46 protein-coding genes and 9 pseudogenes (1 of these 55 cut by a window edge) are annotated in these 56134 nt (G+C 68.4%); 32 read left to right on the top strand and 23 right to left on the bottom strand.

Annotated elements, in window-relative coordinates; all coding sequences use genetic code 11:
• The 4 genes and pseudogenes from ACGFNH_RS30645 to ACGFNH_RS30630 form a co-directional block, all read left to right on the top strand.
• Window positions 1–1186, top strand: the 3' portion of a protein-coding gene (locus ACGFNH_RS30645) for a sensor histidine kinase (RefSeq protein ID WP_393659300.1). Its footprint begins 26 nt before the window's first position; the window shows 1186 of its 1212 coding nt (coding positions 27–1212); its start codon lies beyond the left edge, outside the window; it ends in the stop codon at window positions 1184–1186.
• The gene (locus ACGFNH_RS30640) at window positions 1183–1848 is read left to right on the top strand and encodes a response regulator (RefSeq protein WP_393659298.1); all 666 of its coding nucleotides are present in this window, start codon (window positions 1183–1185) and stop codon (window positions 1846–1848) included. Before ACGFNH_RS30645 ends, ACGFNH_RS30640 begins: the two co-directional genes overlap by 4 nt.
• A gap of 417 nt (window positions 1849–2265) precedes the next feature.
• Window positions 2266–2490: pseudogene (locus tag ACGFNH_RS30635) on the top strand (dihydrofolate reductase); the annotation flags it as partial.
• A 4-nt stretch (window positions 2491–2494) separates the two neighbouring features.
• Window positions 2495–3337 carry an alpha/beta fold hydrolase gene (locus tag ACGFNH_RS30630; RefSeq protein ID WP_393659297.1) on the top strand — a complete coding sequence of 281 codons (843 nt, stop codon included), beginning with the start codon at window positions 2495–2497 and terminating at the stop codon, window positions 3335–3337.
• A 325-nt stretch (window positions 3338–3662) separates the two neighbouring features.
• Here the strand turns inward: ACGFNH_RS30630 and ACGFNH_RS30625 are convergent, their stop codons facing one another.
• Both ACGFNH_RS30625 and ACGFNH_RS30620 read right to left on the bottom strand, forming a co-directional pair.
• On the bottom strand, window positions 3663–4103 hold the full coding sequence (locus ACGFNH_RS30625) for a VOC family protein (protein ID WP_393659296.1): 441 nt from the start codon (window positions 4101–4103) through the stop codon (window positions 3663–3665).
• Window positions 4104–4429: 326 nt separating this feature from the next.
• Window positions 4430–5170: a DUF899 family protein gene (locus ACGFNH_RS30620; RefSeq protein ID WP_393659295.1), complete on the bottom strand. Its 741-nt coding sequence runs from the start codon at window positions 5168–5170 to the stop codon at window positions 4430–4432.
• A gap of 204 nt (window positions 5171–5374) precedes the next feature.
• On the opposite strand from ACGFNH_RS30620, the gene ACGFNH_RS30615 reads away from it, so the two are divergent.
• Window positions 5375–5539 carry a hypothetical protein gene (locus ACGFNH_RS30615; protein ID WP_393659294.1) on the top strand — a complete coding sequence of 55 codons (165 nt, stop codon included), beginning with the start codon at window positions 5375–5377 and terminating at the stop codon, window positions 5537–5539.
• Here ACGFNH_RS30615 and ACGFNH_RS30610 read toward each other — a convergent pair.
• A complete protein-coding gene (locus tag ACGFNH_RS30610) occupies window positions 5536–6048 on the bottom strand; it encodes a CGNR zinc finger domain-containing protein (protein WP_393659293.1) in 513 nt (170 codons plus the stop codon). The two genes, ACGFNH_RS30615 and ACGFNH_RS30610, sit on opposite strands and share 4 nt — an antisense overlap.
• 139 nt (window positions 6049–6187) lie before the next feature.
• On the opposite strand from ACGFNH_RS30610, the gene ACGFNH_RS30605 reads away from it, so the two are divergent.
• Window positions 6188–7162, top strand: coding sequence for a threonine/serine dehydratase (locus ACGFNH_RS30605; protein WP_393659292.1), 975 nt, complete (start codon window positions 6188–6190; stop codon window positions 7160–7162).
• A 408-nt stretch (window positions 7163–7570) separates the two neighbouring features.
• Here the strand turns inward: ACGFNH_RS30605 and ACGFNH_RS30600 are convergent, their stop codons facing one another.
• The 3 genes from ACGFNH_RS30600 to ACGFNH_RS30590 all read right to left on the bottom strand — a co-directional run bounded on the left by ACGFNH_RS30600 (window position 7571) and on the right by ACGFNH_RS30590 (window position 9427).
• The gene (locus tag ACGFNH_RS30600; RefSeq protein ID WP_393659290.1) at window positions 7571–8065 is read right to left on the bottom strand and encodes a hypothetical protein; all 495 of its coding nucleotides are present in this window, start codon (window positions 8063–8065) and stop codon (window positions 7571–7573) included.
• Between the two features lie 221 nt (window positions 8066–8286).
• Window positions 8287–8640 (bottom strand): VOC family protein, encoded by a 354-nt coding sequence (locus ACGFNH_RS30595; protein WP_393659289.1) that lies wholly within the window; start codon window positions 8638–8640, stop codon window positions 8287–8289.
• A gap of 658 nt (window positions 8641–9298) precedes the next feature.
• Window positions 9299–9427: a hypothetical protein gene (locus ACGFNH_RS30590; protein WP_257548903.1), complete on the bottom strand. Its 129-nt coding sequence runs from the start codon at window positions 9425–9427 to the stop codon at window positions 9299–9301.
• A gap of 5 nt (window positions 9428–9432) precedes the next feature.
• On the opposite strand from ACGFNH_RS30590, the gene ACGFNH_RS30585 reads away from it, so the two are divergent.
• Both ACGFNH_RS30585 and ACGFNH_RS30580 read left to right on the top strand, forming a co-directional pair.
• Complete coding sequence (locus ACGFNH_RS30585) at window positions 9433–10017, top strand: DinB family protein (RefSeq protein ID WP_393659287.1); 585 nt, start codon at window positions 9433–9435, stop codon at window positions 10015–10017.
• A gap of 36 nt (window positions 10018–10053) precedes the next feature.
• Window positions 10054–10577 (top strand): annotated as a pseudogene (locus ACGFNH_RS30580) (transposase).
• A gap of 209 nt (window positions 10578–10786) precedes the next feature.
• Here the strand turns inward: ACGFNH_RS30580 and ACGFNH_RS30575 are convergent.
• The 3 genes and pseudogenes from ACGFNH_RS30575 to ACGFNH_RS30565 all read right to left on the bottom strand — a co-directional run.
• Window positions 10787–11851 (bottom strand): SMP-30/gluconolactonase/LRE family protein, encoded by a 1065-nt coding sequence (locus ACGFNH_RS30575; RefSeq protein WP_393659285.1) that lies wholly within the window; start codon window positions 11849–11851, stop codon window positions 10787–10789.
• A 242-nt stretch (window positions 11852–12093) separates the two neighbouring features.
• A pseudogene (locus ACGFNH_RS30570) lies at window positions 12094–12270 on the bottom strand (VOC family protein); the annotation flags it as partial.
• A 628-nt stretch (window positions 12271–12898) separates the two neighbouring features.
• Window positions 12899–13008: pseudogene (locus tag ACGFNH_RS30565) on the bottom strand (IS5/IS1182 family transposase); the annotation flags it as partial.
• Between the two features lie 369 nt (window positions 13009–13377).
• On the opposite strand from ACGFNH_RS30565, the gene ACGFNH_RS30560 reads away from it, so the two are divergent.
• The gene (locus ACGFNH_RS30560; RefSeq protein ID WP_393659283.1) at window positions 13378–13935 is read left to right on the top strand and encodes an SH3 domain-containing protein; all 558 of its coding nucleotides are present in this window, start codon (window positions 13378–13380) and stop codon (window positions 13933–13935) included.
• A 300-nt stretch (window positions 13936–14235) separates the two neighbouring features.
• Here ACGFNH_RS30560 and ACGFNH_RS30555 read toward each other — a convergent pair whose 3' ends face one another.
• Entirely contained in the window at window positions 14236–14832 is a 597-nt protein-coding gene (locus ACGFNH_RS30555; RefSeq protein ID WP_393659281.1) for an RNA polymerase sigma factor, read from the bottom strand.
• Between the two features lie 591 nt (window positions 14833–15423).
• On the opposite strand from ACGFNH_RS30555, the gene ACGFNH_RS30550 reads away from it, so the two are divergent.
• From ACGFNH_RS30550 to ACGFNH_RS30525, 6 genes are all read left to right on the top strand, one after another.
• Entirely contained in the window at window positions 15424–16089 is a 666-nt protein-coding gene (locus ACGFNH_RS30550; protein ID WP_393659279.1) for a DUF4232 domain-containing protein, read from the top strand.
• A 159-nt stretch (window positions 16090–16248) separates the two neighbouring features.
• Window positions 16249–16626, top strand: coding sequence for a hypothetical protein (locus ACGFNH_RS30545; protein ID WP_393659277.1), 378 nt, complete (start codon window positions 16249–16251; stop codon window positions 16624–16626).
• A 714-nt stretch (window positions 16627–17340) separates the two neighbouring features.
• Window positions 17341–17850 carry a SigE family RNA polymerase sigma factor gene (locus ACGFNH_RS30540; RefSeq protein WP_393659276.1) on the top strand — a complete coding sequence of 170 codons (510 nt, stop codon included), beginning with the start codon at window positions 17341–17343 and terminating at the stop codon, window positions 17848–17850.
• A complete protein-coding gene (locus tag ACGFNH_RS30535) occupies window positions 17843–18493 on the top strand; it encodes a hypothetical protein (RefSeq protein ID WP_393659274.1) in 651 nt (216 codons plus the stop codon). Before ACGFNH_RS30540 ends, ACGFNH_RS30535 begins: the two co-directional genes overlap by 8 nt.
• A 36-nt stretch (window positions 18494–18529) precedes the next feature.
• Window positions 18530–19438, top strand: coding sequence for a hypothetical protein (locus tag ACGFNH_RS30530; protein WP_393659272.1), 909 nt, complete (start codon window positions 18530–18532; stop codon window positions 19436–19438).
• Between the two features lie 337 nt (window positions 19439–19775).
• Window positions 19776–21308 carry an alpha/beta hydrolase gene (locus ACGFNH_RS30525; protein ID WP_393659270.1) on the top strand — a complete coding sequence of 511 codons (1533 nt, stop codon included), beginning with the start codon at window positions 19776–19778 and terminating at the stop codon, window positions 21306–21308.
• A gap of 309 nt (window positions 21309–21617) precedes the next feature.
• Here the strand turns inward: ACGFNH_RS30525 and ACGFNH_RS30520 are convergent, their stop codons facing one another.
• Window positions 21618–24323 (bottom strand): LuxR C-terminal-related transcriptional regulator, encoded by a 2706-nt coding sequence (locus ACGFNH_RS30520; RefSeq protein ID WP_393659268.1) that lies wholly within the window; start codon window positions 24321–24323, stop codon window positions 21618–21620.
• 1470 nt (window positions 24324–25793) lie between these two features.
• Between ACGFNH_RS30520 and ACGFNH_RS30515 the strand changes: the two genes are divergently transcribed.
• Both ACGFNH_RS30515 and ACGFNH_RS30510 read left to right on the top strand, forming a co-directional pair.
• Complete coding sequence (locus ACGFNH_RS30515) at window positions 25794–25934, top strand: hypothetical protein (protein ID WP_393659267.1); 141 nt, start codon at window positions 25794–25796, stop codon at window positions 25932–25934.
• An 869-nt stretch (window positions 25935–26803) separates the two neighbouring features.
• Window positions 26804–27193: a thiol-disulfide oxidoreductase DCC family protein gene (locus ACGFNH_RS30510; RefSeq protein WP_393659265.1), complete on the top strand. Its 390-nt coding sequence runs from the start codon at window positions 26804–26806 to the stop codon at window positions 27191–27193.
• Between the two features lie 456 nt (window positions 27194–27649).
• Here ACGFNH_RS30510 and ACGFNH_RS30505 read toward each other — a convergent pair whose 3' ends face one another.
• Complete coding sequence (locus ACGFNH_RS30505) at window positions 27650–29185, bottom strand: MDR family MFS transporter (protein WP_393659263.1); 1536 nt, start codon at window positions 29183–29185, stop codon at window positions 27650–27652.
• A gap of 392 nt (window positions 29186–29577) precedes the next feature.
• On the opposite strand from ACGFNH_RS30505, the gene ACGFNH_RS30500 reads away from it, so the two are divergent.
• The 10 genes and pseudogenes from ACGFNH_RS30500 to ACGFNH_RS30455 all read left to right on the top strand — a co-directional run bounded on the left by ACGFNH_RS30500 (window position 29578) and on the right by ACGFNH_RS30455 (window position 41811).
• The gene (locus tag ACGFNH_RS30500) at window positions 29578–30294 is read left to right on the top strand and encodes a hypothetical protein (RefSeq protein ID WP_393659261.1); all 717 of its coding nucleotides are present in this window, start codon (window positions 29578–29580) and stop codon (window positions 30292–30294) included.
• Window positions 30295–30361: 67 nt separating this feature from the next.
• Window positions 30362–30650 (top strand): annotated as a pseudogene (tpg, locus tag ACGFNH_RS30495) (telomere-protecting terminal protein Tpg); the annotation flags it as partial.
• 463 nt (window positions 30651–31113) lie between these two features.
• Window positions 31114–32709 (top strand): alpha/beta hydrolase, encoded by a 1596-nt coding sequence (locus tag ACGFNH_RS30490; RefSeq protein ID WP_393659260.1) that lies wholly within the window; start codon window positions 31114–31116, stop codon window positions 32707–32709.
• Window positions 32710–32973: 264 nt separating this feature from the next.
• The gene (locus ACGFNH_RS30485; RefSeq protein ID WP_393659258.1) at window positions 32974–34215 is read left to right on the top strand and encodes an acetyl-CoA carboxylase biotin carboxylase subunit family protein; all 1242 of its coding nucleotides are present in this window, start codon (window positions 32974–32976) and stop codon (window positions 34213–34215) included.
• Between the two features lie 40 nt (window positions 34216–34255).
• Window positions 34256–36286 (top strand): hypothetical protein, encoded by a 2031-nt coding sequence (locus ACGFNH_RS30480; RefSeq protein ID WP_393659256.1) that lies wholly within the window; start codon window positions 34256–34258, stop codon window positions 36284–36286.
• A gap of 75 nt (window positions 36287–36361) precedes the next feature.
• Window positions 36362–36764: pseudogene (locus ACGFNH_RS30475) on the top strand (UvrD-helicase domain-containing protein); the annotation flags it as partial.
• Window positions 36765–36964: 200 nt separating this feature from the next.
• A complete protein-coding gene (locus tag ACGFNH_RS30470; protein WP_393659255.1) occupies window positions 36965–37831 on the top strand; it encodes a hypothetical protein in 867 nt (288 codons plus the stop codon).
• A gap of 105 nt (window positions 37832–37936) precedes the next feature.
• Complete coding sequence (locus tag ACGFNH_RS30465; protein WP_393659253.1) at window positions 37937–40156, top strand: hypothetical protein; 2220 nt, start codon at window positions 37937–37939, stop codon at window positions 40154–40156.
• 11 nt (window positions 40157–40167) lie between these two features.
• Entirely contained in the window at window positions 40168–41532 is a 1365-nt protein-coding gene (locus ACGFNH_RS30460; RefSeq protein WP_393659251.1) for a hypothetical protein, read from the top strand.
• Window positions 41533–41577: 45 nt separating this feature from the next.
• Window positions 41578–41811: a VOC family protein gene (locus ACGFNH_RS30455; RefSeq protein ID WP_393659249.1), complete on the top strand. Its 234-nt coding sequence runs from the start codon at window positions 41578–41580 to the stop codon at window positions 41809–41811.
• Here the strand turns inward: ACGFNH_RS30455 and ACGFNH_RS30450 are convergent.
• The 3 genes from ACGFNH_RS30450 to ACGFNH_RS30440 all read right to left on the bottom strand — a co-directional run bounded on the left by ACGFNH_RS30450 (window position 41704) and on the right by ACGFNH_RS30440 (window position 44140).
• Window positions 41704–42426: an SDR family oxidoreductase gene (locus tag ACGFNH_RS30450; RefSeq protein WP_393659247.1), complete on the bottom strand. Its 723-nt coding sequence runs from the start codon at window positions 42424–42426 to the stop codon at window positions 41704–41706. The genes ACGFNH_RS30455 and ACGFNH_RS30450 overlap by 108 nt on opposite strands.
• A 1121-nt stretch (window positions 42427–43547) precedes the next feature.
• Window positions 43548–43694, bottom strand: coding sequence for a hypothetical protein (locus ACGFNH_RS30445; protein WP_393659422.1), 147 nt, complete (start codon window positions 43692–43694; stop codon window positions 43548–43550).
• Window positions 43667–44140 carry a replication initiator gene (locus ACGFNH_RS30440; RefSeq protein WP_393659245.1) on the bottom strand — a complete coding sequence of 158 codons (474 nt, stop codon included), beginning with the start codon at window positions 44138–44140 and terminating at the stop codon, window positions 43667–43669. Before ACGFNH_RS30440 ends, ACGFNH_RS30445 begins: the two co-directional genes overlap by 28 nt.
• Window positions 44141–44315: 175 nt before the next feature.
• Here ACGFNH_RS30440 and ACGFNH_RS30435 point away from each other — a divergent pair, with 175 nt between their 5' ends.
• Window positions 44316–45473 carry an NAD-dependent formate dehydrogenase gene (locus ACGFNH_RS30435; RefSeq protein WP_393659243.1) on the top strand — a complete coding sequence of 386 codons (1158 nt, stop codon included), beginning with the start codon at window positions 44316–44318 and terminating at the stop codon, window positions 45471–45473.
• A 639-nt stretch (window positions 45474–46112) separates the two neighbouring features.
• On the opposite strand, the pseudogene ACGFNH_RS30430 reads toward ACGFNH_RS30435, so the two are convergent.
• The 5 genes and pseudogenes from ACGFNH_RS30430 to ACGFNH_RS30410 all read right to left on the bottom strand — a co-directional run.
• Window positions 46113–46409, bottom strand: a pseudogene (locus ACGFNH_RS30430) (IS5/IS1182 family transposase); the annotation flags it as partial.
• A 299-nt stretch (window positions 46410–46708) separates the two neighbouring features.
• Window positions 46709–47614 carry an alpha/beta hydrolase gene (locus tag ACGFNH_RS30425; RefSeq protein WP_393659241.1) on the bottom strand — a complete coding sequence of 302 codons (906 nt, stop codon included), beginning with the start codon at window positions 47612–47614 and terminating at the stop codon, window positions 46709–46711.
• A complete protein-coding gene (locus ACGFNH_RS30420) occupies window positions 47607–48095 on the bottom strand; it encodes a hypothetical protein (RefSeq protein ID WP_393659239.1) in 489 nt (162 codons plus the stop codon). Before ACGFNH_RS30420 ends, ACGFNH_RS30425 begins: the two co-directional genes overlap by 8 nt.
• A 176-nt stretch (window positions 48096–48271) precedes the next feature.
• The gene (locus tag ACGFNH_RS30415) at window positions 48272–49117 is read right to left on the bottom strand and encodes an MBL fold metallo-hydrolase (RefSeq protein WP_393659237.1); all 846 of its coding nucleotides are present in this window, start codon (window positions 49115–49117) and stop codon (window positions 48272–48274) included.
• Between the two features lie 316 nt (window positions 49118–49433).
• Window positions 49434–50597: a serine hydrolase domain-containing protein gene (locus ACGFNH_RS30410; RefSeq protein ID WP_393659235.1), complete on the bottom strand. Its 1164-nt coding sequence runs from the start codon at window positions 50595–50597 to the stop codon at window positions 49434–49436.
• A gap of 282 nt (window positions 50598–50879) precedes the next feature.
• Between ACGFNH_RS30410 and ACGFNH_RS30405 the strand changes: the two genes are divergently transcribed.
• The 3 genes and pseudogenes from ACGFNH_RS30405 to ACGFNH_RS30395 all read left to right on the top strand — a co-directional run bounded on the left by ACGFNH_RS30405 (window position 50880) and on the right by ACGFNH_RS30395 (window position 52665).
• Window positions 50880–51353, top strand: coding sequence for a winged helix-turn-helix transcriptional regulator (locus ACGFNH_RS30405; protein ID WP_393659233.1), 474 nt, complete (start codon window positions 50880–50882; stop codon window positions 51351–51353).
• A gap of 332 nt (window positions 51354–51685) precedes the next feature.
• Window positions 51686–52270: pseudogene (locus tag ACGFNH_RS30400) on the top strand (Gfo/Idh/MocA family protein); the annotation flags it as partial.
• A 149-nt stretch (window positions 52271–52419) separates the two neighbouring features.
• On the top strand, window positions 52420–52665 hold the full coding sequence (locus tag ACGFNH_RS30395; protein ID WP_393659442.1) for a hypothetical protein: 246 nt from the start codon (window positions 52420–52422) through the stop codon (window positions 52663–52665).
• Between the two features lie 328 nt (window positions 52666–52993).
• Here ACGFNH_RS30395 and ACGFNH_RS30390 read toward each other — a convergent pair.
• The 3 genes and pseudogenes from ACGFNH_RS30390 to ACGFNH_RS30380 all read right to left on the bottom strand — a co-directional run bounded on the left by ACGFNH_RS30390 (window position 52994) and on the right by ACGFNH_RS30380 (window position 55048).
• A pseudogene (locus ACGFNH_RS30390) lies at window positions 52994–53402 on the bottom strand (NUDIX hydrolase).
• A 384-nt stretch (window positions 53403–53786) separates the two neighbouring features.
• Window positions 53787–54656 carry an RNA polymerase sigma factor SigF gene (locus ACGFNH_RS30385; protein WP_393659231.1) on the bottom strand — a complete coding sequence of 290 codons (870 nt, stop codon included), beginning with the start codon at window positions 54654–54656 and terminating at the stop codon, window positions 53787–53789.
• A 62-nt stretch (window positions 54657–54718) separates the two neighbouring features.
• Window positions 54719–55048 carry an STAS domain-containing protein gene (locus ACGFNH_RS30380; protein WP_393659229.1) on the bottom strand — a complete coding sequence of 110 codons (330 nt, stop codon included), beginning with the start codon at window positions 55046–55048 and terminating at the stop codon, window positions 54719–54721.
• A 247-nt stretch (window positions 55049–55295) separates the two neighbouring features.
• Here ACGFNH_RS30380 and ACGFNH_RS30375 point away from each other — a divergent pair, with 247 nt between their 5' ends.
• Complete coding sequence (locus ACGFNH_RS30375) at window positions 55296–55631, top strand: helix-turn-helix transcriptional regulator (protein WP_393659227.1); 336 nt, start codon at window positions 55296–55298, stop codon at window positions 55629–55631.
• Window positions 55632–56134 lie beyond the last annotated feature (503 nt).

Genomic DNA, 56134 nt, shown 5'->3' with positions numbered 1-56134 from the left:
AGCCGAGAGCGCCCCGCCCCCTGGGAAGGCAGCGGTCCATGGGGCGGACCCGCGGCCGGTTCCTGGCCAGGACCCGCGTGTCCAGTGGGTGGTGACCCTTGGGGTCATCGTCGTCGGAATCCTGACAATCCGGCCCATGGGATTCAGCGGCCGGGGTCTGGCCGTCGCCGCCCTCTTCGTGATCAACTCTGCGGCGCTGCTGGCTCGGCGCCTGCCTGAGAGCAAGGTTCCCCAGCACCTGGCTCTCGTCTGGCTCACCCTCGGCGTCGTCGCGGCGGCCACCCTGATCGGCGTCAGCCGCAGCGGAACGAGTTACCTTTTCGCCTTCTTCCTTGCCGGTCATATCGGATACCGGCTTGAGACCAAGCCGGCCCTCGTTCTCGCGGGAATCTGCAGTCTGCTCTGCGGCGGCGTCCTGTACTTCAGCCTCGGGCCGGGGCACCACCTGTTGCCCTGGGCACTCGGACTCGCCACCGGCGCCCCGGTCCTGGCCGGCATCGTCAACCGCAGTAAGCGCCGGGCCGTACTGGCGGCGATCGCGGCGGCGGACTCGGCCGAACGCGCCGCCCGGGCCGAGGCCCAGACCGCCGTGCTGACCGAGCGCAGCCGGATCGCCCGGGACGTGCACGACGTTCTGGCGCACTCGCTGGCAGGGATCAACATGCAGTTGGAACTGGCCGATGCACTGATCGACACCGGTGACCTGGAGAAGGTCCGGGGGGCCAACAACAAGGCCCACGGCCTGGTCAAAGAGAGCCTGAAACAGGCGCAGTGGACTGTACACGCGCTGCGCGAGGACTCGCTGCCACTGCTGGAGACCCTGACCGCGATGCTCGAATCCTCGGGCCGCCGTGACGTTCTCACCGTCACCGGGACTGTCCGTGAGGTGCCGGCCCACGTGACCCAGAATCTGCTGCGGATCGCCCAGGAGGCACTGACCAACGCCGCTCGGCACGCTCCCGGGGGAGATGTCGGCGTGGAACTGACGTTCGCCGCCTCATCGACCACACTGAGGATCTGCAACCGCCCCGCCACCCGTGAGGTGAACGCGGGTGACAGCAGCGGGATGGGGTTGATCGGAATGCGCGAACGCGTCGCTCTGCTGGGCGGAACCATTACCGCGGGCCCGGTCACCGAGGGCCCGGATCGGGGCGGCTGGCAGGTGGAGGCAGTGATCCCGGGATGAGTGAACCGACCGAGACGCCGCAGCGGTTGAGGGTGGTCGTCGCCGACGACCAAGCCGCCGTCCGAGAGCCGCTTGCCGCAGTGCTCGGGCTGTCCGAGGACATCGACGTCGTCGCGGCCGCCGCGGATGGAAGCGAGGTGCTGACGGCTGTTGCCGCTGGGCCGGTGGACGTCGTGCTGATGGACCTGCGCATGCCCGTGATGGACGGGATCGAGGCAACCCGTCGGCTGAGCGAGGAGTACCCGGAGGTGGCGGTGGTCGTGCTGACCACCTTCGCCGACGACGACTCGATCCTGGGCGCCCTGAGCGCAGGGGCCCGCGGTTACCTGACCAAGAACGCAGGACGCCAGGACATCACCCGGGCGATCCGGGCCGCTGCCGCCGGTCAGTCCGTGCTCGACCGCGAGGTCCAGGACCGGCTGCTCGCCACCGTCAGGACCAAGGCGCCGGTGCTGGGACAGGCCCTGCCCGCGGACCTCACACCCCGCGAACGCGAGGTACTCATGCTGATCGGCCAGGGCCTGCCCAACCGGGGCATCGCCGAGAAGCTCTTCATCAGCGAGGCCACGGTCAAGACCCACATCAACAACCTGTTCGCCAAAGCGGGAATCCGCGACCGAGCCGACGCCGTCCGTCGTGCCATCGAGGCAGGCCTGGCCTGACCCGCCTGAGACACCGCAGCCGACGTGCGGGCCGGTTCGACAGTAGAGCGAGTCAGCACCGGCTCTCTACAGCGCTCAATGCGGCCGACTACAGCGCTCAGTCAAAACAACACTGTGACTGAGCGTCATGCTTGGCCACTGTGCGCTTCGGATGCCGTTCCGAGCACCACCGTGGCCATACCCTTTGACCTGTGCATACGCGCTTCTGAGGTACTCCGGGGTTGACCGTCCGCTGTACCCCCGACGTACCGCTTCGGGCGTCGTGCCATCGGGTTCGCGTCCGGTACACGCTTCGTGTGTGAGCGATGAGTTTGGGCGGCCGATCGGGTCTGCCCTGGCATGACTCGCATCATCGCCGACATCTCGGTCCCCCTGGACGGCTTCGTCACCGAGCCCGACCCCGGCAAGGACAGCGGCAAGGACAGCGGCAAGGACCTCGAGGTCGTCCTCATGGGCGGCGGCGCCACGATCGGCTCGGCGCTCGACGCCGGGCTGGTCGACGCGCTGACGCCGCACCTCGCGCCCCTGGTGCCGAGTTCCGGGAGACCACTGTTCACCGGCACAGCACCGCGCACACCGGTGCAGCGGAGCGTGACCCCGACATCGACCGCGACGCACCTGACCTACGACGGCCTGGGGTGATCCGATGACCACCGTCAACGCCAATGAGATCGCTTTGGGTATCGAGTCGTTCGGTGACGACGACGCACCACTGGTCCTACTCGCGGGCGGGACGACGATGCTCTCCTGGCCCGACGCGCTGTGCGAGCGCCTCGCCGCCGGCGGGCGCCGCGTGGTGCGCTACGACCTGCGCGACAGCGGGGAGTCGACGACGACGGACCCGGAGGCGCCCATCTACACCCTGCGCGACCTCGCCGCCGACGCGGCTGCCCTTGTTGACGCGCTCGGCGGCGGCCCCGCGCACCTCGCGGGGATCGGCGTCGGTGGAATGGTCGCCCAGGTGGCCGTGCTCGACCATCCGGGCGCGTTCTCGGCGCTCACCCTGGTGGGCACCCGCGCGGTTGCGCCCGGCCCACCTGACGATGACCTCCCCGACCATGACCAGGCGACGATGCGCCGGCTGTTCGCGCATCCGATGCCCGACTGGACCGACCGCGAGGCGGTAGCGGAGTTCGCCGCCGCCGGCGCGGAGATCCGCGGCGACGACCCCGTCGCCGCGCGCGAGCTCGCCACACGCATCTGGGACCGCACCCCCGGCACCGCACCCGCGCTCCACATGGCCAACCAGATGGGCATGGTCTTCTCCAGGCTCGACTGCAAACCCCGCTGGCGGGAGCGTCTGCCCGAGATCGAGGTCCCCACGCTCGTCGTCCACGGCCACCGCGACCGGTTCTTCCCCGTCGGCAACGGCGAGGCAATCGCGCGCGAGATCTCCGGGGCACGGCTGCTCGTCCTCAAGACGGCCGCCACAGCGATCCCCGATGCTGCGGTCGGCGAGGTCGCCGAGGCGATGCTCACGCTCGGGTAGAGGACGCGCGTGGGTTCTTCGAGCACTTGTGATCACCCCGTCTCGGCAGGTCCTTATGGTCAGTGAGTTGTGAGCGAATTCTCTTCCTTCGCCAGCGGGCCCAGGACCAGTGCCACAGCCGGGTGGCGAGCAGACCGAGCCGTCATGACTCCACCGCTGCTCGGAGAGCGGAATGCGGGGTCTCGGCCGCCGCGCTGCAGCACCCGCAGGGTGAGGCGCAGATCGTAAGGGCCCGGTGGGACCCAGCAGCGGACCGGCATGCTAGGAGCCGGGCGGTTCAGAACCTCGAGGATCTCGTTCGGCTGTACGGTTCGGTTCCTCCGTCTCAGCGCAGTTGCTCGGCCAGTCCGACGATGATGCCCTCCGGGCCGCGGAGGTAGCACAGCAGATAGCTGTCCTCGAACCGGGCGATCTCGCCGAGGACTTCGGCGCCGTGAGGGCGCAGGCGGGCAACGGTGTCCTCGATGTCGTCGACGGCGAACATGACGCGGTGCGTGCCCAGAATGTTGTGCGGCCGGTTGCGCGGCCCGGCGCTGATCACCGCGGGGCTGCGGTACTTCGCCAGCTCGAGCCGGCTGTGACCGTCCGGGGTCCGGACCATCGCGATGTCACAGTGGACGCCGTCGAGTCCGGTGCACTGGTCGGCGACGAGGCCCTCGACCTCCGCCCTGCCCTCCAGCTCCATACCGAGTTCGACGAAGAACGCGATGGCGGCATCCAAGTCCTCGACGACGATGCCGACGTTGTCCATCCGCTGAATCGCCATGCTGGTTTCTCCTTCTTCCTCGTGCGGCCGGTGGTCGCCGCTGATGTCCCTGGGACGGAGCCGGTGGCACGTTCTCGACATCCGCAGACCGCCGGACTCCGAAGAATCTGGATCGCGCCTCAGCACCCCTACAGCAGACCCCGCGAGCCAGGCGTCACCACCGAGGATGAGTGCGGCGCAGGTGGCCGCTCCCATGAAGACGATTCAGCCCCAGCGTGCCGTCCCCGCTTTCAATGCACCGTCGACGATTCGCAGCATGCGCGCTTGAGCATTGCGGGACAGCACCGCGGTAGTTGCCAGGGCAGCTCCAGGATGCTGGCTGATCGTTACGTCAGCTCGTCGGAGCGGCCGGCTTCGATGCGGGACCACTGGGCGATGGGGCGTCCGTTCGTACGCCAGACCTCGGGGTTCTTAGCGTCACCCCAGGGCTGGGGCCAGCCGTCGGGGGAGTCCTCCCATGCCTCCTGGCGTCCGTAGACGGTCATGTCCAGCAGCCCGTGGGTGGGGGCCATGATCTCGACGCCGCGGCCGCCGGTGTAGTACGTCTCGAACACCCGATCGCCATCGCGGACGTAGCACACGAGGTGGTGACGCTGCCAGTCACGGCCCTCCAGCAGCTGCGCCGCCGTCTTCTCGACCGAGTACCACGGCATGTCCAACCCCAGGAAGTTCCGGTAGCGGACGCTGGCCTCGTACGGGCCCTTGCAGAGCGTGGCGTACGTGACGTCGCGGGAATGGATGTAGGACAGCTCGCGGACCTGGCAGTTGAAGAACGTGCAGCCCTCGCACTGCTCCGCGGCGGGCCGACCGGGCCACCAGGCGTGGAAGTACGCGATCAGCTGCCTGCGGCCCTCGAAGACGTCGAGGATCGTGACCGGCCCCTCAGGACCGATCACCTCGATGGTGGCGTCGACCTCCACCATCGGCAGCCGCCGCCGCGCCGCCGCGATCGCGTCCCCCTCGCGGGTGTGCGCCTTCTCCCGTGCCAACAGTGCGTCCCGCGCCTCCTGCCAGGTCTTTCTGTCCACCACAGGCGGGAGCGCCGGGCTGGATCCGTGGTCGTTCATGATCGCCTCCATGCGTTCGTTGCAGTTTTGCCCACCGCGCTGACCACCGTGTGCGGTGGAATGAGCTTTGGGCGGGCTACCTGCGGTTCTACGCGTGAACATTCCCGAGTGAGTTGATCACCACCTGTCTCCGGAACCCATCAACAACGCTGTTCCTAGAGGTGAATGAAGCCAATCGGGTATGCCGCCTTGCGGTCCGCGCTCATGCACATAGCGCCGGACGCCGGGGTCGACCAGCTGGTGTTCGCGGCAATGATCCGTCGGTCTTCACTGCACTATTCCTCTGAACGTGTCCTGCACGACGAACAACTGGGGCGCATGACCCGCGGCGACGTCCGCATCACCGACCTCTCCGAACCGCACGCCTAGAGGCGGTTGCGGTCGCGGTGGCGCGCCACCGCGGCGTTGTTCGCGCAGCGGACGGTGCAGTAGGCGCGTCGACCGTTGCGTGAGGTGTCGACGAAGGCCAGGTCGCAGCGGCGGCAGCGCCCGAGGCGGTCGGGGCCGGACCCGCACACGACGTAGGCGAGACCGCCGGCGGTTCGTGCCTGGATACGGGCGGCGGCATCGGCGTCCGGGGCGTCGTAATGCATGTGCGGATGGCCGTCGTGCAGGGAGATGTGGGGCGATGTGCAGCCCGCGGCCAGCAGTGCGTTGACGGCCCGACAGCGGGCTGCGAGGGCCTGCGGGCCGAAGCAGGGGGCAAGCCGTTCGCTCCAGGCTTCCACAGCGGCCACCTGCGGGCGGGTCAGGTGCGAGGCCACCACATGATGGGCGTCGAGCAGGGGTTTCAGCGTGACGGGCGTGAACGGGGCGGGCAGATTGACGAGCCCGGCCGCCAGAAGCGCGGCCTCGACGCCGTAATGGTTGAACTGCATAAGGCCATGACATCAGGGTTGACCGTGCGCCGCGCAAGCTGCTGTACGGGACAGCGTCACCGGAGGTGTGTCCGTCCCCAGAGAGTTGCGGTTCGGAAGGCGCGCCGGATTCCCCTTTCGGCCCTACCTGGAGCAGCACATGTCACTGGTGACCCTTGAAGACGTTCGTGAGGCCCAAAGGAGAATCCAGGGCATTGCGGTGCGTACGCCGTTGCTGCCCTGCGCGTGGGCCTCGGACGGCGAGCGGTCGCTCGTGCTGAAGCCCGAGAACCTGCAACGCACGGGTGCTTTCAAGATCCGCGGTGCCTACAACCGCCTGTCCGCGCTGTCGTCTCGCGAGCGCGCCCGGGGAGTGATCGCCCAGTCCAGCGGCAACCACGGGCAGGCACTGGCCTGTGCGGCGCGGATCCTGGGCGTCACGGCGACGGTGGTCATGCCGGACACGGCGCCGGCGGTGAAGATCGAGGCGACTCGCGCGCAGGGAGCCGAGGTCGTGCTCGTAGCTCCCGAGGACCGCGAGAAGGTCACCGGGGAGCTGGCGGAGGAGCGGGGACATGTGGTGGTGCCCCCGTTCGATGACCCCTACGTCATTGCAGGGCAGGGCACCGTGGGCCTGGAGATCGCTGAGGACGCGGCGGCACTGGGACTGGAGTTGGACACGGTCCTGGTGCCCGTCAGCGGTGGCGGTCTGATCTCCGGCATCGCGGCAGCGATGAAGCTCGAGAGACCGGGGATCCGGATCATCGGCGTGGAACCGGAACTGGCCGCGGACGCCCGGGAGAGTCTCCACAGCGGAGAGCGGGTCAGCTGGCCCGCCGCCGAGACGGGCCGGACGATCGCCGACGGCCTGCGCATCAGCTCGCTGGGCGTACTGCCCTTTGCCCACATCCAGGCCTACGTGGACGACATCATCACGGTCCGCGAAGGCGACATCCGGGCCGCGGTGGCGGTACTCGCCGGGCAGGCGCACCTGATCGCCGAGCCCTCCGGCGCCGTCGCGTTGGCGGCCTATCTGTACCAGCAGGACGCCCTGCCACCCGGCCGCGTGCATGCCTGCGTGATCAGCGGCGGCAACATCGATCCCGCACTGCTGGCGGACCTGCTCACGCACTGATCCCCGCTTGAGCTGCCGGTCGGGACCCGGGCCCAGGGCCGCGCCCACGACGCGTGAGGATCTCGTGTGCGGCCGGCACTCGGCCGGCGAGAGGCGCGGGTAGTGCGCGACCGCAGACCCGAGGACCAGCCCGTTCTCGTCCAGGACGTCGGCGATGGTCAGGCGGCTGCGGGACCGGAATCCGGAGGCGACCGCCCCGTGAGCCGCGTCGCTCCCGGTCCATGCGAGGAGCTCCCCGTCCAGACGGCCCCGGGCTCCTACCTGCCCGAGCGTGCCGCGAACGGCCCGGTTCAGCGAGGCCCGGGCCCCACCTAACATTGGCGCCCGCTCCTGAGCGACGCTCCCCACTCCGCAGAGGCCAGACCCTCCGGCCGTCCCCACACCTCCGGCCCGGGCCGTGCCGCTACCTCATCCGGCGGGCAACTCCTGCGATATCCAGCCCTCGGTGTTCCGATGGCGGCCCAGTCCCACGGTGGCGATCTCGTCCTTGTCGGGTTCCGCCACCACTCCCAGTCTCCGCAGGCCCCGTGAGACCGGGCTGTCGGAGGGGCCGATGACAACGCCTTCCCATACGTCGAGGGGGCCGAGTACGACGGTTCCGTCAGACCAGACAACGACTCCTTGCGATCCGCCACCGGGGTAGAGGTGGGCTTCGACGTAGGCCACGGGTCCGGCGGCTGACCAGCGTGCAAGCCGTTTGTCGAACCCGATCGGAAGCCTCGAGAACTCCCAACAGGTGCGGGGCGCATTCCTGATGTCCCTCAGGGAATCGAAGAGGCTGTCCGTCATCGGCATCAGCGACAGGCCCTGGCCGAGAGGAACGACCCGGGCGGCACGTACGTGTCTCGAGGCGCCGCGAAGCAGCTCGTCCCTGGCGATCACCGCGGCCAGTGCGAATTCCATTCCCACGTCCCCTCCGCCGGCGGAAGTCCCCTCTTGTCGCACGCTGATGCTCAATCGCGCCTGGGCGCTCATGCGATTCGCGGTCGCCGGCCGCGAGCACGCGCTCGCCGCCACCCGGGTGCGTGACTACGCCGACGATCCCGGCGGACTCATCGCCGACCTCCGCGTCTCCAAGGTCCGGCCGCGCCACCGGCACGGTGTCGCCTGCGTGGAAAATGCGGTCAGGCGGGCTGCCACAGTTCGATCCGATTGCCTTCGGGATCGGTGACCCAGCCGAATCGACCAACGCCTTCCATGTCCTGCGCTTCTTCGGTTACGTCCGCTCCCTTGGCGCGCAGTTGTGCGAGCATCGCGTCCAGGTCGCGGACTCGGAAGTTGAGCATGGTGTGCTGGGCGCGGGTCCCGAAGTAGTCGGTGTCCGTGTCGAAGGTCGAGAACACCGTCGGCCCGGTTTCCTGACGCCACAGGCCGTGTTCGTCGACGTCTAGGCCCAGGCAGTCGCGATACCAGGTGCTCAGGGCGGCCGGGTCGGCAGCTCGCATGAAGTATCCACCGATTCCAAGTACACGTTCCATTTGGCAAATCTTGGAAGATGGCCCCTTCCTCCCGAGTGAGTATTTTCCACTCAATTCGCACCGTGCCGCGGCTTGTTGGCAGGTCAGTCGGAGGAACGCAATCCTGATGCAGCGCTTTCGGCAGCACGAACGCGATCCTGCACGCGGACGGTGTCTTCTCGGGGAGTGCCGAGGGAGCAGTCCTGGGCCTTGCTGGAGGAGTTCACCGCCGAGTTCATCGACTCCGTGCGCGACGGCAAGGCCGACGCGTTCCGCAAGCCCACCGCGGCATGGACTTCGCCAACCGCATCAAGAACGGCTGAGATGAGCCTTCCCGCGGGGCCTACGGGGTCTGAGCCGAGCCGATACAGGCTCCTCAAGCGTCCCGGGGTGAACGGGGAGTACCAGCATGCCCCGGTTAGGGCTGTAGAGCCCTCACGAGCCGTCAGAGGCTCATCCAGGTAACGCAGACGGGCAGGGCTGCGTTGTCTCACTGGCGTCGATGGTGCAGCCCTGAGCGCGTTCCTCTGACCTGTGATGCTGCAGGAGCTGGGATCACGGTTGTCGAGTAATCGACCTGCTGATGGGAACGAGTTGAAGAAGAAATCGCTTTGACCTGCGGTGTCGCAGGTTATGAGAAACGCCTTCATTCTTGCTGAGACGATCTAGAGAGGTTGTCTCACGTGGCAAGTTTCGCGAGCTTCTTGTAGCAGGTCAGGGCGGCGGCCATTGCCAGGCCTCGGCTCTGCCAGTCGTTGCGGACCACGTACGGGATCTTGAGACCACGAGCGGCCCATGGCAGGCTCATGCCGCATGATCGATGAGTTCGCGAAAAACAACCTGCACGGGAGACTGCGGCGGGACCGCGAGGCGCTGCTCTGGAAACTCGACGGCTTGTCCGAATACGACGCCCGCCGGCCTTTGACAGCGACCGGGACCAACCTCCTCGGCCTGGTCAAACACGTGGCCACCGTCGAGGCCAGGTACTTCGGCGAGGTCTTCGACCGCCCTTCCCCGCAACCGCTGCCTCGGTGGCAGGACTCCAACGGCAGCGATCTGTGGGCGACCGAGGACGAGACCCGCGATCAGATCATCGCGTTCTACCGGCGCACGTGGGAACACTCGGACGCGACGATCAACGAGCTTCCTCTTGACGCCCCCGGCCACGTGCCGTGGTGGACGGAGCCTCATTCCAACACGAACCTGTTCGCTATCATGACCCATGTCCTCAGCGAGTCCATCCGGCATGCCGGACATGCCGACATCCTGCGCGAGGGACTCGACGGCCGGACCGGGATGCGCGCCGAACACGAGCAGCAGATCGACGAGGAAGCCCGTGCCGCCTACTGCGCGAAGATCGAGCAGGCCGCCAGGTCGGCCGCACCGATCAAGGCTTAGAGGTTGTCTCACGTGACTTGATGTTCGTGCGGCATGATGCCGGTCGTGGGTGCTGATCCATCGAAGCGTCTGGTTCCTGATGAACTCTGGGAGCCGGCCGCCCCGTTGCTGCCGCCGTTCGCTGCTCGTCCGCAAGGTGGTGGGACCGCTCCGTGTGACGAGCGGGCCGTGTTCACGGCAGTGGTGTACGCGCTGACCAGCGGCCGTGCCTGGCGGCATCTGCCGCCGATGTTCGGCACGTCGCCCGCCACCCGCCGGGGACCACGGCGGCGCCGACCCGTCAAACTCCGCGCGGACAAGGCGTACTTCTCCGCCTTCTCCGCCGAACACCTGGCCTGGCTGCGCGAGCGCGGGCTCGTCGCGCGCATCGCGCGGCCGGCATCGAGTCCGGCGAACGCCTCGGTCGGCACCGCTGGAAGATCGAGCGGTCGATCGCTTGGCTCTTCGGCTACCGCCGCCTCACCGTCCGATACGAACGAAAGGGCTCGCACTTCCTCGCCTTCCTCGGTCTGGCCGCCGTCCTGACCTGCTACAAGAAGCTCGCGAAACTTGCCACGTGAGACACCCTCCAAAGCGAGTCCGTAGGAGACTGGTGCTCGAGCGCATTGGGGCGAGGCGCCCGTAACGCCGCCCGTCTCTGCCTCGGGCGTGCCGGTGGCCGCGGTGGCTCGGGCGCTGAGCGCCAAAGTCCACCGCGGCCGTAACGCCGAAGTCCCTCCGGGTCGTTCGTCGCCGCGCAGTGGTGCGATTGCCGCGGGTCAGGCGGGGCTCACCGGCCGTACCCTCCCTCGGGCAGTCGCCGCAACTGGAACTCGTCGCTGCGCGTTCCGCTCAGCAGCAGGTCCAGCCGCCCGGTCAGCACGTACGGGCCGCCGGGGCTGGCGGCCAGCGTGGTGGGAGCAGGGTCCGGCCACGGCACGGAACGCACTTCCCGCGTGCTGGACCAGCCGTCCGTGGAGCCGAGTTCGATCACCCGGTTCTTGCTGGTGTTGTCGATGGCGTAGAGGGTTCCGGTCCGGGACAGCAGCAAGCCGTCCGGACTCCCGATGGGCGCGCTCAGATCCACACGCCGGAACTTCCGCGGCTGGTCGAGCGGGATTCTGACGAGGGCTCCCTCGGCTGACATCGCGCCGATGAGGTAGCCGTCGGGGTGCAGGACGACGCCGTTCAGGCCGAAGCCCTCGGTGGTTCCGGCGAGCCGGTCGTCTTGGACCAGGACCGACGCGTGCCCGTGCGGCGTCACCTTGTAGATGGCACCGCTGAGGGAGTCGGTGACGTACGCGTTGCCGGCTCGGTCGACAGCGATGTCGTTCGCGAAGTGCTGGCGCCCCGGAAGCAGCCGTCCCAGGTCGACGTAGTGCAGGCGGCGGCCGCTGTTGAGGTCGTAGATGCCCAGGCCCGCGAGGCGGTTCTCGGTGTCCGGGGTGCTCCGGTCGGCCACCCCCAGGTCGGCGTTGGTCACCAGGACGCGTCCGCGCCGCTGGTCCACGGTCAGGCCCATGGTGGTGACGAGCTTCGGGTCGTCGACCAGGGTGCGGGCGGAGCCGTACGGGGTGACCAGCGACACGGTGCCGTGCGTGACGGACCCGACGAGGAACGCGTCGCGCCGGGCGTCGTAGGCCACGCCCTCCGGGTGCAGGGAGGGGGCCGAGCCGTGGATCACGTCCGGGTGCCGGGAGGACCGTGCGTCCGGCGCCGCGGCGGCGGCGGCGGCCGGGGAGCCCGTCGCGGGGGCCGCAGTCGCCGGGGACACGACTCCGGCGATGGTGGCCGCTAAGAGGACCCCCACCGTCCGCCTGCTCCAGGCTCGTTGACGCTGGGACGTGTGGATCACGCGCATCCGATCTCCTTTGTAGACGTCCTCGATAAGAGCGCGTTTCTCACCGCGCCGTTCCCGCCCCACCGGAAGCGACGCCGGACCAGGCGCAGGACGCGATGCCGGGAACCCGGGGAACCTGGGGCGCCCGGTGCGCCGCACGCGGCTCGCCGACGCCGCGCAGCGGTCGTCCAAGGCCAAGAAGCCGGCGGCTCAGTCCGGCGTGCGCCGGAGTTGACCGGATACCTCGACGCGGCACCTCAGCGCAGTTGCTCGGCCAGTCCGACGATGATGCCCTCCAGGCCGCGGAGGTAGCACAGCAGATAGCTGTCCTCGAACCGGGCGATCTCGCCGACGAGTTCGGCGTCGTGAGGGCACAGGCGGGCAACGGTGTCCTCGATGTCGTCGACGGCGAACATGACGCGGTGCGTGCCCAACCGCTGAGGCAGAACGGGCTGGTCTTGCAGTGGGCCGTATGGGGGATTGAGCGCCTCGGTCTCGTGTCCGTGTGAAGGCGAGTCGCCTTGACCGTGATGTACGCGAATCGAGACCGCCCCCGGGACGCAAGGTGCAGGTACAGAGGATCGCGACGGCTACCTTCGTGGTTCTGGCGATGGGGGCCTGGCAGCGCTCGGCTCAGGGTCGGCGTATGCCGATGGACCAGGCGCGACTGCGTCGGGCGGGTCGGCAGTAGGTAATGAGTTGTTCCAGCAGAACTCCGCCCAGGAAGGGCGGCAGAACAATCACTGCTACCACCCCGAGTGCAGCGAGATTTCCTTGTTGGTCACGGTCAAGTCAGCTCTCCGGCGTAGCGTCCCTCTGTACGCCTACCTGCGCTGGCGCAACGCAACGCTTGCCACACGGCACCTGCGCCCACTGCGACGGTCCGCCCCTGACGTGGGTCTGCGAACGCGCCGGCGGACCGCCACAGTGAACGTGCCCACCGCCCAACCTCCTTGGGTCGATCTCCTGCCGAAGATCTCAGTCAACGAAGCGGGTCGGTTTAGCCCCCGCAGCTCGGCAGGCGTGCGGGGCCCGATGTAACGGGGCGCGTGGGGAGTCATCTCATTTGGTGAGTCTGGGGTAGCAGATGAGGTGCAGACGATGCTGGTGAAGGCGAGGTAGTGCTCGGCTTTGCGTTCGTAGCGTCGGTGGAGGCGTCGGCTGCCGGTGAGTCACCTCGACCAGACGCTCATTCAACAACCGGAAAACGGGCGTCACGTGAGCCGGGTATCGCGGCCGAGCCCAACTCGTCCAGGCCGTACCGCCCTTCGGCCCTGACGCACCCTCACCCCACCGTGAGGTGGTGCGTAACTGCGTGTGCGGTCGCCGATAGGGGCGCCCTCACGTAGGCATCGGCGTCCATGACATTCGGAAAATCGCATGAGATGTGAAGTCCTTTGGGTACTACGCCGTGTGCTCCTTGGTTGTTCGCGTTCCGAGGCGTAGCCCACGATTGGCTCAATCGAATTCTGTTACGTCTGTGCGCAATTAGTGTTCCAATGCAAAGCAGGTCAACCCACTGATCCGAGAAAGAGGACGGTATGCATAAGAGGGTGCGGCTTGGAGTTGCGGCGGTCGTTGCCATTGTCTCCGCGGGTGTGGGCATGTCTTCTGCCCATGCGGACGACAGGCACAAGGACTCCGTGCCGATCACGATCTACGGGGACAACAACACTGTCGTATACGGCGACCACAACAGCATTGCCGGGCGCGACAATCTGGTCGGTTCCGGGCACACCGCAGGCACCGGCCACGACGTGGGCGGCCCGGGCGCTGAGGACCCTGGTACCCCGGCGCGGCCGTACGGACGGGTCGTCAGCCCTGCAGGAATCAACCTGCGGGAGCGGCCGACGACCAACTCGGAGGTGCGTGGGACGCTCGCCTACGGGGACGAGGTCGGGCTGAGCTGCAAGGTCCACGGCCAGAGCATTGATGGCAACGACCTCTGGTACCGGCTCAGGGATCGCACCGTCTGGGCTGCGGCCCGGTACGTTCAGAACTTCGGCGACGTCCCCTTCTGCCCCTCCCAGCCGGCGCTTTCACCGGCAGACCTCCAGCCCGTGGAGCAGGACTGGAACTCGACCGAGCCGCTGGGCTGACCCCGGATCGGATCCGCGCTTCCGCCGCTGATTTCGGTTCAACCCGGTTGCTGCGGAAGGGTGGGGGCGACGGCCTCTGTGGTGGGTGAACCATGCCCCTTCACGGCGGCCGGCGCCTCCACCCGGCGGAATGGCGAAACCAGGCGAGGGCGGGCGTGACGTGGGCCCGCAGCGTCAAACGAGTGGGCAACTCGTAGACGGGAAATTCTTCGTGGCGCCACCGTCGTAAAGGCGCGCGCAGTGGGATTGTCGGCGTGCTCCTGCCGGTACGGCTTCCCCGTCCCCGCCCTCCGGGCCGCCTCAGCCGTTGCATCGCTGAGCGCCCTGCCCACCCCCACGCCCTCTGGCGGGGGATGAGGAGGGCGAGTCGGGTGCGGGCCTGCGGCCGGCGCGGTCTGCACCGTTCTCCAGTCGTCGGCGCAGCGCGGCCAGGGACCGGTGGCTCATCGACTTCACCGCTCCGGGGGAGACGCCCATGGTCCTGGCGATCTCCGCTTCCGACAGCCCTGCCCAGTACCGCAGGACCAGGATCTCCTTCTGGCGGGGAGCCAGCCGGTGCAGGGCCGCCAGCAGTTCGCGGTGCTCGATGCCCAGCAGGACCTCGTCCTCCGCCGAGGGGGCGTGATGCTCTCGCTCCGGGCGCAACGCGTTGGCCACTCGGCGTCGCCTGATCACCGAGCGGGCTTTGTTGACCACGGCTCGTCGCATGTAGGGCGCCATGCTGGTGGCGTCGTGCAGTGACTGCCGTCTGCGCCACGCGGCCGCGAAGGCGTCGTGGACGACGTCCTCGGCCGTCGGCAGGTCGCCCACCGGCAACGCGGCCAGCCGTACGAGGGGAAGCCGATGGGCCCGGTAGAGGTGACGCAGCGGGGCGCCCGGTTCCTGGGACCCGGACATCGGTGGCACCTCGCCCGTGCGCGCGGCGTCCTGGTCCGCCCGAAGGGGGTGGCTCAGCTCGGCCGACATGGGGGAGAGGTGCTCAAGTGGCGGTCACGACCACACCATACGCAGTTTAGTTCCATACTTTAACGATATGGAGTCCGGGTTGCCCTTTGTCGAGCGCTCCGCGCCGACAGGCAGGGCACGGTGGGAAATTGAGTAGTGGGCCCGTCGAGCCTGATCCCGCCCCGTGAAACGTGGCGCTCCGAAGATCCGCTCGTGGTCCGTCCACAGGAATCCCATCGATGCACGTCGGGAGCGGTCCGAGCCGCCCCGGTGCTCCCTCGCCATCTCCAGGGGCTCTACGGGAGCGGAGCGGGCATCGGTTCCCTGTCGCGAGCCCGCAGGCGGCGCCCGCCCGGGAGCTCCGCCGGCGGTGTCGCGGACGCTGTGCCCGAACGGTCGGCGGCCGGTGGAGCCTTGGTGAAGGACTCGGTCGGCCACCAACCAAGAGCCACGGGGTTCGGTCCTGCCTACGTGATTGGTCATGCCCCACAACACGGAAGGGCCTGACGTGGAGACCGAACGAACCGAGAGGAAGAAACCCCCATGCGACGTCGAGCCGGCATCATCACCGCGGGCACTGTCCTTCTGGCGGCTGTGAGCCTCACCGCCTGCGGGCCCGAGGACGGCAAGGCAGCGGACAGCGGAAAGAGCTCCTCCTCGTCCGCCTCGTCGGAGGGCAAGACCGGCGGTCAGGGCGAGGAGAACGGCTCGAACCAGGACACCGGTTCGGGCAAGGAGAACGGCTCGGACGGTGGCTCCGGTGACTCCGAGGCGATCGACTCCTGCACCACCAAGAACACCGAGCTGGGCTTCGTTGTCGTCAAGCACGGCAGCGATCTGAAGGACGCCCAGTCCGAGCTGCGGCTCACCAACACCGGGTCCAACCCGTGCACCATCGTCGGTTTCTCGACATTGAACGCGAAGGACATCACCGGCAAGCCCGCCACCGTCAAAACCGACAACATGGACGCAAACAACGACGCCGTCGACCTGGCGCCGGGAAAGACTGCCGTGGCGACCGTCGAGTACCCGGACTTCGCCAACGACGGCACGGGCAGTGAGGAATGCCCCCTCGAGGCCCACGAGGTGGAGATCGCCCTGCCCAAGGACGAAAGCCGCACTGTTGAGGTCACGCGAGAGGGCGGCGAGATGGCGTCCTTCATGGTCTGCGCACCGGACAAGGTGAAGTTCGGCGCGTTCAGCAGCTGAACCCCCAGCGCGTCCCGGGCCCCGGGCCGGGGCGCGCCGATCGCCCGCATGCCGCGCCGCTGCGCTGCCCCCGGGTCGGTTCTTGGCGAGGCTGGAGTATCCCTGGCTCAGGCCTCGGGAGGCCGCCCGCCCTAGCGTTTGCGGCCGAGGGGGATGCTCGTGGATCTGCGGGATGCGTGCACGCACTGGGAGGACGAGCGGCACCGGAGTTCTACGTTCGTCGGCTGCGGATGCGACTGCGAGTCCTGCGAGGGGGCCGAGAGCGTGTCGCAGGAACTCGACAGGCTCGGTGCGCCGCGCGTGGGTGAGCAGCGGCGGATCGTTCGACCTGATGTCCAGGGCAACGGTCAGATCGGCATCGTGATCAGCCGTCACCTCATGGACGCCGCCGATGCCGAGGAGACAGAGTCCGAGGAAGGCATCTGGGTCGCTCTCGCCCTTCCGCCGCTGAACCTCCGCTCACCCCACAGGCGACGGAAGAAGGAGCCCCGGCCACGCGAGTGGCTGGGTCACATCACCTGGACCGCTCCGGTCTGAATCCACCGGTCGTCCCGGTTGCGTTCGGCCCGACGGGCGCGCCCGCGGGGCGACCCTGCAAGCGGCCGGTGACCTGTACGACACCGGCAGCGCGGATTACAAGACGGTGGACCGGCCTGAGCCGCCCCTGAACGTCGCGGAGGGCACCGCGCCGGCGGCCAAGCGCTGATCCGCTGCCCGACCTTGGCGGACGCGCCGACGTCCGAGCGCACGCCGGGACCGGATGCACCGGTCCCGGCGTGCGCATCGGTCACCGGACGCAGCCCGCGGATCCGTAGGGCGGGCCGACCCGCGAAACCGGCGGCTGGTTCCCTCAACGGGAGAGGACGCCGTCGTGGAGCGGCTCGCACCAGGATGACCGGCACCGGCGACGCCTTGTGCACCCCCTGTTCGCAGCGCGGCGAACGCCGGGCGATCACCACAGCATGAGCCGGGGGATCGCGCGCCGGGGGCACGGCCTGGCACCCGGCCAGGTCATCGGCGTCCCGGCAGAGCCCTCTGGCCGCTGACCGCGTCGATCGCCTGCGCGGTGCTGTTCGTCTTCGTCGTGAACACAGCCCGCTGCGCTGCCCCGCTCCGCGTACCGCCCGCGCATGCGCGCACCCGATCATGTGACGCAGGTCACTTCGCCCTGTCTGTAACATCGCGCGCCTCGGGAGCGTGCTCATGACGAGAAGGGTTTCAACCAGCGACGGGGAGCGGGGCCAAGAGGCAATGTCGAACGAAGCGGAGTTCGACGCCTTCTACGCCGCCACGGCCAAACGATTGGTCGCCACGGTCTACGCGATGACCGGCGACTTGGCCGAGGCCGAGGATGCGGTGCAGGAGGCGTACGTACGGGCCTGGCAGAGGTGGGCCCGGCTGTCGGAAGAAGGAGATCCGCTGCCGTGGGTGCGCACAGTGGCGTCCCGGCTCGCCATCAGCACCTGGCGGCGTACGGGCACCCGCCTGCGTGCTCAACTGCGGCACGGACAGGCGCCCGACGTCCCGGGGCTCTCCGAGGACCGGGTGGCCCTGGTGGCTGCGCTGCGTGAACTCAACCCCGACCAGCGGCGGGCGGTGGTGCTGTACCACTTGCTCGACCTGTCGGTGGAGGACGTGGCACGTGAGACGCGCTCGACGAGCGGTGCGGTCAGGACCCGGCTCAGCAGGGCGCGCAAACAGCTCGGCGAACACTTGACGAAGATCGACACGTACGACGAGGGGGCCATCGCTCATGGTTGAGGTGGAGGAGCTGCTGGACGGCGTCCCGGTGCGGCTTGCTCCCGCTGAGGCCGTACGGGCTCGGGGCGAGCGCCGCCGGGCACGGCGGCGGCTGGCCGGGGCAGCGGTGGCGGTGGTTGCCGCGGCGGCAGTGGGAATCGGCTCGTGGACGCAGCTGGCCGACGACTCGCGTCGCCCGGCCGAGGACTCGCGTGACACCCCGGTGGTCGCGGCCGGGCCGAACCCGTTCGTCAAGGACGGGGTGGTCCAGGGGATGAAGCCCTCGCAGCTGCCGATGAACGCGACCATGCACTGGAAGGTGGCCGAGGAGGAGGGCCGCGACGGGCGAACGCTTCCGCAAGTGGGCCTGTACGAGGTCTGCAAGTGGCGTGGCGGTGTCTCCGACCCGGCCGAGTTCTACTTCCAGCAGTTCGACGGCAAGGACAAGGCGAAGGCCCGGTACCGCGTCAGCAGGTACCCGAATGTCAAGGCCGCCGGCGAGGTGATGCGGGCGCTGAGGGAAACCCTGAGCGACTGCGGCCTCACCAAGGTCGACGACGGCCGCTACCAGGGCCGGGCAGGGCACAACGGCCCGTGGCTCGAACTCACCGTGCGGCAGTGGAAGGCCTGGATCGGCGTGGTCGAAACGCAGTACACGACCTGAGACCCGGCACCGACAGCGCATCAGGAGAGCAAGCACATGAGCACAACTCTCGCCCGCGGAATCTCTTCTACGGCCGTCGCCGGAGCCCTCGCTCTGGGGATCCTGGCAGGGACCGCGGCCTGCACCGCTCTCACGGGAGCGGAGAGCGGTGGCGCGGCGGCGTCCCCGCCGGGGAAACCGAAGGATCCTGCGAGCCTGGACCTGCGGCACCGGCAGCAGGTGAAGCTGGTCAGATCCGCTCTCGGCTCGAAGAGCGTGGCGTTCCCCTCCGAAGCCGTGGATCTGGGCTTCACTGCCGGGGCCATGCAGGAACGTCCCTTCGGCGCGGTCTACAGCCGTCACATAGAGCCCGGCCAGTCCGTGGAGGTCGACGTCGCCTGCGTCGGCCATGGGAGGGTCACGCTGCGCATGGCATCCGGCGAGCATGCCCGCACCACATCCGTGCCCTGTCCGCGCGGCCGGCCGCAGACCGTGCCGGTCACCTTCGAGGCGAAGGACGGGAGCGTACGAGCGGAGGTCTCGGCAACCGGCGAGGACGGCGCAATGGGCGTGGCAGTCCGCGCACTGCACGAACTTGGGCCCGACGAAGCCGAGGAACGCGCACTCGCCGCACGGGCGAGAGCCGTCCTCCCGCCCCTGCGCGGCGGCTCATCCTCCTCCGAAGCCGCCTTCGTCCCCAGCGATCAGGGAGGCATCGCCGAGGAGCTCTCCGACCCTGAATCCACGCGCTACACAGCTCACGTCGCCTGCGTGGGTTCGGGCGCGGTGACGATCTCCTCGACCTCCGGCGACACCCGGCACCACCGGCGTATCCCCTGCACGTCACAGCCGCGGCGATATGACTTCCCGTTCACCAGGACGGGATCGCCGACCCGCTTCGAGCTCGACAGCGCCGACAGGAAGACGACGGCCACCGCGGTCTACGTCCTCGATCGCCACCGTTGACCCCACATCCTGAAACGCCGTGATCCGCCCGCTAAGTGGACCGGCGACCCGCCCCCCACAGGAAGATGCGACATGTCACGACCCATTTCGTGGGCCGGTGATAGGCGGCCAGCTCCTTCCGTATGAAGGCGACCAGCCAACGGTGCTTGTGGCCGAACTCGAGTCGATCGACCCAGGGCCCGCCCTTTCCGGACTCAGCTGCACGGAAGGTCAAAGGCCGTGCAGCGGCCACCCTGTTATGGATCGTGGAACGAGGGTTCGTCGGGGGCCCAGCAACACCCCTGTTGGCATGCCAGCCACCTTGGAAACGCCGGACCGGCCCGACAAGGCTGGTCCCATGACGATCAACGCCCGTAAGGCTCTCCTGGCAACCCTCTCCGTGACTGCGGTTGCCGCTGCCCTACCCGCAAACCTGGCATGCACAGCCAAGGACACCCATGCACCCGTTTCCCAACACACGGGTGCCACTGCTCCCGTGGCACCGCGCATGAAGTGGGCACCTTGTTCCCAACAGGGCGCTCTCCGCGGTCAAGAGTGCTCCACGCTGAAGGTCCCGCTCGACTACCGTCATCCGGATGGCCCGCAGGCTTCCCTTGCGGTGTCACGTCTTCGCAGTCAACAGCCCGACGAGCGTCGCGGGACGCTCCTGCTGATCCCCGGCGGCCCAGGTGACTCCGGGGTGGCGCTGTTGTCCGGGATGGGGACAGATCTGCGCAAGGAGATGGCGGGCGCCTACGACATCGTCAGCCTCGACCCTCGAGGGATGGGTGGCAGTACCAAGGCACGCTGCGGCCTCCCGGAAAGTGCCCGTCAGCAAATGGCTCTCAACGCATGGCCGGCGCCCGACGGCCGGATCGACGAGAACATCGCCCGGGCCAAGGAGGCTGCTGCTGCCTGTGCCCGCAACGGGGGCTCCGTGCTGCGAAGCTTCTCCACCGCGAACGAAGTGCGCGACATCGACCGCTTTCGGCAGGCACTGGGGGAAAGGCGGATCTCCGCCTTGGGAATCTCCTACGGGACCTACGTCGGCGCCGTATACGCGCAGAAGTACCCGCAGCGCACGGACCGATGGGTGCTGGACAGCAGTGTCGACCCGACACGCAGCCACCCGGGCTGGCTGGCGAACGCCGCCCCCGGAGTCGACGACCGGTTCGATGACTTCGCCGCATGGGCCACCGACCCGGCCCGCGAAGAGGCAGGGTTGCGGCTGGGCAGGAAAGCCGAGGGGATCCGGCCGTCCTTCCTCGCGATGGCAGAAAGGCTCGACAAACATCCCAGGAAGTCGACGGTCGACGGCATGCCGCTCACCGGCAACATCCTGCGGCAGGTGCTCTGGAAAGCGCTGTACGACAATTCCACGTTCCCGCAGGTTGCCAAGCTCATGCGGGCGGTTCAGCAGCCGGGCGGGACACCGGAGTTGCCGCCCCAGTTCACGCGCGCCATACCCGACGAGGCCGTGGCGTCGATCGCCGGTCCGATGTGCAACGACGCTCGCTGGCCGCACACGGCTGCCGCTTACCGTCGTGCCGTGGAAGCCGACCGGAGCCGATACCCCCTCACCGCCGGAATGCCGCGCAATGTGCTGCTTTGCGCCTTCTGGAAGAACCGGCCGGCAACGAAGCTCACCAAAATCACCGGTGATGGCCCGAAGAATGTGCTGATGATTCAGAATCGAAGCGACCCTTCAACGCCCTACTTCGGTGCGCTGAAAATGCGGAAGGCGCTCGGTGACCGTGCCCGCCTCGTCACCGTTGAGGCAGGCGGGCATGGTGCTTACCTCAGCAACGGAAATGCCTGTGGCGACCGCACGGTCACCGAGTTCCTGACCAAGGGCTCACGCCCGACGCGGGACATACGCTGCGCCGGCTGACCCCTGCAAACGCGCTCAGGCGCACACACCGCAGGAAGAGCAGCGTTCTGCGGCCACCGGCGGGGAGGCCTCCTGGCCCAGCCATCACTCGACGCCTCCCCGTCGTTGGCCGGGTCACGGCCGAATGAACACCCCATCAGGAACAGGGCAACCACAGTGCCTCAGCACTGGTGCGAGTCGGCGTCTACCGGCAGGAGCCGGTAGGCCCCCTCGTGGGGGAGAGCACGCGAACAGTCCGCTGTGTCGTCCAACCGGCCCGTTCGCCGCCGATGTCATCTCCACCAGCCCTGGAACAGACCCAGTTCCGCCTCACCGATATCCGTGGTGTTGATCTGCGGGGCTGGATGCGGCGGGCCAGCGGGTGTCGTTGTGGCGGAGTGCGTGGGACAGCTGCTGGCGGGTGCTGACTCCCAGCTTGGCGTAGGCGTGTTGAAGGTGGTTGTCGACGGTGCGGTTCGAGAGGTGGAGCGTTGCGGCGATGGTCTTGCTGGGGGTGCCGGAGGCGGCGAGGTGAGCGATCTCGCGCTCGCGGCGGGTGAGGCGGGCGGTGGCCTGAGGCGCAGCGAGCAAGGGAGTACGGGCGCCGGGGCAGCGGGCGGCCTCGGCTTGCGCGTGGAGGGTGGCGGCGGTGGCTCGGCGGGTGTCACCAGTGCGCTGCCATGTGGCGGCGGCTGTGGTGGCAACTTCGGCGGCGAGCAGGTGGGCGCCGAGGGCATGGAGTTCTTGTGAGGCGGTAAGGAGTCGTTCGGGGTCGTCGGCGGCCAGGGCGGCGGCCAGGTGAGCGCGGGCGGGGGCGAAACCGCCGTCGCACTGATGCGCCAGTTCCTCGAGACGGCCGGTGACCTCCTGGGCTCCGCCCAGGCGTGCGACGTCGGTCAGCAACAGCATCTCGGAGGGCACATGGCCGGTCGTGCGGGCCTTGTCCGCTGCCCCGATGAGGATGTGGCGGGCGCGGGCGAGGTCGCCCTGGGCCGCGCACAGCCAGGCTTGGCCGAGGTCCTCCTCCCCGGCGCTATGCCCCATCGGAGGGTAGGCGGACATCTCAGCCAGCGCCTCCTGGGCTGCGCCGAGATCGCCCAGGACCACCGCGGCAGCAGCCAGCCCCGCCCACGCATCGAACAGCGGCGTGATGTGGTTGCGGGCGCGGGCCTCTGCGACGGCTTCGGCGTGCCAGCGGCGGGCGGCTGCGACGTCCCCGGCCAGCCATTCCACCCGCCCCAGGAAGTGCATCGCCCATGCGCGTGAAGCTATGTGGGCACTTGACATGGTCTCGGCGAGCACTCGTTCCGCGGTCTGGCGGGCTTCGGCCAGCCGACCGGCGTCTGCCAGCGAGAAGCTCACCGGGTTCAGCTGACCGACCGGGGCCGATCCGATTTGCTGCTCCTGTATCCGTAGATGGCACGCGTAGGCGTGCATACCCCAGGCAATGGCTTCGTCGGTGCGACCGAGGTATGCCAGCCCGCCGGTGCGGCACATTGCGGCAAGGGCCCATGCGTCGGGATTCGGTGCCTGCTCAGGGTTGTCCTCCAGATCCCTGAGCAACTCCAGGCCCCTGGCGGGCTGACCGGAGACGGCGCGTATCGCCCCCTCGTTGATCGTCAGCATGCGCCGTGTCTCTGTGCCGGTCACCCGGCGCAGCGCTGCTTCGTTTACCCGGAGTGCGGGTTCGGTGCGGGCAGCGAACCAGAAGAGGTTCCAGGTGCGGGCCAGCGAAGCGGCGACCTGTTCGGGTTCGGCCTCGGCGCGGTCCTCCGCCTCGGCCAGCATGGAGTCCGCCGGCTCCCACCGGCCCAGCTGCGTCAGAGCCTCGCCGTGCAGCAGGCAACTGACCTGCGAGCGCTCACCCTGCGGTATCGCCTCCATCAGCTGAGCGACCTGAGGATAGTCGTGAACATGGCGGGCCAGGATCGCCGCCCTGACCAGCAGTGCCAGGTCGGCTGTGCCGGTGGCCGCCAGCTGCCAGAGCGCCAGGTGCATGGTGTCATCCCGACGCCCGGACCCGTGTGCGGAGACCCGTTCCACGTGCTCGAGCAGGAGGGCGCGTCGTCGCAATTCCGGAAGACTTGCCCGGAGCGTTTCCCCGTAGAGCGGATGGGCCAGCACGAGAGCACTGCGACGGCGGTCCCTCACGACCTGGACCAGCCCGGACTCCTCCAACACGGCCAGATCCTGGAGACCGCACATGGACTCGGCGTCGGCCAGCGACACCGGCTCGCACAGGGCCAGCAGCCGAAGTACATCGCGTGTTGCGTCGGGTGCTGAATCCAGACGCCGGGCGATCAGCTCCGACAGCCGCGGTGTGCCCGGCAGCGCGCCCTCCCTCAGCTCCCAGATCTCCCCGTCACTGACCAGCGTCCCAGCCTCGAGCGCGCCATGGACCAGCTCGCTCAGATACAGCGCGTTACCACCTGACGCCTCGAACAGACGGTGCACCGTGCGCTGTCCCACCGAGCCACCCAGGCCGGCCCGTAGCAACCACTCGGTCTCCCACGGGTCGAACGCGTCCAGGTCCACCCGGTGCACCCCATTCCCCCACGCCAAAGCCTCCACCGCGTCACTGACCGGCTCACCGCTGCGCACTGTGGCGATGAGCCGCACCACCCCGGCTCCGGTCAGCTGCTGCAGCAACACCGCCGATGCTCCATCCAACAGATGCAGATCATCGACCAGCACCGCCCACCGCTGGTTTCCCTTCGGTCCCCTCATCGCCGATGTCACCGCCGCGAACACGTTCACCGGATCCGAAAGGTCCGTCCCCGCCGGGACCAGCTGCGCCACCGCCCCCAGCGGCACTTTCGCCGCCGCCGAGCTCGCCGTGACCCTCGCGCACCGCACCCCACCGTCGGCCACGGCTCGGCGCAAGAACTCCTCAGCCAGCCGCGACTTGCCGACCCCCGCAGCCCCGAACACCACCACCGCCCTGTCCTGCCACTCCGCCCACACCCGCCCGAAAGCCTCCAGTTCCCCCTCACGCCCCACCAAAGGCCACCCTCGATCGCGCTTCTCCGAAGCCACCGCAACCTCCCACGCGCAAAGGGACAGGCACCCCACACTGCAGCCGATGCGCAGACCGCCCAATTCCTCATAATACCGACATGCGCCTAGGTGCCCGGCGGCCTCGGGAGCCGGGCACCTGGCGGTTGCGGACGCGGTGCGCCAGGGCGGAACGGTCGCTTTGATGCCGAGTCTTCACAGGCAGGCTCGGTTGAGGCGGGGTGCCGCAGGCTTCGCCGGCCCGCACCCGGTCCGGTCCTCTGCAAGGTCGCCCGCGTCTGATCCTGGCACCTGGATCGCGCCACAGGGCCGGCTCGTACTGCAGAACCGTTTCGCTATTCAGCGGTCATCAATACCGACGCCGCTCGTCACAATGAGCCACCACCGCGCCTGCGCCGCTCGTCAGTGCGTCAGCCTCCAATCCTGGGTTCACTACGGCTGCCGCATCAGAGGGCGGCAGTCCGTCCTCCCGTCATGCCGCCGGGAGCTCACCGCTCGCCCGCCTCAGCGCGCTCGACGTACGTAACCGTCCTACGCGTCGGCCGGATCCACGCGTTCTGCGGGGCCTGGAGCCAGATCTCGTGGACCGGTCCCAAGCGACCCTCACGTCCGCGACCGCACGCGGATCGGTCCCGTCCCGACGGCTCGGGTCACTCGTCGTACGTGAAGAATCCAGCCTGCGCCGGACTTCGGGTCTCAAGCAGACCTGCACCATCACCCCGCGATGCCGGCGTCATGGTGCAGGCGGGCAACGCGCACGGTCCGTCGGTGATGGCGCTTCCCGTCTCCAAGACCTACCGAGCGTGCTACGCCGTGGCCACTCCATGGGGATGAGCGGTGGCCTCCCGCCCTGCCGGTGCGGCTCTTCTCCTCGATCACATCACGGAGTTGGGAGCGGGCGGTGACACCGAGCATCGGGAAGGACCGGTACAGATGCGAACCTACGGCCGTCGGCGATAGCTGTAACCGCTCCCCGATGTGACGCTTGGCCAAGCCGATAGCGGCCAGAGGATCTGATTCCTGCTGCGGCGTCAGATCCGGGGAGTCCGTCCGTGGCCTCGGCGGCCTCACGGACCGGCGGCACGCACTGGCCCAGCGCGCGTGTGGCCCCCGGGGTTGTGCTGGGCGGCTGGTGTTCATGGTGTCGTCAGGTTGGTTGAAGAGTGCTGTCGTTTCCCGGATGGGATGGATGGCGCTTGCGGGCGGAGGATGGCGGTTCCGGGGCCGGGGGGGGAGTTGGGGTCCCGTCGACTGTGCCCAGGGAAACACCCCCGCGATGGTCACGCTGACGTACCGGGAAATCCTCCTCATGGAGGCGGAGAGGAACTCGGCTGATGCGACGCAGAGCCCTTTTCGATCAAGGATCGGATTACCCAAAGTCACTTCTGCCGGATAAGCGGTACGGGCATAACATGGTGAGTGGGTCGGTGCACTCTCACGTGCAACCCGCCCGGAAGGGCGGCCTCGGTGTGTATACACCGAGGCCGTTGCATGTCGGTGCGAAGGCAGGCAAAGAGCGGAGTGCTGGCGCGTATGGCGGCGGCACTCGGCGCCCGCATCGAGGCGACCTTCTCGGGCGATGCCCGGTTCGACAGGGTGCGGTACGAGAGGCTCCGCAGAGGGGACCGCTAGCCTGCAGCGGCGCTGTAAGCATGGATAGCGCGGTGTTCGGCGCGCCGGTGACAATGGAGTTCGCGGCCAGAGAGCTGTCGAGTCCGGCCGGTCGACGGTGAGGCCTCGGCGGAGCTTGGTACCGATCCGGTTCGGGCACGAAACGCCTCGCCCCGGCGAAGCAAGTGTCGTAGCGGGGCGGCTCTGTGGAGCCTGTGCGACCGCCGGCGGCGAGTAGTAGGCGGCGACCGTCTCGTAGGTCCACAGCTCTCTGCCGTCCATGGTGGTTCCGGCGGGGAAGTCGGCTCGGCGCCGCTTGTGTTGGCGCATCAGCTCCGGCTTACGTCGATTCCTTCCGCGGCCAGGCGCCGTGAGATCTGCCGGCGGCAGCAACTCCGGCCTCTCGACGGCCGCGACTGCTCCACATCGGCGCCAGGTCCACCGGCGCCAACTGCTGCCCGTAGACGCCCTCGAGTGCTTCCGCCAGTACCGGCAGTGACGCGTAGGTGGCGTAGAAGGGTGGCAGGCCCGGAGCCGTGCCACCGGGCGAGCTGTACGGCGTTGGTGGTGGACCGCACGCGAAGGTTCCACAATTCCGGATCGTCCTGGAGCGAACACACCGCCACCGCCGGCCCCTTGTGCCCCGCGTCGTGCCATGCCTTCACCGTCTGGGTAAGGAGGTCCAGGGTGGGCACCAGGACCAGGGTCCGCCCGCCTGGCACCAGGGGTTTCGCCGACGCGCCAGCGATCAGGGCCTTTCCCGTGGCGCACGCGGCGTGCGCCTGCCCGCTCAGCCCGTCCACGGAACCATCAGTGGTCGACGACGCTCTGCGTCGTGCGATCGAGGGCGGAGCGACTGCGTTGCTGCGAGGAAACGCCATGATGGAGTCATGCCGACTCAGCCTGTGCTTGTCTTCGATGGAGATTGCGGTTTCTGCACCACTTCAGTGAGGTTCGCTGAGCAACGCATTCGGCCCCGTTGCGAGGTCGTCCCTTGGCAGTTTGCGGACCTGCAGACGCTCGGCGTCACCCAAGAACGAGCCGAGCATGAGGTGCTGTGGGTGACTCCGGCGGGAACAGTGCACGGAGGTGCCCAGGCCGTTGCCAAGGTGCTTCTGAGCGCAGGGCGGGGATGGTCGCTGGTGGGTGCGTTGCTCATGCTGCCTCCCGCGCGGTGGGCCGCCCACGGTGTCTACCGGCTGGTGGCGAACAATCGTCACCGCATGCCGGGAGGGACAGCGGCATGCGCTCTGCCCAACCATCGAACGCAAGGACCGTAGCCAGTGGCGGGCGGGTTCAGCCGGCGGGGCGGGCTCCCCTGTCCAGAAGGTGGGAGGGCATCGCCTTGTCGCCGACGCCGGTGCCGTTGGAGGGCTGCTTCGTCAAAACGCCATGATCTCCTCGGCCGAGGCACTTCCGCGGGCCGCCACCTCCACGCCGTTCCTGCGCATCCAGTCGACGACCGTCGCGTTCCGGACCTGCTCCAAGAGCTTCTGCAGGTACTGGAGGACCGCGTCGTGGTCGGTCAGGGAGCAGAGCCCGGACCCTCCTACACCGAAGAATCCTCCAGCGCTCTGGCGTTGATGCCTCCTCGCGCCCTGCCGTAGCCCCTTGCTGTTCTCGCACCTCTCCACTCGGAACTACGAGCAGAAGGTTGAACTGGACCAGGCCCCGTTTGCTCGGCCGACCTTGTCGTACGAAAGGTGGAGGTGGACTCCGTGCGCGGTCGGCGCTGTTTACCGGCTGTCCGTCTTCTTCTCGCCGACAGCGACCGCTGTGCTGGGCTGCTGCATCGCAGGTCCCTCGTTGGGCGCGTCCGCGCCGACGTTGCCGTGGTCCTGGGTGTCTGCGCTTGCGATCCGGTTCGGCAGCTTCGCCGCGACGACGATCGTCACCACGGCGAGGGCGGCCGCGATGCCAAAGGCCAGCTTCATCCCGCTCACCTGAGCGGGCACCGCGGCCACGCCGTCGGCGACCAGGTGGCTGGTGCGCGTGGACATCACGGTCACCACAAGCGCGGTCCCGAACGCTGCAGCGACTTGCTGCAACGTCCCGAGCATCGAGCTGCCGTGCGAGTACAGGTGCGGGGGAAGCCCGCCCATGCCGAGCGTGAAGACCGGGGTGAACGTCGCCGCAAGGCTGACCATCAGCAGTGCGTGCAATCCCAGCACCTGCCAGAACGGCATCGTCATGGAGACCTGGGTGAAACCGCCGAGGGCGAGCACCATGCCGATCGAGCCGGGCAGCACCAGTGGCCGACTGCCGAACCGGTCAAAGATCTTGCCGATGGTCGGTCCCAGCAGGCCCATGACCAGACCGCCCGGCATCATCAGCATGCCGGTCTCCAGCGGGGTGAGTCCGCGCAAGTTCTGCAGGTACAGCGGCAGCAGGATCATCGACCCGAGCATCGCGAGGAACCCGATGGACATGAGGACCAGGGACAGGGTGTAGGTCCGGTGCCCGAGGGTCCGCAGGTCCATCAGAGGCGCACCCGTGCGCTGCAGCTTGAGTTGGCGGATCACGAAAACCGCGATGGCCGCGGACCCGGCGACGACGATGCCGATGGGGGTGCCGACCCCGCCGTCACTCTCCCCGAAGAGACTCAGGCCGTACACCAGACCGCCGAAGCCGAGCGCCGCCAGGCCGACGCTGGGCCAGTCGATCGAGCTCACCTGCTGCTCGCTGATGTTCTCGACCTTGCGCAGGCCGAACAAGGTCACCAGCGCCGCGATCGGCAGGACAGCCACGAACAGCAGCCGCCAGGACCCGACCTGCAGGATCAGTCCGGACACGGCAGGTCCGAGCGCGGGCGCCACCGAGATCGCCAGGGTGACGTTGCCCATCACCCGGCCGCGGTCATGCTCGGGCACCACGATCATCAACGTGGTCATCAGCAGGGGCATCATCACGGCCGTCCCCGCCGCCTGCACGACCCGCCCAAGGAGAAGCACCTCGAAGGTCGGCGCGACGGCTGACAGGGCAGTACCCGCGAGGAACACGCCCATCGCTATCGCGTAGGCCCGACGGGTGGTGACCCGCTGCAGGAACCAGCCGGTGATCGGAATCACAGCAGCCATGGTGAGCATGAACGCGGTGGACACCCACTGCGCCGACTGCTCGGTGATGCGCAACGAATCCATCAACCGCGGGATGGCGTTGATCATGATGGTCTCGTTGAGGATCACCACGAACGTGGCCAGTACCAGCAGCCGCACCACTGTCGGGGTACGGCCAGCCTGCACGGCCGGTCGTTCTGGGGTCGCAGCTGACATGGCAGCACCTCGCTGGGATGACGGGTCACAGTCGCCTCGCAGCAGGGCTGCCGACATGGACGTGGGTAATGGGCACCGATGAAGACCGGCATGCCAGGCGGAACTCATCGGTCGGCCCGAGTGTTTCGCATCGCAGCGCAGATCTCCCCCGAATTTCCTCTGCTCCAAGACGGTATCCGTCGTCCACTCCGACCCCGCAAGCGGGCCCGAACGCCAGCGCGGACGGTCCGTCCCCACCTGGTTCTGGGCGCGTGTCGGGGGGCCCTCGTGAGTGCGCCAGACCCCTGGGCTCTGCTCCGGGAACCGAGACGCAAGACCGAAAGGCGGCGTCCCTGTGGGCTGCAATCCATTCGTTCCCAAGCATGCTCCGCCCGACTTCGGGCGGTGCATGCTTGGGCATTCCAGACCCGACCACGATTTCAGGAGCGATTCTCTTGGTCCGGCACGACAGCGGCGCATTCCTCACCCGGATCTCGGACACTCTCGTTGACCTCGGCCCCGGTGGCATCCACCTCACATCGCTGACCCTGGCCCCTGCGCATCAGGCCACGTTCACTCGGCCGGAGCAGCAGACGGCCCTCCGCCTACCATCTGCCGCCGAGGCGTTCCCGCTGGCAGAGCCACCGTCGGGCTCATGGTTCGTTTCTCACGAGCAGCGTCGTCATGCCTTCTGGCAACCAGCCCCAACGGCCCCTTCATTTCTTCACTGTGCCTGGCTGCTGAACGAACTGGGAGAAGAGCTGAATACGCTCGAACCAGCCGGCCTCACTTTCCTTCGTGCCGAAGCGCCCCAGCCCGAAAGTGTCGACCTCGTTCTCGTTCACCGTCGTGTCGAACCCTCCGCCGAACCGCGGCTGGAGGCTCCCGGCGAGGGCGAGATTCGCTACGGCGCTACGTACCAGTCCCCTGAGCCTGGCCAGCTTGAGACTTCGCTACGAACCGGCCCCGAGGTCACCTACCGCGTTCGGATCCAACTGCAGGACAGGCAGGAACCACTCGAGTTCCCCGTCTTGTTCCTGCGAGAACTGTTCGAAGAAAACCGCTACCCGAAGTGGATGGCAGCAGAGGAGACGGAGTTGCCGCTGGTCGACCTGCGCGGCGTTCTGTGACCGCCTGCTTGCGCAGACGTCAGGCCTGCGCCAGGTGTCGGCGGGGTGGGGGAGCGGGCCTGCCATGAAGCAGGCCGCCGCCACCGGCGGGGTCACGGTGGAGACCCGGGCCCGGTCCGGCTGCACCGCAGCGGTGGGCACGACCGACGACGGCCGCTTCCTGCGCCTCACGGCGCGCCTCCCTCCGGAGTACGCCCAGCGCCTGTTCGATGCCCGAGACGCTGGCGCTAGCTATTAGGAGATGCGTGGAATCATCGCCGAGGGATTCAAATAGGTCGATTCCAGGACCACGGAAGCCGCGCCATGTGTCTCTCAGACGCGCCCTCAACGAAATCGGCTACCACCTCGACTTCTGAAAGAGCACGCTGCTCGACTCCGGCCACACCACTGTGACTGAGCGCTCTGGTCGGCGAGTTGCTGCTCTGGTCGGCGTGGCCTGTGCTCAGGCGTCGATGTGAGCGGTGAGTCCGAGGCAGAACTCATGCAGTGCAGCATGAAGCAGGTGAGTCGTTCCAGGAGCTCGCCTCGCGGGGTCTTGCTCGTCATTGGCTCGTACCGTGAGGCGATTCGCTGTCGGATTCGCACTGGGATGAACGCAATGCCCACCCGTTGGGCTGGCCGCCGTCCTCGGTGAAGTCGGCGCGCGTCGTTTTGCCGACCACCATTCGGTGGACACCGCGGCCCGTCGGCCCTGCGGATCGGGGAGGGCCATGCCGACACTGGTTTCGGACGACGCCGGCTCGGCAGGAGAGCCCCGACGTTTCACAGCGAAGCAAGCAACATCATGGGAAATCGTTGAGCGTCAGAGAGGCTTGGCCGATGCCGGGAATGATGACGGGCCGGCGCGGCCGGGTGCTGTGCGTGGCTGTAGCGTTGCTCATCTCCTCCACGGTGACGGGTGGCTTGGCACTGGCCGATCCGGTACGCGGTGGACCATCTGTCGGCGACGCGCGGATGGAGCTGCAGTGGCTTCCTTGTTCGGGTGAGGAGCAGCGTGGATTTGAGTGCGCGGATGCGCACGTGCCGTTGGACTGGGCGCGTCCGCGGGGGCGGTCGATCGAGTTGGCGGTGATCAGGGCCAAGGCAACCGATCCCGGTCGGCGGGTGGGCTCCCTGTTCTTCAACCCCGGAGGACCCGGCGCTTCGGGCACCACAAGACTGCCCGCGTTGTACGAGAGGTTTCCTGAGGAAGTGCGAGAGCGCTTCGACATCGTGAGCTGGGACCCTCGCGGTGTCGGGGAGAGCACCGCCGTGCGCTGCTTCGACACCGCTGAGGAGGCGATCGCGTTTCAAGAACAGGTCCCACCCTTCCCGGTCGGCAAGAAGCAACGCAGGGCTTTCGTCGCCGCGTACGAGGATCTCGGGCAGCGCTGCGAGCGACGCTTCCCGGCACTGCTGCGTCACATCTCAACGGCCGACACCGCACGGGATCTCGACGCACTCCGGGCAGCAGTCGATGAACGGCGCATGCGGTACTGGGGCATCTCGTACGGGAGCCTTCTCGGCGCGACTTACGCAAACCTGTTCCCCGATCGCGTCGACCGGATGGTGCTGGACGGCAACATCGATCCGCAGGCCTGGGTGAACGGCGGCCGGAAGCAGGGACCGCGCCTGAGCACCTCACTACGCATGGGATCGGACCTGGGCTCGGCCGCCACCCTCGGGCAGTTCCTTGACCTGTGCGGACGCGCCTCCACCAGTGGCTGTGCGTTCTCCGCCGGAAGCCCCGGCGCGACGCGGGCCAAGTTCGACGAGCTGATGCGGCGCCTGAAGAGGCGGCCCGTGGGGGAGTGGACCTACGCGCGTGCGGTCAGCATGGTCCGGGCCGGGCTGAATCTCGTCCACCCCACCTGGACCGAGACGGCGGAAGGGCTCCAGTCGCTGTGGGAGGGGCGCCCGCCGCAGGAGCCGACCCCGCCGTCCAACCCTCCTTACCCCGGGTTCGAACAGTTCTACGCAGTGACGTGCTCGGAGAGCCCCAATCCGCGCGACCCCCGCCAATACGTCAACCTCGACAGGCTGAGCACCCGGCGCGCTGGAGACCTGGGGCACTGGTGGGCCTGGGCCGACGAGCCGTGCGCCACCTGGCCGGCCAAGGCGGCGAACAGATACGCCGGCCCCTGGGACCGCCCCACCCTCCACCCCGTCCTCGTTGTGAACCCCACTTACGACCCCGCCACCCCCTACCAGTCCGCCCAAGCCATGGTGCGGCAACTGCACGACGCCCGGCTGCTGACCCTCGACGGGTACGGCCACACAGCCCTGACGAATCCGAGTAGTTGTGTCAACGCATACGAGGTCCGGTACTTGTTGGCCGGCGCTCTACCCCCCGTGGGTGCCAGATGTGCACAGGACCTCCCGCCGTTCACCATGCCGTCCCCGGCCGCGAACGAGGGCGCCGCGGTCCGCCCCTAGATGAAGCGTCCGATGTGTGCGCGTGGTCGTCGTGGGCAATGGCACGCTGCTGCTACCCCTTCCGGCATGGTCGACTCCTGCTCGTCCAGGCGCCTGGCAACCGCTTCATAGACGGAGGCCTCCAGGGAGCTCATCGCGCGTTCCACGTGGTCGAGTGCTTGCAGGGCAGATCGCCGGGTATGCGCCGGGTACGGTCGCGCCAGCCATGCCCGGTCGTGCCAGTCACGCCGTCGATGAGCGCACGCTCCGAAGGAGAAACCGTCTATGCCACAGGGCGACCCGGTCACCAGGAATCCGGACAAAGGCTACGTAGCGCTTCTTGGCTGGAGTCTCAATGCGGTGGAAGCCCTCGACCGGTTCGACCGGCGATACGTCGTCGTGGCGCCGGAGTGGGCCGAAGAGTACTGCGTCGACCACGACATCCCCTACGTGCTGTGGGATTTCGAGCGGCTCAACGACCGCTCCGTGGAGATCGCCGAGACTCTGCAGAAGAAGGGTGTCGATGTCGCGATCCCGCTTTTCGAGGAGACGGTCGAATGGGCAGGGGCGATCAACTCCGTTCTGCTGGACAATCCTCGTTTGTACGGGCAGTCCCTGCTGCTGCGGGACAAGGCGCTGATGAAGCGCCGCGCACAACTCGGCGGCATCCGGGTAGGAATCTTCGAAGAAGCCCACGACCGGGACGACGTGATCCGCTTCCTCAAGCGCGTCAATCAGACCCTGCTCAAGCTGGACGGTGACCCGAACGACCCGATCCATCTCAAGGCGTTCGACAAGGCAGGATGCCTCGGGCATCGCGTCATCCGCACCCCGGACGAGGTCGACACGATTCCGGAAGAGGAATTCCCGGTTCTCATGGAATCCCACCTCGACGGGTGGGAGTTCGCCGTCGAGGCGTGGATTCACAACGGGAAGATCAAGTTCCTCAACATCTCCGAATACGTCACGCTGGGATATTCGGTGTTCGTGCCGGCAACCCCGGAACTGGAGCGGTACCGCCCGCAGATCACGGCGCAGATTGAGAAGCTCATCAAGACGTTCGACATCGAGTTCGGCTTCGTACACCCGGAGTATTTCGTCACCAGCGACGGCGAGATGTACTTTGGCGAGGTGGCTTACCGGCCGCCGGGCTTCAAGGTGTTCGAGCTGCTGGAGCGGGCATACGGGTTCAACGCCTACCATGCCCTCGTGCTGGCCTTCGACCCGAAGACGACCGAGGAGGAGATCGACGCCTTCTTCCCGCGCGAGGTCGTCGACGCGTCCGGGGTCGCCGGCTGCTTCGGTGTCTACCCGCGCCGCCGCGTCGTCAGCAACCTGGAGATCCCGGAGGAGACCGAGGACGACGACTACTACGAGTCGCACGACCTCTCGACGCCGCTGGAGGAGACCGTCACCAAGAGGACCGCGTTCGGAACCCACTGGGGTCTGGTGTACTTCTTCGGTGAAGACCCCTACCGGATGCGCGACCTGTTGAAGAAACAGGAAGAGCTCGACTTCTACGTCTGAGGGCCCCGTGGACGCAGGAGACCAACCCGAGGAAAACCCCTTGAAACCGACCGCCGACGCCAGCGGTGAGGCCACGACGCTGGACAAGCGCGTGACCTCACTCGACGACGCCATCCAGGCCATGGCCGAAACCCGCGACTTCGGCAAGCACACGAAGCTACGGCGAGTCCTGGAAGCACTGCGACGGGTGCTCATGCAGCCGGGCGGCGCCGCGGCGGTGCAGGCCAGGGCGCAGGCCCTTGAGGAAGCCGGGCTTTTCCGGGAGACGGACTGGGCGTCACCGGAGATCCTCATCCCGTCGCTGGTCGGCCCGAGCCTGCACAGCGGAGATGCCGACACTGTTGTCATGGAGGCGACCAGCGAGCTGCGGATGCTCGCCGTCGCCGGCGGTGACTTCGCGCACCCGACGTTGTCCGCCGAGGACGCCCGCCAGTTCCTGTCCCAGGTACTGGCAACGAATCTGGAGTTGCTGTTCACCGCGCCCAGCGAGGCGGAGCGAACCCAGCAGGGCCGGACCGCACAGCTCATCCGGGACCTGTTCCGCCACCTCGCCGACGAGATCGGCTACGACAGCGTCATGGACAACCTGGTCGACGAGATCTGGCGGATCCTGCGCCAGCGTCCGATCCAGGTCGAGGCGGTGCAGGCCCTGATCACCCGGATCGCGATCTACCGCGCCGACCCGGACGTTGCTCTTGGCGTATCGTCAGGGCAGGGCATCGACCGACTCATCACGAGCTTGTTCGGGACCACCGAGGCGTGCCGGGACGACCCGGGCATCGATGTCTTCCGCTCCCGGCTCGAGGCAATGGATTCCGGCGGCCTGCAGTACGAGGCGACAGGGTTCGCGCGGGCGATGCACGACACCGGCCTGGTGTCGCCGTACCACGCGGAACTGCTCCGGTTCCTCCTCCGCGAGAGCGACTACCTCCTCGGTGAGGCGCTCGGGCTGTCCGACACCGGCCGGAACTGCCTGCTGCGCTACAGCCAACTGGTGCACCGCCTGATCGAGGTGGCCGTGCACCCGCAGACCGCGCAAAGCGTCTACGGGCTGGCGCTGCTACTCGACCGCGGCATCCTGTATGAGCCGCCGGTGGTGCCTGCGCTGTGGCGCCAGCTGGCACTCGAGCTCTCCCCGGTCGCGCGGGAGCGGTTGACGACGGTTTTCGGCGAGGTGCCGGGGCCGCAGGCTCGGCTCGTCGCGGGCGTGCTCTCGATGCTGGGCCAGCCGCTCGGGGTAGGTCAGGGCGACAACCCCACCTGTCAGTCGGCCCGCGCGCTGTCGATGTGGTCCTACAACGACCCGGACTACCTGCTGCAAGTGGTTGTCTGGGCGGCCCGCGACGACGAGATCCTCATGCACTTCGAGGGCCAGCCGATCTCCTCGAAGGACAGCGCGAGCGGACTCGCGAGCACGCTGCCGATGGACCTGGACCCCGTGTCGCTGCTCGTAGTACCCCACTTGGACCGGATCTACGCGGAAATGGGACGGCGCTGCGCAGCGCGGCCAGGGGACCCGCACCGGTGGGTCAACCCCGAGTTTCACGGCTGGTGGGCGGCCCGTGGGTTCCACATCAACGTCGACGTCGCGACAGGAAACCTGGTCGACCTCGACGCGTTCCTGCGGCAGTTCCACGCCAGCTACCACCCGGCCTACAACGGCGATCAGCCGCTGATCCATCCGCAGCCGGCCGGCGTCGCCGTCACCGACAGCGCGGCCCGCTACGTCGGCTGGCACGCGATCACGATCCTGCGGACCGCGCCGGACCCGCAGGACGTCATGCGGGTGTACTTCTTCAACCCGAACAACGACAGCGGCCAGGACTGGGGCGACGGCGTCGTCGTCTCCACCGCGGGCAACGGCGAGCGGTTCGGCGAGGCCTCACTGCCGTTCGACCAGTTCGCCTCGCGGCTCTACATCTTCCACGCAGACCCGCTTGAGCGCGGCGAACCGGAGCGGGTGGCCGCCGAGGACGTCGCGCGGATCATCGGCTACATCGAGCGCAGCTGGGGCAACGACCGGCTACCCGCGGGAAGGCTGCAAGCCCTCGACAGGCCCTCGAGCTTGTGACCCGCGCATCCCCGGCGTCCTCTCCCACACCACGCTGGGCGCTGTGACGCGCTAGGGCCGCACAGCCGAACCACACTCACCTGCCACCACGTCCCACGCCTGCGCGGTCTCGAGGCCCGGAACGTCACACACAACTCGCCCAAGCCGTACTGCCCTTCGCCTCCATGGCATGGACCGGCCTGCAAACGTCCTGGGAGTGGTGTGGTCCGCTCCGATCACGACCACTACCTGAAGATGTGGGCACTGACCCGGCCCAGGATTGACGCGGACTTCCTCCTGGACGAAGCCCAGGACACCAACCCCGCCCTCGAGCGGGTTTTCAGCAGCCGGCGCGAACATGCCCAGTCGGTGATGGTCGGAGACTCGGCTCAGGCGATCTATGGGTGGAGAGCCAAAGAGGTGATGACCGGCTGCAACGGCACCGCCCTCACCCTTCGAGTCCTTCCGCTTCGGCCCTCATCTCGCTGCAGGGGCTTCGTAGGTCCACAGCCGACGCGGCCTTGGCCATCCTGGGCGAGTCGCGCTTTGAGGGGGTGTCTCTGATGACGCGTGAGGCAGTGCGCACCGCTGCCGACGGCTGAGGACCCGACGGGGGGGGTCGTTGCGCGTGGCGGCGTTCACGACGGACGATGGGTCCGGAGCCCGCGGAGCCCTGTGGGTCGAGTGGCGGGAGTATCGGTGGAGCCGTTGGAAGACTGGCTGGAGGGCATGCAGCCTCGGCTGGCCGGATTGGTGGACTTCGAACTTCCCCCGGGCGTACTGACGCTGACGGACCGTTCGCCGGTGTCGCTGGCGCGTCTGGAGGCGGAGCTGCTGGCCCGGACCGCCCCCGGGGCGGACTTCCAGGAGCGGGTCGCCGGGTACCTCGGGGAAGCTCTGCTGTCGGCGGCTGGGGGAAGCTGGACCTGGGACGAACGGCGCGGTCTGCCCGTTGTGTCGCCGGACCCGGAGCTCGGACTGCCGGCGGTCTGCCCGGCGGAGCTCGTCGAGCGGGCTCGGCGGCGTCGGGACGGCGAGGAGTTCGGCCGCGGTCTACGGGAGCTGGAGCGGGCGGTCGCCGAGAAGCAGGCTGCCGCACCCGGCTGGACGCCGAGCAAGCAGCCGACGCCGGGTCTCGACCGTGAACTGACCGCGTACGCCTGGCCGTACTTGGACGCGTGGCTGGCGAAGCACGCGGCGGGTCTGCCGGCCTGGCTCGCCGCGTACGCCGAGCGGCCCGAACTCTGGGACTTCACCCAGCGGTCCTTGGACGAATTGGAGGCGGCTGCGCGTCAACAGGTTCGCGGGCCGGACGGCTTGGCGGCGCACCCGGAGTTCGCCGAGGGCGCCTCCTGGTACCTCGGGGAGGTGCTGCGGCCCGCGATGCGCGCGCAGTGGTGCTACCACCCCGGCGAGCCCGACGGGGACAACATGTTCGTCGGACGGCCCTTCCTGGATCAGCTGATCCCGAACGGGACGGTGGCGGTGCCCTTCCTGCTGATCCAGATCGCGCTCGCCGACCGCGTTCCGGGTGTGCTGCGCGGCGTCTACGATCAGCTCTGTTGAACCTCTCCCGCGGTGGGCATGTGTCGATAGGTTGGCCATCGCCGTTGTCTGCAGGGGGAGTTGGTCGTGCGCGCACGTGGTCGAGTCCGGGCGTGGTTAGTCGCGGTGACCCTGGTGGCTCTGTGCGGCCCGCTCGGCTGGGCGGGCCCGGGCGTGGCCGCGCCGAAGCCGGTGCCGCTGCCCAGCTTCGAGGGGCCCGCGCCGGATCCGGAGACACTGCCGGGCGGGTCACGCCAGGCACGCATGGGCCCGCGGCAGACGTACGAGTACCGGAACCCCTCCGAGTGGCTGCGCGGCCGAGCAGAGCCGAAGAGCCACGAGGTGGCGGCGGCGATGCTCAATCGGAGGGCGAAGATCCCGGGCACGTGGGAGCACGCCCTGAGACGGTGGCAGGACTACCAGTTGGACAAGGCCGAGAAGCTGGACAAGTTCCTCCGCAATCCGGGGAGCAAGCGGCCGAGCAAAGCGCTGCCCTGGCACAAATGGCTCGTGAAGTTCCTTCCGACTCAAGGTAACGACTACCAGGGCAAGGCCTACGTACGACACCTCGTGGATCGGCTCAGGCTCGGTGCGAACCACGGCTGGCAGACCGAGTTGCAGGTCCCCGAGGCGGACCGCTTCTACGACCTGGCCAACGTCGAACTCGGCCTGTTCTACGAGGCCAAGTCCGGCTCGGGCATCGACCCCAAGGAACTGGCGCGGGACAAGGCCTTCGTCGAGGCCGAGCGAGGGAAGCCCAATCCCCGGCGACTGGTGTACATCTTCGCCGTCCAGCCGTCCGGGAACGCCAAGAAGCTGCTCGCGGAGGCCGGTATTCCCTATGTCGTGGTGCCGGCCCTGAAGAAGGTGATCAACACGGGCGGTCCGCCGGCCGACCCGCAAGACCCGAGCGGGACGGACCCGGAAGGGACCGACCCGGACGACGGCGGTCCCGACGGCGGCGGCACGCCCAAGGGCGGTCCGCAGGACGGCGGACTTCAGGGCGGCGCAGCTGCCGACGACCTCCTGCGCGCCCCGGATCAGTATCAGGCCCCGGCCGCGGCGCCGGCGGAGATCGCCGAATCCGGGGACACCCGCGAGCAGGCCGCCGAAATGCGCGAGGTCGGAAGGCAGCTCGCCGCGGAATCCGGTCACCCGGAGCTGGCCGAGGATCTGGGCGGCGTCGACTTCTCGACGCTGGAACTGCGCTACGTCTCCGACACCTACCACAACGGCTCCGGTGTGCAGTACGCGTTCAAGGCCGACGCCCTGACGACCGACGAGCCGTCCTTCGGCGGCCCGCGGGCCGCACGGCTCGCCTCGGACTCCTTCTTCGTCTGGCTGGCGCTCCCGCCGTCCGCATTCACGGTCAATCTCAATCCGGACGAGCCCGACCGGATCATCGACGAGAAGTTCGGCAGGACCGACGCCGGGCGGGTGCTGCTGGAGGCCGACCTGGCGATGAAGAAGTCGGTGGCGAAGTTCATCCACCCGAACACGCCGGGCGGCAAGAAGTTCTGGGACTCGCTGCGGGGCGAGGCCAAGTGCGTGTCCATGAGGCAGTGGATCGTGCCCGACACGGCCACGGTCCGCGACGGCGACGACGAGCTGTTCATCCTGGACGCGCCGTTGCTGGTGAAGATGGAGTCGGAGGTCATCAAGACCCCGGGCGTGGGCGGCGGCAAGGGTTGCGGACAGCAGGACGAGGCCAGCACCCGGCACAACGAGTCGCTGTACCGCACGACGATCCTGCCGCAGATCCAGAAGGCCGTGAACTCCGCGCCCGAGTACGCCGATCTGCGCCGGGTCTACGCCAGCCGGGTCGCCGCCGAGTGGTTCCGCAAGCGCAGCGCCACCAAGCACACCGTGTACTCGGACCTCATCGGCAAGGGGGAGATCAGCCGCTGGGCCTCCCGGGAGAAGTGGACACCCCGTGAGGTCTTCGACCGCTACGTCCAGTCGTACAAGAACGGCGAGTTCAAGGTGAAGCGCACCACCACCAAGGGCAAAGTCATCTACGCCCGTACCTACATCTACGGCGGAGTGGATTTCAGCCAGATCAACCAGAAACGGCTGAGCGCGACCGAGTTCACCAGGGACCACCCCGCGCTGACAGCCACGGCGCGCAACGCACTGCACGAGCCGAGCGGCGAGGGACGCGACGTCTGGCTCGGTGGCCAGACCACCGCCGTGCCCCTGGCCGAGGCCTTCGCCAGCCCCGACCCAGCAACGTCGAAGCCGCTGTTCTACGTGTTGGGGGCCGTGCCGCTCACCGCCTGGCTCGTGATGGGCGGCATGCTGTTGTGGCGTCGCCGGGCGAACTCACCGACGGGGGCGGGCCGGTGACCACGACAAGGATGGAACCGCCACTGGCGGTACCGGCCCCACCGGCCGCCGTGTTCGCGGCGAGCTACCTGTTCGCCGGGGTGGCCGCGCTGGCCCTGGTCTCCTCGGTCGGCACGTTCTTCGCCATCCCCGAGTTCCGCCACCATCGGAGCGAAGAAGCCGCCGACGGCGCGGCAGGGGACCTGGCCGCGTACGGGCTGGCCGCCTTCGCCGTGCTCACGATCGTGTTCGGCGGCCTCTGCCTGTTGCTGTCCCTGCTCGACGGACGGGGACGTCAGGGGGCCCGGGTGACGACCTGGGTCGTCGGCGGACTGTCCGTCTGCTTCAACGTCGCGCTGCTCGCGGCCGGTTTCTACGACACCGTGCCGTGGTACGGCGACATGACCCGGATCGTCGCCGCCGGGATGCTGCTGCTGACCCTGGCCTCGGTCACCCTCTTGGCGCTGCCCGCCTCCCACGGCTACTTCCGCTCCACGAGGTCCGCCCGGCAGAGTGCGCACCCCCCTGTCACGCCGCCCCCGACTCTCCCACCGGCCGTCCACCAGGGCCCGCCGCACACCCAACAGGCTGCCCCTCCCGGCGACCCGGCTCCCTCTCCCACCTACCTGCCCGGGCCTCCCACCTACCTGCCCGCGCCTTCCGGCCATCGGCCCCTGCCGCCCGGCGCCCCGCCCCCTCCTCCCCACCTTCCGCCGCCACCGCCGTCGCTCCAGGGCGCACGCCGGCCGGTCGCCGTCACCACGGCCATGGCCGTTCTGGTGGGCATCGCAGTCGTCACCCTCGTAGCCGCCGTCATAGAGATCCGGACGTACCAGGCCATGCTGAACTGGCTCGACGACTACCAGCGGGCCATGGAGAAGCAAACTGCTCCGTACGGCATCGACGTGGCCTTCCCTCGCCTTCCGGACACTGCCGCGGGGCCGACCGTCATCGTGGTGGTGGCCCTGGTGGCCGTCGCAGCGCTACTGATCGGCCTGGCACTCGCCATCCGGCTGCCCCGGCCGCGGGCACGCATCATGGCACTCGTCGCCACGGCGCTGTTCGCAGCACTGGCCACGGGCCGGGGCCTCCTGACCGCGAGCTCACAGGCCACCATGAGCCAGCTCGCGGAGGAGTCGCAGCGGCTGAAGGAGAGCATGGGTGCGGGGCAGTACCAGGACCCGTTCCCCAGCTTCACCGAGATCTACCCTCAGTGGGCGTACCAGGCCGTCTACCTGACCACGACTCTCGCGGTCCTCGGGTGCATCGCGGTCTTCGTCCTGCTGGTCCTGCGGGGCTCGAACGCCTGGTTCGCCATGGCAGGAAATCGCGCGCACCAGTACGCCCCGCCACCGCCGTACCTCGGAGAGGGGTACGGGCAGTATCCGAACAGGTGACATCAGTACGGCGAAACCCCTGGTTCGTCCACGACAACGCCGTCAGTGGGCGGGGCTACATTGCTGCCATATGAAGATCGATTATCTTCTCGAGGATCCGGAGAGCGACGACGCCGAGCGGGTGGAGGCCGCGGCCCGTCCACGGTGATCGGCAGGCCGGGGAGTGAGTGTCTACTCTCCCTCGGGGCGACTCGAATCGACATTGGCCAGAGCGAGGTCGGCCGGGTGGCCATGGCCGATCCCGAGGGCAACGAGTTCTCTGTGTTGACGCCCAGGTAGCGCGGCAACAGACCCGGAAACGACAATCCGCTCATGACCAGGTGCGGGAGAGTCGGGGGACAGAAGCCAGCAGACGCGAACCCCCTGCGGGCCGAGTTCCGCTGCGAGTTGCCGACAGACGCCTGTGAGGGCGGACCAGGCGATGTGTGATCCGCCCAGGTCCGGGATGGTCTCGCGCCCGCCGGCCATGACCAGAAGGACGCCACTCTTGCGGCGGACCATGTGCCGGGCTGCTGCCGTGGCCGTGATGAGGGTGGTCCTCACCGACTTCGTGACCGGGCGGAGCACGTCGGCAACGGCCATGTCCAGGAGCGGGCTCCCCTGGATGTCATCGTTGGATGTGGCGTTGAAGCAGATGTCGATGCCGTTGCCCGCGACCGCCACGGCATCGGCGTGGCGGTCGACGGCGTCCCGGTCCGTCGCGTCCAGCTGGGCGACGTGAGCGACCCCTCGCTCGTCCTGGATGCGCCGCGCCACGTCCTCGAGGGGCGGAACTGTTCGTCCGGTGAGGTGGACCGCGGCGCCCTCCCGCGCGAAGGCGCGAGCAACAGCCGCCCCCACCGCTCCGGAACCGCCATGGACGATCGCTGTTTTCCTGGCTAGTAGCACGGTCATCTCCTCGGCGCGGGTGGTGATGGCTGTTCAGACCTGGGGCAAATAGCGGACTCATCGCTTCACCGACCACGCGTCGCCCGAAGACACCGACTTTCAGATCCGGTGTATCCCGGCATGCAGCGCCGCGTGACCCCTGGGCCAGGCTCGTTCCGCCGGGCCGCGGGGGTGAAGCTGGCGACCCGACACGGGAGTCGCCTCTCCACACGCGGACTGATGGGTGCGTGCAGTGAAGTGTTGGGCTAGCATCGCCGCAGGCCGTGCACAGGCCCAAGCCTCGCTGCAGCCCATGACTGAAGCCCCCGCGGCGAAGGTGCCAGGACACCCGTCCCAGCGCATCAGTGCGAAAACCAAAGAAGAATCCTCCGTGTACGCAGAACCTCTCACGCGCGCGCACCGGGTCATGGGCAACCGCCCACGCGGGAAGTGAGACTCCTGTGGTCAAGAAGCACGGGCAGAAGAGCCGCGCGAGGAACCGGGCCGAGCGCGCCGCGGCCTCGCACGCGTCAGCCGCCGCCGGCACCCTCCACCACCACACTCCGCTGCCCGACACCGTCCTGCTCGAGACCTTCGCTCGCGGTACTGGACGTGGCCTTCGCCCCGAACTGGCAGCCCGCCTGGTGGCAGCCTGCCGCAAGGGCTGCGGCAGCTGCAGCTCGACCCTGTCGAAGACACTGATCGCAGCATCGCCCGACCCTCGCAGCATTCGCCGGCGCGGCATTCGGGTACGGCCTCCAGGACCCCGGATGGAGGCTGTACGCCGGGCCCGCCACGCGAGGCTGGGTTCCCAAGGCGGTGGCCGCCGCCGAGCGGGGCGATGCAACGCAGGCCCTGGCCGCTGTCGGCGCCATGACGGAAACCGCGGTCGCCGAACTTCTGGATAGCGCGCTCGCCGAGTGGGCCTGGCCACCCCTCTGCCCCCCGAACTGCGCCACCGCAATACGGCGGAGCCCTCCCGCCGGATCAACCCCCACTGGACTCAAATCGCCACCATGCTGGACGGGATGGGCGTCACCTTGCCCAGCAGCCCCACCCCCGGAATCACCAGACGAGGCCAGTGCCACTCCTACCGGGCGATCGCGATCACCACAGACACCGCGGACCACACCCTGCCGTCGCCGCCGTCACCGCCCACGTCCGAGCGACCCGGGAGGGGCCGACATCGCGACCGCCCGGCAAAAGTTCCTGGCGTGCCAGAGGACGCGGCCGGTGCAGTCGTAGCAGTCGGGGCACAGAGGCTGTCCTACGAGCCGATCGGCTTTGGTGTGGATGGGCGGGCACCCGAGTGGCTGTCCGTGTTCGCACTGGGCCCCGGTGCGTCAGGGGCGGCAGCGTTCGCCACCAGTGTTGTGGTGTACGGGCCCGAGGGAGAGGGCCGTGAGGGTGGCGAACAGTCGGGCCGGTCGCGCACGCCGATGGGGATGTTCTTGCCGCCGAGGAGTCCGGCGCGGACGAGGTCGTAGGTGTCGCCGGCGTGGAGGCGGGAGCAGGCGGGACATACGGTGGCGCGGCGGTTGCGGCAGCGGACCAGGAGGCGTTCTCCGGGTTCTGCGGAGGTGTCGTCGTGGTGGAGCACGATGCCGGTGGCTGCGTCGTAGACGGTGGTGGAGCCGGTCAGGTGGATCGGGTGGGCGCAGCCACCGGTTGTGGTGATCTGCTCCAGCCAGCGGCCGAAGAGTGGATCGTTGGCCCGGCGGCCGGCGGAACGGAAGTGCACGTGTTGTGTCCGCTCCATTCCCCGGCGCATCCGGCGGCCGCGGGTGCGGTGATGCAACGGGTTCGGGGCCCGTTTCATATGCGGTGGGCCGGGCACCCCGGCAGTAGAGGAAGGCCGGCCGGAGCGCGGCTACCTCCGGTGATGCACGGCTACCTTCGGCGTTGGAGGAGGAGCCATGGCAAAGATCCTCACGGTCCTCTATCCGGACCCCGTCGACGGCTACCCGCCCAGGTATGCACGTGACGGCATTCCCTTCATCAGCAGCTATCCCGGAGGGCAGACGACACCCAGCCCCCAGGGGCTCGACTTCACGCCGGGGGAGTTGGTCGGCTGCGTATCCGGCGAACTCGGTCTGCGCCCATTCCTGCAGAGCCGGGGCCATACGTTGGTCGTCACCGCCGACAAAGAGGGCCCCGATTCCGTGCTGGACCACGAACTCCGGGACTCCGATGTGCTGATCTCGCAGCCGTTCTGGCCTGCCTATCTCACTCCCGACCGCGTCCGGCGTGCGCCGCGCCTGAAACTGGCGATCACGGCGGGGATCGGTTCGGACCACGTGGACCTGCCGAGCGCGATCGAGCACGACATCACCGTCGCGGAGATCACCTACAGCAACAGCATCAGCGTGTCCGAGCACGCCGTCATGCAGATCCTCGCGCTCGTCCACAACTACCTGCCGGGCCACGAGTGGGTCACCACACGCCAAGGGTGGAACGTGGCCGACAGCGTCGCGCGGAACTACGACCTGGAGGGCATGGACGTCGGCGTCTTCGGCGCCGGACGGATCGGCATGGCGGTGCTCCGTCGGCTGAGGCCGTTCGATGTGAAACTGCACTACAACGACGTGCACAGGCTGCAGCCGGACGTCGAGAGGGAACTGGGGCTGACATGGCACGAGAACGTCCGCTCCCTGGCGGCCGCCGTCGACGTGCTGTCCATCCACGCGCCGCTGCACGCGAAGACGGTGAACCTCTTCGACGACGAACTGCTCGGCATGATGAAACGAGGGTCGTACATCGTCAACACCGCCCGCGCCCTGATCGTCGACCGCGACGCCGTGGTTCGGGCCCTGGAGCGCGGCCACCTGGCGGGTTACGCGGGTGACGTCTGGTACCCGGAGCCTCCGGAGGAGGGCCACCCGTGGCGCACCATGCCGCACGAGGGCATGACACCACACGTGGCCGGTGCGCCACTCTCCGCGCAGGCACGGTACGCGGCAGGTGTCCGGGAGATCCTGGAGTGCTGGTTCGACCACCGCCCCATCCGCCAGGAGTACCTCATCGTGGAGGGCGGCAGACTGGCCGGCACGGGCGCACGCTCGTACACGGTCTGAACCGAACGGACGGCGGGCAAGGGCGTCTGTCGCTCGCGGGCAGTTGTCCACAGTGCCGGCCGGGCAGTTGACCGCTGCCGCCTTCCAAGGTCACGACGCTGATGGTCTGCGTGATTGTCAGTTGTTGATCGTCACTGTGCTGTCAGTGGAGGGCTTGACTTGAAGAGAGACAAGCCGCTGACAGCCTCTGCCGATTACGCGTGACATGAGTGAGGAACGCCGGTGCCAATGTCGTGCAGACCGGCAACCGTGGTGTCCCCCCGCTGGCCTGCCCACCTGTCCATCCCGCAGTCCGGGCAGCGGGCGCCGGTTCAGCGCTGCGCCCGGTGGTGGCGGCCGCGGGGGCGAGGCGGAGCAACTTATTGTTGCGAGACACTGACACGAACACCGCGTCCAAGACGCTGAACCACTGCCTGTGACGGCTGGAGCACTTGGCGCGGGGCATGCCCACGGACGTCGAACAGCGCTGGGACCAGGCGTACTTGGAGTTCAGAGGCGCACAGCGGCAGTACACCGAGTACGCACGGGCCAGTCTGGGGGTGACCGGTCCGGTCAATCGGGACGTCGCCTGGCCTTCGGCCTGGCGCCCCGCGAGTCGATCGTCACGGGCCGAGTAATGAGTCCGGACCCGGTTCGCGGCCGGAGCCAGAGCCGGATCGCGGCGACGGTGACGGTGCCGTGGAAGATGTAGGCCCTCTTGTCGAAGCGTGTTGCCGCCGCCCGGTGGGCCTTGAGCTGGTTGATCACCCGCTCGACCTCGTTCCTGCGCGCGTGCCGGGTCGGGTCGAAGCCGGCGGGTCGGCCTCCCGAGCTTCCGCGATGCTGGCGATGAGCCCGCTGGTCTCGCCGTTCGGGGATGGTGTGCTTGATCTGCCGACGGCGCAGGTAACGGCGGCTGCTGCGCGAGGAGTACGCTTTGTCGCCGCTGAGGTGGTCGACTTTCTAGTTACCGAAGCGCTCCCCCTACCGACAGCCGGACGTGCGCCTCGGCAGGAGAGCCGGGCGGCACAGCTGGCCCGCGTCGCCGGTGCACTGCCGCCGGTGCCGGGAGGATCGACCAGCAAGGTGCGCCGGTCGAGGTCATGGAGGCCCGTGAGGTGCCCGCCCCAACTCGTCTCGCCATCGCTGAACAGGCTCGGCCACAGCAGTACCACGGGACCGTCGGCGGGTCCGGCGTCCTGCACGTGGAGCGGGCCCAGCGCAGTCGGCACGTCGAGGGTACGGACACGACGGCGTCACAGGTGGCGCTCCCACCAGGCGAGGGCGGCGCGGCTGCCCGGCTCGTAGCCGTCGAAGTAGATCCCGTAGTGCGTGATGCCGGGGATCACCTGGTAGTCGACGACGTTGCCCGGAACGGACGCCAGGATCTCTGCCGCGCGACCTCCGTTGTCCGCGATGGGGAACAGCTCGTCGTCGCCGGCATCGATGATGAGGGTGGGCATGCGCAGACGGTCGACCTGGGCCATGGGGTCGAAGTGCGCCAGCTCGGCCAGGTGCGGCGTCCCCTCCATGTCCGGCCACGGATCGACGCCCTGGGGAAACGCGTCGAAGTCGCCGCGGGCGGTATCGATCGCGCGTTTGCGGGCCAGTTGCGCCATTTGACCGCTCAGCGGGGCCATGGCGGGCACCTGCACGCTCAAGGCCTTGACCCGGTCGTCGTGAGCGGCGCCGTACGCGGCGACTCCGCCGCCGAAGCTGGTGCCCCAGACCCCGATCCGGGCGGGGTCGACGTTCGGCTCGCCCTCGACGTAGTCCAGAGCGGCTCGCAGGTTCGCCGCCCAGGCGAACGGGGCCACGAGGTCCCGGATGATCCGCACCCGGGTCAGCACCTCGTTGCCGTCCTCGAGGCCGGGTACGTCGCCAACCAGTTGCAGCGGAGAGCCCGAGCCGAACCAGCTGCTCTGGGTGAAGGTGAGGGCGATCATGCCCGCTGAGGCGAACAGCGCCGCATAGCGCTCGGCGGTGAGTTTGCTGCCGCCCCATCCGTGACCCAGTACGACGGCGGGCAGTGCGTCGTCGGGGGCGACGGTAGACGGCCGGTACACGTCCGCGTCAAGCGCGATGCCGCCGCTCCATACCGTGACGCGTGCCCGGCCGACTCCCTCGGGCATGACCAGGGGCGGATAGACCTTCTCAGCCATGGCTCGCCTCCTGCGGGGCCGAGGCGCCGGGCCATACGTCGGCGAGGCTGTCCTGATCCGTCTCCGCGGAGTGGATGCCGACCACGCGCCAGCCCTGGCCGGATCGGGCCACGCTGAAGTGCACCGCCCAGCGCTGGATCTCGCTCTCGTCGGCGCGGCGCCGTGACCAGATCACCTCGACCGCTGCACCGACGGTGTTGTAGACGAGGACGCGCTGGTCGGGCACGACGGTGTGGTTGTAGCCCGCCTCGCGCAGCGGGGCGTGGTTGAGGTCCAGGAAGCGGAGCACGCTCGCGTCGTCGAGGCACCAGAATGAATGCTCCTGCGCCGTGACGTGCAAGGGAGTTCCCCAGTAGTCATGGATGAACTCGGGGCCCTGCGAGGACTCTCCCGAGGCCACTGCGACCCAGTGCGGCAGATAGCTCTCGAAGAACCACTCGGTCACCTGGATGTGCGTGGCTGCGAGTTGGTCGTGGGACATGACATGGACTCCTTGTGCAGAGAGGTGTTGGCGGTCACGTGGATGTGCGCCCAGGACGGGAGGCAGCGGCCGCCCGCGCCGCCGCTTCCGGGATCGGCCCCGGAAGCGGCAGGCGCGGGCGCGCGTCACGCAGTGAGCTCTTGCGGGCGGGCCGGGAACGTATGCTCAGGGCAGCGTCATCGGCCCACGAGAGCGACCGCCCCGTACCAGAGCGGGCCCCTGTTGAGGTGGTCGGGATACAGGCCCAGCATCGCGTCGTAGTACTCGGTGGGGCTCGCGCTCGTCTTGAGCAGACGGGCGGCGTCGAGGAGGTACTGGCGCGTCCGGCCCAGGATGGCGGGGTCGTCGGGCAGGTCGCGGTTCTTGTGGCCCGCGACGACGGCGCGGGGGTTCAGGGCCTCGATGATGTCGAGCGCCTTGAGCCATTCCTCGAGGCCGCCGTTCGCGCTCTCGAGGAGCATCTGATGCACGCCGTTGTAGGCGGCGTCGCCAGCCACCACGAGGCCGATCGACGGCACGTGAAGGACCGTCGTCTCGTCGGTGTCGGTGTGTCCCACCTCGACGGACCGGACGAGGTTGCCTTCGAGCAGGAACCCGTCGGCCGGCACCGGCTCCGCCAGTACCGGGGTCTCGGGGATCTGACCGGGGAAGAAGGCCTCCCACTGCTCGCGTCCCTTGACGGCCTGGTGCATGACTTCGATCGTGCCGCGGCTCGCGTGGACCTGGACGCCGGGAAAGCGCTTGACCAGCTCGCCGGTGCCGAACCAGTGGTCGCCGTGGCCGTGTGTGACGTAGATGTACGCGAGCCGCTTGCCGGATCGCTCGATCCAGTCCCCCACCTCCTGCACCTGCTCGTACGTGAACGGCGGGTCGACGAGCACGGCGTCGCGCTCACCGTGGATCAGGGTGCAGGACAGCGGTGACGAGACGAACGGGTCGCCGTTGGGCATGCGCTGTTCGGAGACCCGGGTCACTCCGTCCAGGACGAGGACTTCGTATGACAGGTCAGTCTGGTCCGCCATGGCGGAACCTCCTCAAGAATGTGCAATGTGCACGGACGGAAAGGGCGGAACGAGGGTTGCCGCAGGGGTTGGGGCAGCACGAGAGGGTCGTCCAAGGAGCCTTCTTCAGGGCTGAGTTGGGAGGTACACGGCCCGGCCGCGACGAGGCGAGCGGAAGCGTCGCCGATCCCGGACGCCGTGTGTGACGACTCGTGGCCGTTACGGCAACTCACCGTTACCGTCCGGGATTCCGGGCCGACGGTCGGCGAGGCGTCACTTCCGCGACTCCGGCTCACGCGGCACGCTGCTCTGCGCGCCGGTCGGGCGTCGCCCTACTTCAGCCGGTGGCGGCGGATTCGTCGAGCGAGGCGTACGCCGCGCTCAGGTAGGCCTCGGCACGGTCGGAACCGATGATCTCGGGGGCCATCTTGTTCATCATGTAGCTGATGGTCATGCGGCGGTCGAGGTCGGCGACGATCAACGACCCGCCCCAGCCACCCCAGTAGCAAGCCTTGCCCTGGGGGACGTAGGGGACGGTCTCCATCTCGGGCAGCGCGAAGCCGACACCGAAGCGCAGCGGGACACCGAGCACCAGGTCCACGCCGTGGCTCTGCTGGTCGAAGATCACGTCGATCGTCTCCGGAGAGAGGAGACGCACGCCGCCCGCGGTGCCGCCGAGCGCCAGCACGCGCAGCAGCCGCGCAACGGATCGCGCGTTGCCGTGGCCGTTGAGCGCGCCCAGCTCCGCCGCACGCCAGGCCGCTGTGTTGGCGTTGCTCGCGTCGTTCAGCGGACCGACGAACGTCTTGTACATCGGGCTGCCGGGGTCGAGCGCGGCCAGGTCGAACGGCAGCGGCGGCGGCGCGATCACCGGCGCGATCCGGTCGGTGTCGGCCTCGGCGGCGCCGATACGGAAGTCGGCCTGCAGCGGGCCCGCCAGCTCCTGCGCCACGAACTCCGTCAGCGACCGGCCGGTGACCCGCCGCACCAACTCGCCCACGAGGTGGCCCTGGTTCTGCGCGTGGTAGCCCGAGGCGGTGCCCGGCTCCCACCACGGTGCCTGTGCGGCCAGTGCCGCCGTCGCGGCCTCCACGTCGTACATCTGCTCCGCGGTGAACGGCGCCTCCCAGCCGGACACGCCGGACGTGTGCGAGAGCAGGTGCCGGACCTCGATCGCTTCCTTGCCGTTGGCCGCGAACTCCGGCCAGTACCGCGCGACCGGTGCGTACGGGTCCAACAGCCCGCGGTCGACCAGCACGAGCGCGGCGAGCGCGGTCACGGTCTTGGTCGTAGACCACACGTTGACGATCGTGTCGCTGCTCCATGGCACCTGCCGCTCGGCGTCGCGCCAGCCGCCCGAGAGGTCGACGACGGTCTCGCCGTCGATGTCGACGACGACGGACGCGCCGAGTTCCTCGCCGCTCTCGAGCCGCTCGGTCAGGGCGTCGCGTACGGGTGCGAAGCGGGCGTCGCAGTGCCCCGCGATCTCAGCCGTGATCATGATGTCTCCTCCTGTGGGATAGGGGGTCCGGCCGCGAGCGAACGCCTGCGTGGTGCCCGTGGGCGAGTGAGCCCTGCCGACCGCACCGTGCGCCACTGGGCGTCCTCTTCGCCGGAGAGCCATCTAACTTGGCCTTTCAAAGTCATCCCTGGGGGCGACGCTGGCATGATGACTTCGGAAAGTCAAGTCAGATGCCTTCGGGGCGCAGCCTCGACCGCCGACGAACAGAACCGCACGGCCGTACCTGACTGGGATAATCAGAGCCAGTGATAGGCTCGGGTCATGGCGGAGCGAAACTCACTCGAAGCTGGAGGAGCCTGCTCGATCGCGCGCAGCCTCACCGTCCTGGGCCAGCGGTGGACCCTCCTGGTGGTGCGCGAAGCCCTCAGAGGCAGCACGAAGTTCGGCGAGTTCCAGGAGGCTCTGCGGATCTCGACCGACGTGCTCGCGCAACGCCTGGAGAGCCTGGTCGACGCCGGCGTGCTGGAGAAGCGGCCCTATCGGGACAAGGGGGCTCGCGAGCGCCAGGCATACCACGTGACGGAGGCGGGACTGGAGCTCGTCCCCGTGCTCGCGGCGCTGATGAGCTGGGGCGACAAGCACCTCGCTGGCGACGAAGGTCCCCCGGCGTTCATGCGCCACCGGCGGACGAACCAACCTGTCCGGGTGGCGATCATCGACGCGGACGGCCGCCCCGTTGCGCCCGAGGACGTCGTGACGATTGCGGGACCCGGCTCGCCCGCCACGCAGACCTGAGGAGGGGCATGCCTCCCCGGAAATCCAACCTCGTCGATCCGGCTGGTCGAGCTTGCCAGGGCTGCGAGAAATCCGCTTGAGTGAAGAGCAACGGCCGGGCCGAGTTCGGGGGCTTTCGCCGCTCATCCGGGGCGCGCACCCCCAGCGGTACGGCAGCACTCCTCCCGTGGAAGTGCTCAAGACCGTAGCGATGACATTCCGTACCCCTCCCGGAGGTCGGTCCCGTGGCGAGTCTTCTCCCGTCCGGTAATGAGGAGTTCGGCGAAACCGGCCGCCCGTCCCTGCCTGCCCAGAGCACGCCCGATCCCTTCAGGTACCTGCGCTGAACCGGGGTGTGGTCGGACCCGGGGGCATCGCGGCGGCATTCACCGAGGCCGTGCACACGCATACGGCGCAGCGCGTGGTCGCGGTGTCCTCACGGAGTACGGATCGAGCCCGCGCGTTCGCCTCACGTTCGACGTACCGGCGGCGTACGGCGGCCACGACGCACTGCTGGAGGACGAGCGCAGGCCGTCTATGTGGCCTCACCGCACTCGGAGCATTTCCCGCATGCCCTCGCCGCCATCAAGGCAGGCAAAGCCGTGCTAGTGGAGAAAGCCTTCACCCGGAACGGCCACGAAGCGGAGCAACTCGTCGCCGCGGCGCAGCAGCGAGGCGTCTTCCTCATGGAGGCGACGTGGACGCGTTTCCTGCCGCATATCGACGTGGTGCGGCAGGTTCTCCACTCCGAAATCCTGGGCGAGGTACGGACCCTCATTGCCGATCACGGCCAATTCATGCCCGAGGACGCCACGCATCGTCTCTACGCCCCGGAACTCGCCGGAGGTGCGCTACTCGATCTCGGGGTGTATCCGGTGTCGTTCGCGTCGATGGTCCTCGGGCCCTTCACGACAGTGACCGCGGTCGGCAGCAAGGCGTTCACCGGTGTGGACGGGCAGACATCCGTCGTCGTGACCACCGACCGGGGGCGCACGGCCTGCTCAGCACAACGCTCCATGCGCGAACACCGACCACGGCGACGATCTCGGGCACGCTCGCCCGCCTGGAACGGTCACTGGACCAGTGAGTGGTGGGCCTACACCGGGCGGATGCGCAGGCCCAAGGCCGCCGCCGTGCGCGGCGCCTGCGCATGCGGATGCGCGGCTCCACCTACCCGATCGACCGGACCGAGGTGGAAGACGACCGGTTGGACGACCTGGACACCTCCGCCGCGCACGACGACTGGACCGAGCACATCGGCACCGTCGACCACCAGACCGTCCCTCTGCCGACCGCCTCACCGAGATCCTGGATCAGCTGGAGACGCAGTTGACCACGCTCGCGGACCAGGCACCGCTGGCCGCACTCAAGGCCGTCGCGACCCTGGACCGGCTCGCCCACCGCGTCGGCAAGAGGCCGCCTACGCCGTCGAGGCCGACGAGCTGTCCCCGGAGACGATCGGAACCGCGCTCGGGCTCAGTCCCGACAATGCCCGCTCACGGCTGACGGGCTACCTCCTCCGCCGCTGAACCCGCAGCGTCCGCGCGCGGCGTGCCCGTGAGTCGCAGGGCGACCCGAAGCCAGGGCCGGTCAAGCCAAGGCCCACCGAGCTCCTGTGATCGAGGCTGTAGCCGCAGCAGCGGCAATGACGAGTGTCCGGTTCATTGCGAGAGCACCTGGTCAAGGTATCCCCTGCACCATCGGGGCCAGCGGGTACGGCACGTAGTCGGTGATCTCGCCGTGAGTGACCCAGGCGACCGCGTCCAGTTCCTCGGTATCTGCGACGTGAGTCTCGCCGGACAGAACGGAGCATGCCGTGTACGACATGAGCCGGCCCGTCTTCGGGTGGACCCGCTCACCGAGCCACTTCGCCGGCTCAACGGTCAGGCCGGTCTCCTCAAGCGTTTCCCGAACCGCCGCCTCCTCCGCGGTCTCCCCCGCCTGGATGCCGCCCGCCGGGAACTGCCAGCTGAGCTCGCCCTCCTTGACGCGTCGTCGGACAATGAGCACCCGGCCCGCGTCGACGATGATGGCGGCGGAGATGCCGGGCTGCTCGGTGGTGTCGGTCATGCGGTCTCCTTCGCAGCGGACTTCGTAGAGCCTGACCCCAACGCGGCCGAGAATCCCCAGCCTTGTTCGCAGGCAAACCGCCCGCCGCCATGTTCGCCGGCCCGACGGGTGGCTGCACGGTCAGCGGCTCCTGGCCGCGCACCTGACCTTCCGTGGTTTCCCCCGAATGCCGTTCATGAAGACGTATATGAGGCCCTGGCGCCGTTGACGTCGGTCGGCTCGGCGACCGGCGTGGTGGAGGCAGGCGTATGCGCTGGGTAGCCGTGGTGTTGTGGGACGGCGAAGGCAGTTTGACGCTCGGGTGCAGGAGTGGAGGACCGCCCGGCCCCTTTTGGCCGGTGCGGCCCTCCCGCCCCGTCAAGCCCCCACGGGCCCTTCCTCAGCTCAATGCTGGGTGAGCATGCCCTCGCGCAGCTGGCGGAAGATGCGGGTCAGCAGGCGTGAGATGTGCATTTGGGAGAGGCCGAGTTCTGCGCCGATCTCGGATTGGGTCATCTCTTGTCCGAAGCGCATCTGGAGGAGGAGGCGGTCGCGTTCGTCGAGTTCGGCGATGAGCTGCTTGAGCGTTTCGATGTCCTCGACGCTGTCCAGGGCCGGGTCGCAGTCGCCCAGGCAGTCGGCGTAGGTGATCGATCCCTCGTCGCCGTCGTCGACCGGGAGGTCGAGGGAGGAGGCGGTGTAGCCGCTGGCTGCCACCAGTCCCTCGCGGACCTCGTCCTCGCTGAGTTGCAGGTGCTCGGCGAGTTCGGCCGGGGTGGGGTCACGGTCCTGGTCGTGGGCGAGCTTCTCAGAGGCCTTGGCGATGGCGATGCGCAGTTCCTGCAGGCGCCTGGGGACGTGGACGGACCAGGTGGTGTCGCGGAAGTGTCGCTTGATCTCTCCGCGGATGTAGGGGAGGGCGAAGGTGGTGAACTCGACCTCGCGGGAGAGGTCGAAGCGGTCGATCGCCTTGATCAGTCCGATCGTGCCCACCTGCACGACGTCTTCCCGCTCCTCGGCCCGGTCGCGGAACCGGCGGGCCGCGAACTTCACGAGGTTGAGGTTCAGCTCGATCAGGGTGTTCCGGGCGTACTGGTACTCCGCAGTGCCCTCCTCCAGCTCCGCGAGCCGGTCGAAGAACACCTTCGACAACGCCCTCGCGTCCCGCGGCGTCACCGCGCTGGGGTCCTCCACCTGAGGCAACGACTCCGATACGGGGTGCGTCGTGGAAGGAGCCAGCGCCTCGGAGGCGAAATGCTGCCGGACGGTGGTCATGGGGACTGCCCTCTCATTCTCGGACCGATCTGGGGTGCTGTTCCACGGGGCCATCACTGGGCCTATGCGCTCAAAGCTGTGGGTGGTGGCCGTCTGCCCGCCGGTGGCGTTGGAGGAGCAGGAGCCGCGCGTGTGGTGAAAAGACAGAGCGTGTCGGACAGTTCGAGCACACGGCGCACGATGGGACTGATCGCCCGCAGAGACACGGACTTGCCCTCTCGCAACGCCAGCTGACGTAGGGCGAGGAGGACCCTCACGCTGGAGAACGCCCAGAAGGAGACGTTGCTGAGATCGATCTCGATTCCCTGGGCAGAGCAACTCAATGTCTGCGCAAGCGACTTCTGGAGTGCAGCTTCGCAGGCGATGTCGATCTCGCCGCGCACGACGACCACGGTCTCTCCCGTGTCGGGAGCCGTGTAAATCCTCGTCAGACAGGCCGGACCCACCGCCCCGCCGACCGGCTTCCCCAGTTGCGGCTTCGCCCCCCGGGCGCGCTCTCTCGCCGCCTCGTCCCGAGCATCCACCCCGCTCGCCCTCCCTGGAGTCCTGTCTGCGCCGCAACATCAACATGCGCAGCGTGATGCAGGAAATATATGTCATGTATTTGATGTCTGCCAAGAGGGGTCCTAGGATTGCCGCATGGGAGTGCCTGACCCTCACAGCGGATGGACGTTCATCACCAATCACGCGCGCGTGCTGGCCGCGATCGCCGATGATCCGAACGCCCGCATCCGCGACATCGCCGCTTACTGCCGGCTCACCGAGCGTGCCGTCCAGCGGATCATCGGTGACCTTGAGCAAGAGGGCTACTTGTCCCATACACGCGAAGGCCGCACGAATACGTACCGGATCGAGCCAGGGAAGGTACTGCGACACCCGGCCGAAGCCGGCCTCTCCGTCGCTTCCTTCCTCTCTCTTCTCGTCCAGGACGAGGCCCGCCGCACTGGCGAGCCGGCCACGCGAGCCGACGCGTAGCACTGGCCCACCCCTCCCTGCTGCACCTCCCGCTTGTGCGGCCGATACCGGCGCCGACTATCGCCGCAGAGCCCACCGGCCAGCCTCTGCACCACCGTGCTCACTAGCGCTCCTGGGGCCATCGCTGCCTGGGGCGCGCGAGGTCTGTGAGGCTGCAAGGGTCTGGCATTGGCAGGACGCAGCGGGACGTAAGCCACTGTGGCTTCGTTCACGTGGGTCGTTGAGTCGGCGCGTGGGCAGGGGGCGGCCGTGGCCTCGGTCGGCGCCGTCGCCAACTGGGCCTTGAGCAAATTGCGGATTCCTCGGCTTGAGCTGTATGTCGAGCCGTGGAACACCGGTCCGTGCGCACTGCCGAGCGCGCGGGGTTCCAACGTGAGGGGCTGCTGCAGGGCTGGCAGCAGGTGGGGGCCGACAGGCGGGACACGTTCATGTATTCGCTGCTGAACGGCGAGCAGTGATGTCGCTGGGCCTGCCCGAGCGCGATGGGTGAGACGCGGGCGCCG

Source organism: Streptomyces sp. NPDC048639, assembly GCF_043199075.1.
GTDB lineage: Bacteria > Actinomycetota > Actinomycetes > Streptomycetales > Streptomycetaceae > Streptomyces.
Note: the sequence above shows the minus strand (reverse complement) of the source record. Positions and strands in the feature narration are given on the sequence as shown.

Excerpts from the sequence above, each read along its gene's own strand:
- ACGFNH_RS30620 (WP_393659295.1), bottom strand. The coding sequence starts at position 5,170 with ATGAACGACCACGGATCCAGCCCGGCGCTCCCGCCTGTGGTGGACAGA.
- ACGFNH_RS30600 (WP_393659290.1), bottom strand. The coding sequence starts at position 8,065 with ATGGAATTCGCACTGGCCGCGGTGATCGCCAGGGACGAGCTGCTTCGC.
- ACGFNH_RS30540 (WP_393659276.1), top strand. The coding sequence starts at position 17,341 with ATGTCGAACGAAGCGGAGTTCGACGCCTTCTACGCCGCCACGGCCAAA.
- ACGFNH_RS30590 (WP_257548903.1), bottom strand. The coding sequence starts at position 9,427 with ATGAGCCTGCCATGGGCCGCTCGTGGTCTCAAGATCCCGTACGTGGTC.
- ACGFNH_RS30550 (WP_393659279.1), top strand. The coding sequence starts at position 15,424 with ATGCGACGTCGAGCCGGCATCATCACCGCGGGCACTGTCCTTCTGGCG.
- ACGFNH_RS30405 (WP_393659233.1), top strand. The coding sequence starts at position 50,880 with ATGGCGGAGCGAAACTCACTCGAAGCTGGAGGAGCCTGCTCGATCGCG.
- ACGFNH_RS30530 (WP_393659272.1), top strand. The coding sequence starts at position 18,530 with ATGAGCACAACTCTCGCCCGCGGAATCTCTTCTACGGCCGTCGCCGGA.
- ACGFNH_RS30605 (WP_393659292.1), top strand. The coding sequence starts at position 6,188 with ATGTCACTGGTGACCCTTGAAGACGTTCGTGAGGCCCAAAGGAGAATC.
- ACGFNH_RS30515 (WP_393659267.1), top strand. The coding sequence starts at position 25,794 with ATGTCGGTGCGAAGGCAGGCAAAGAGCGGAGTGCTGGCGCGTATGGCG.
- ACGFNH_RS30385 (WP_393659231.1), bottom strand. The coding sequence starts at position 54,656 with ATGACCACCGTCCGGCAGCATTTCGCCTCCGAGGCGCTGGCTCCTTCC.
- ACGFNH_RS30640 (WP_393659298.1), top strand. The coding sequence starts at position 1,183 with ATGAGTGAACCGACCGAGACGCCGCAGCGGTTGAGGGTGGTCGTCGCC.
- ACGFNH_RS30555 (WP_393659281.1), bottom strand. The coding sequence starts at position 14,832 with ATGTCCGGGTCCCAGGAACCGGGCGCCCCGCTGCGTCACCTCTACCGG.
- ACGFNH_RS30490 (WP_393659260.1), top strand. The coding sequence starts at position 31,114 with ATGCCGGGAATGATGACGGGCCGGCGCGGCCGGGTGCTGTGCGTGGCT.
- ACGFNH_RS30425 (WP_393659241.1), bottom strand. The coding sequence starts at position 47,614 with ATGGCTGAGAAGGTCTATCCGCCCCTGGTCATGCCCGAGGGAGTCGGC.
- ACGFNH_RS30410 (WP_393659235.1), bottom strand. The coding sequence starts at position 50,597 with ATGATCACGGCTGAGATCGCGGGGCACTGCGACGCCCGCTTCGCACCC.
- ACGFNH_RS30525 (WP_393659270.1), top strand. The coding sequence starts at position 19,776 with ATGACGATCAACGCCCGTAAGGCTCTCCTGGCAACCCTCTCCGTGACT.
- ACGFNH_RS30595 (WP_393659289.1), bottom strand. The coding sequence starts at position 8,640 with ATGGAACGTGTACTTGGAATCGGTGGATACTTCATGCGAGCTGCCGAC.
- ACGFNH_RS30615 (WP_393659294.1), top strand. The coding sequence starts at position 5,375 with ATGCACATAGCGCCGGACGCCGGGGTCGACCAGCTGGTGTTCGCGGCA.
- ACGFNH_RS30450 (WP_393659247.1), bottom strand. The coding sequence starts at position 42,426 with ATGACCGTGCTACTAGCCAGGAAAACAGCGATCGTCCATGGCGGTTCC.
- ACGFNH_RS30510 (WP_393659265.1), top strand. The coding sequence starts at position 26,804 with ATGCCGACTCAGCCTGTGCTTGTCTTCGATGGAGATTGCGGTTTCTGC.
- ACGFNH_RS30505 (WP_393659263.1), bottom strand. The coding sequence starts at position 29,185 with ATGTCAGCTGCGACCCCAGAACGACCGGCCGTGCAGGCTGGCCGTACC.
- ACGFNH_RS30535 (WP_393659274.1), top strand. The coding sequence starts at position 17,843 with ATGGTTGAGGTGGAGGAGCTGCTGGACGGCGTCCCGGTGCGGCTTGCT.
- ACGFNH_RS30485 (WP_393659258.1), top strand. The coding sequence starts at position 32,974 with ATGCCACAGGGCGACCCGGTCACCAGGAATCCGGACAAAGGCTACGTA.
- ACGFNH_RS30415 (WP_393659237.1), bottom strand. The coding sequence starts at position 49,117 with ATGGCGGACCAGACTGACCTGTCATACGAAGTCCTCGTCCTGGACGGA.
- ACGFNH_RS30610 (WP_393659293.1), bottom strand. The coding sequence starts at position 6,048 with ATGCAGTTCAACCATTACGGCGTCGAGGCCGCGCTTCTGGCGGCCGGG.
- ACGFNH_RS30585 (WP_393659287.1), top strand. The coding sequence starts at position 9,433 with ATGATCGATGAGTTCGCGAAAAACAACCTGCACGGGAGACTGCGGCGG.
- ACGFNH_RS30625 (WP_393659296.1), bottom strand. The coding sequence starts at position 4,103 with ATGGCGATTCAGCGGATGGACAACGTCGGCATCGTCGTCGAGGACTTG.
- ACGFNH_RS30435 (WP_393659243.1), top strand. The coding sequence starts at position 44,316 with ATGGCAAAGATCCTCACGGTCCTCTATCCGGACCCCGTCGACGGCTAC.
- ACGFNH_RS30560 (WP_393659283.1), top strand. The coding sequence starts at position 13,378 with ATGCATAAGAGGGTGCGGCTTGGAGTTGCGGCGGTCGTTGCCATTGTC.
- ACGFNH_RS30460 (WP_393659251.1), top strand. The coding sequence starts at position 40,168 with ATGGAACCGCCACTGGCGGTACCGGCCCCACCGGCCGCCGTGTTCGCG.
- ACGFNH_RS30630 (WP_393659297.1), top strand. The coding sequence starts at position 2,495 with ATGACCACCGTCAACGCCAATGAGATCGCTTTGGGTATCGAGTCGTTC.
- ACGFNH_RS30420 (WP_393659239.1), bottom strand. The coding sequence starts at position 48,095 with ATGTCCCACGACCAACTCGCAGCCACGCACATCCAGGTGACCGAGTGG.
- ACGFNH_RS30375 (WP_393659227.1), top strand. The coding sequence starts at position 55,296 with ATGGGAGTGCCTGACCCTCACAGCGGATGGACGTTCATCACCAATCAC.